At 72.2% G+C, this 57,409-nt stretch carries 51 protein-coding genes (1 of these 51 cut by a window edge); 40 read left to right on the top strand and 11 right to left on the bottom strand.

The features are described 5' to 3' along the window. Both BGP03_RS16260 and BGP03_RS16255 read right to left on the bottom strand, forming a co-directional pair. Positions 1-271 carry the beginning of an enoyl-CoA hydratase-related protein gene (locus BGP03_RS16260; protein WP_296368599.1) on the bottom strand. Its footprint begins 533 nt before the window's first position, so only the first 271 of its 804 coding nucleotides appear in the window; its start codon is at positions 269-271; the stop codon falls past the left edge of the window. Positions 272-308: 37 nt separating this feature from the next. After that, positions 309-1,196: an alpha/beta hydrolase gene (locus BGP03_RS16255; protein ID WP_296368601.1), complete on the bottom strand. Its 888-nt coding sequence runs from the start codon at positions 1,194-1,196 to the stop codon at positions 309-311. A 109-nt stretch (positions 1,197-1,305) separates the two neighbouring features. Between BGP03_RS16255 and BGP03_RS16250 the strand changes: the two genes are divergently transcribed. The 10 genes from BGP03_RS16250 to BGP03_RS16205 all read left to right on the top strand — a co-directional run bounded on the left by BGP03_RS16250 (position 1,306) and on the right by BGP03_RS16205 (position 13,392). Beyond that, complete coding sequence (locus BGP03_RS16250) at positions 1,306-2,448, top strand: acyl-CoA dehydrogenase family protein (protein ID WP_296368603.1); 1,143 nt, start codon at positions 1,306-1,308, stop codon at positions 2,446-2,448. 14 nt (positions 2,449-2,462) lie between these two features. Further along, positions 2,463-4,136 (top strand): AMP-binding protein, encoded by a 1,674-nt coding sequence (locus tag BGP03_RS16245; RefSeq protein WP_296368605.1) that lies wholly within the window; start codon positions 2,463-2,465, stop codon positions 4,134-4,136. A 62-nt stretch (positions 4,137-4,198) separates the two neighbouring features. After that, positions 4,199-5,428, top strand: coding sequence for an acetyl-CoA hydrolase/transferase C-terminal domain-containing protein (locus tag BGP03_RS16240; RefSeq protein WP_296368606.1), 1,230 nt, complete (start codon positions 4,199-4,201; stop codon positions 5,426-5,428). A gap of 24 nt (positions 5,429-5,452) precedes the next feature. After that, entirely contained in the window at positions 5,453-7,108 is a 1,656-nt protein-coding gene (locus BGP03_RS16235; RefSeq protein WP_296368608.1) for an AMP-binding protein, read from the top strand. Between the two features lie 36 nt (positions 7,109-7,144). Continuing rightward, positions 7,145-8,329 carry an acyl-CoA dehydrogenase family protein gene (locus BGP03_RS16230; RefSeq protein ID WP_296368610.1) on the top strand — a complete coding sequence of 395 codons (1,185 nt, stop codon included), beginning with the start codon at positions 7,145-7,147 and terminating at the stop codon, positions 8,327-8,329. Beyond that, a complete protein-coding gene (locus BGP03_RS16225; RefSeq protein WP_296368612.1) occupies positions 8,329-9,468 on the top strand; it encodes an acyl-CoA dehydrogenase family protein in 1,140 nt (379 codons plus the stop codon). The genes BGP03_RS16230 and BGP03_RS16225 overlap by 1 nt, the downstream gene beginning before the upstream one ends. A 19-nt stretch (positions 9,469-9,487) precedes the next feature. Further along, on the top strand, positions 9,488-10,639 hold the full coding sequence (locus BGP03_RS16220) for an acyl-CoA dehydrogenase family protein (protein WP_296368614.1): 1,152 nt from the start codon (positions 9,488-9,490) through the stop codon (positions 10,637-10,639). Further along, positions 10,639-11,451, top strand: coding sequence for an enoyl-CoA hydratase-related protein (locus BGP03_RS16215; RefSeq protein WP_296368615.1), 813 nt, complete (start codon positions 10,639-10,641; stop codon positions 11,449-11,451). The genes BGP03_RS16220 and BGP03_RS16215 overlap by 1 nt, the downstream gene beginning before the upstream one ends. Further along, a complete protein-coding gene (locus BGP03_RS16210) occupies positions 11,451-12,215 on the top strand; it encodes an SDR family oxidoreductase (protein ID WP_296368616.1) in 765 nt (254 codons plus the stop codon). The genes BGP03_RS16215 and BGP03_RS16210 overlap by 1 nt, the downstream gene beginning before the upstream one ends. A gap of 10 nt (positions 12,216-12,225) precedes the next feature. Further along, positions 12,226-13,392: an acyl-CoA dehydrogenase family protein gene (locus BGP03_RS16205; protein WP_296368617.1), complete on the top strand. Its 1,167-nt coding sequence runs from the start codon at positions 12,226-12,228 to the stop codon at positions 13,390-13,392. Positions 13,393-13,420: 28 nt separating this feature from the next. Here the strand turns inward: BGP03_RS16205 and BGP03_RS16200 are convergent, their stop codons facing one another. After that, entirely contained in the window at positions 13,421-15,259 is a 1,839-nt protein-coding gene (locus BGP03_RS16200) for an AMP-dependent synthetase/ligase (protein ID WP_296368618.1), read from the bottom strand. A gap of 114 nt (positions 15,260-15,373) precedes the next feature. Beyond that, entirely contained in the window at positions 15,374-16,837 is a 1,464-nt protein-coding gene (locus BGP03_RS16195) for an aldehyde dehydrogenase family protein (protein ID WP_296368619.1), read from the bottom strand. Between the two features lie 759 nt (positions 16,838-17,596). Between BGP03_RS16195 and BGP03_RS16190 the strand changes: the two genes are divergently transcribed. From BGP03_RS16190 to BGP03_RS16150, 9 genes are all read left to right on the top strand, one after another. Continuing rightward, complete coding sequence (locus BGP03_RS16190) at positions 17,597-18,394, top strand: SDR family NAD(P)-dependent oxidoreductase (protein ID WP_296368620.1); 798 nt, start codon at positions 17,597-17,599, stop codon at positions 18,392-18,394. Further along, a complete protein-coding gene (locus BGP03_RS16185) occupies positions 18,391-19,440 on the top strand; it encodes an LLM class flavin-dependent oxidoreductase (RefSeq protein ID WP_296368621.1) in 1,050 nt (349 codons plus the stop codon). Before BGP03_RS16190 ends, BGP03_RS16185 begins: the two co-directional genes overlap by 4 nt. After that, positions 19,433-19,882: a MaoC family dehydratase N-terminal domain-containing protein gene (locus tag BGP03_RS16180; RefSeq protein ID WP_296368622.1), complete on the top strand. Its 450-nt coding sequence runs from the start codon at positions 19,433-19,435 to the stop codon at positions 19,880-19,882. Before BGP03_RS16185 ends, BGP03_RS16180 begins: the two co-directional genes overlap by 8 nt. A gap of 5 nt (positions 19,883-19,887) precedes the next feature. Further along, entirely contained in the window at positions 19,888-20,325 is a 438-nt protein-coding gene (locus BGP03_RS16175) for a MaoC/PaaZ C-terminal domain-containing protein (RefSeq protein ID WP_296368623.1), read from the top strand. 71 nt (positions 20,326-20,396) lie between these two features. Continuing rightward, positions 20,397-20,942, top strand: coding sequence for a MaoC family dehydratase N-terminal domain-containing protein (locus tag BGP03_RS16170; protein WP_296368624.1), 546 nt, complete (start codon positions 20,397-20,399; stop codon positions 20,940-20,942). Next, positions 20,939-21,385, top strand: coding sequence for a MaoC/PaaZ C-terminal domain-containing protein (locus tag BGP03_RS16165; protein WP_296368625.1), 447 nt, complete (start codon positions 20,939-20,941; stop codon positions 21,383-21,385). Before BGP03_RS16170 ends, BGP03_RS16165 begins: the two co-directional genes overlap by 4 nt. Beyond that, the gene (locus BGP03_RS16160; protein ID WP_296368626.1) at positions 21,382-22,779 is read left to right on the top strand and encodes an OB-fold domain-containing protein; all 1,398 of its coding nucleotides are present in this window, start codon (positions 21,382-21,384) and stop codon (positions 22,777-22,779) included. Before BGP03_RS16165 ends, BGP03_RS16160 begins: the two co-directional genes overlap by 4 nt. A gap of 2 nt (positions 22,780-22,781) precedes the next feature. Continuing rightward, the gene (locus BGP03_RS16155; protein WP_296368627.1) at positions 22,782-23,969 is read left to right on the top strand and encodes an acetyl-CoA acetyltransferase; all 1,188 of its coding nucleotides are present in this window, start codon (positions 22,782-22,784) and stop codon (positions 23,967-23,969) included. 46 nt (positions 23,970-24,015) lie between these two features. Beyond that, positions 24,016-24,834 (top strand): enoyl-CoA hydratase-related protein, encoded by an 819-nt coding sequence (locus tag BGP03_RS16150; protein WP_296368629.1) that lies wholly within the window; start codon positions 24,016-24,018, stop codon positions 24,832-24,834. Positions 24,835-24,900: 66 nt separating this feature from the next. Here the strand turns inward: BGP03_RS16150 and BGP03_RS16145 are convergent, their stop codons facing one another. The 4 genes from BGP03_RS16145 to BGP03_RS16130 form a co-directional block, all read right to left on the bottom strand. After that, on the bottom strand, positions 24,901-26,520 hold the full coding sequence (locus tag BGP03_RS16145; RefSeq protein ID WP_298800929.1) for an NAD(P)/FAD-dependent oxidoreductase: 1,620 nt from the start codon (positions 26,518-26,520) through the stop codon (positions 24,901-24,903). 135 nt (positions 26,521-26,655) lie between these two features. Beyond that, positions 26,656-27,801, bottom strand: a complete 1,146-nt coding sequence (locus tag BGP03_RS16140) for an acyl-CoA dehydrogenase family protein (protein WP_296368633.1) — start codon at positions 27,799-27,801, stop codon at positions 26,656-26,658. A 4-nt stretch (positions 27,802-27,805) separates the two neighbouring features. Next, positions 27,806-28,618, bottom strand: a complete 813-nt coding sequence (locus BGP03_RS16135; protein WP_296368635.1) for an enoyl-CoA hydratase-related protein — start codon at positions 28,616-28,618, stop codon at positions 27,806-27,808. Continuing rightward, positions 28,618-29,781, bottom strand: a complete 1,164-nt coding sequence (locus BGP03_RS16130; protein WP_296368637.1) for an acyl-CoA dehydrogenase family protein — start codon at positions 29,779-29,781, stop codon at positions 28,618-28,620. The genes BGP03_RS16135 and BGP03_RS16130 overlap by 1 nt, the downstream gene beginning before the upstream one ends. A 96-nt stretch (positions 29,782-29,877) precedes the next feature. On the opposite strand from BGP03_RS16130, the gene BGP03_RS16125 reads away from it, so the two are divergent. Both BGP03_RS16125 and BGP03_RS16120 read left to right on the top strand, forming a co-directional pair. Continuing rightward, on the top strand, positions 29,878-31,509 hold the full coding sequence (locus BGP03_RS16125; protein WP_296368639.1) for an AMP-binding protein: 1,632 nt from the start codon (positions 29,878-29,880) through the stop codon (positions 31,507-31,509). Beyond that, on the top strand, positions 31,506-32,444 hold the full coding sequence (locus BGP03_RS16120) for an alpha/beta hydrolase (protein ID WP_296368640.1): 939 nt from the start codon (positions 31,506-31,508) through the stop codon (positions 32,442-32,444). The genes BGP03_RS16125 and BGP03_RS16120 overlap by 4 nt, the downstream gene beginning before the upstream one ends. 61 nt (positions 32,445-32,505) lie before the next feature. On the opposite strand, the gene BGP03_RS16115 is transcribed toward BGP03_RS16120, so the two are convergent. Then, positions 32,506-33,729, bottom strand: a complete 1,224-nt coding sequence (locus BGP03_RS16115) for a cytochrome P450 (protein ID WP_296368642.1) — start codon at positions 33,727-33,729, stop codon at positions 32,506-32,508. A gap of 81 nt (positions 33,730-33,810) precedes the next feature. Beyond that, complete coding sequence (locus BGP03_RS16110) at positions 33,811-34,674, bottom strand: PaaX family transcriptional regulator C-terminal domain-containing protein (protein ID WP_296368644.1); 864 nt, start codon at positions 34,672-34,674, stop codon at positions 33,811-33,813. Positions 34,675-34,799: 125 nt separating this feature from the next. On the opposite strand from BGP03_RS16110, the gene BGP03_RS16105 reads away from it, so the two are divergent. From BGP03_RS16105 to panC, 11 genes are all read left to right on the top strand, one after another. Continuing rightward, the gene (locus BGP03_RS16105) at positions 34,800-36,338 is read left to right on the top strand and encodes an AMP-binding protein (protein WP_298800927.1); all 1,539 of its coding nucleotides are present in this window, start codon (positions 34,800-34,802) and stop codon (positions 36,336-36,338) included. A gap of 24 nt (positions 36,339-36,362) precedes the next feature. Further along, positions 36,363-37,115, top strand: coding sequence for an SDR family oxidoreductase (locus BGP03_RS16100; RefSeq protein WP_296368648.1), 753 nt, complete (start codon positions 36,363-36,365; stop codon positions 37,113-37,115). 37 nt (positions 37,116-37,152) lie between these two features. Next, positions 37,153-38,232 carry a hypothetical protein gene (locus tag BGP03_RS16095; RefSeq protein WP_296368650.1) on the top strand — a complete coding sequence of 360 codons (1,080 nt, stop codon included), beginning with the start codon at positions 37,153-37,155 and terminating at the stop codon, positions 38,230-38,232. Positions 38,233-38,474: 242 nt separating this feature from the next. Further along, a complete protein-coding gene (locus BGP03_RS16090; RefSeq protein WP_296368652.1) occupies positions 38,475-39,230 on the top strand; it encodes an enoyl-CoA hydratase-related protein in 756 nt (251 codons plus the stop codon). A gap of 85 nt (positions 39,231-39,315) precedes the next feature. Next, positions 39,316-41,250, top strand: coding sequence for an NAD(P)/FAD-dependent oxidoreductase (locus BGP03_RS16085; protein WP_296368653.1), 1,935 nt, complete (start codon positions 39,316-39,318; stop codon positions 41,248-41,250). Then, positions 41,247-42,269, top strand: a complete 1,023-nt coding sequence (locus tag BGP03_RS16080) for a Rieske 2Fe-2S domain-containing protein (RefSeq protein WP_296368654.1) — start codon at positions 41,247-41,249, stop codon at positions 42,267-42,269. Before BGP03_RS16085 ends, BGP03_RS16080 begins: the two co-directional genes overlap by 4 nt. Then, a complete protein-coding gene (locus BGP03_RS16075; protein WP_296368657.1) occupies positions 42,266-43,915 on the top strand; it encodes an AMP-binding protein in 1,650 nt (549 codons plus the stop codon). The genes BGP03_RS16080 and BGP03_RS16075 overlap by 4 nt, the downstream gene beginning before the upstream one ends. Further along, positions 43,912-44,796, top strand: coding sequence for an SDR family oxidoreductase (locus tag BGP03_RS16070; RefSeq protein ID WP_296368659.1), 885 nt, complete (start codon positions 43,912-43,914; stop codon positions 44,794-44,796). The genes BGP03_RS16075 and BGP03_RS16070 overlap by 4 nt, the downstream gene beginning before the upstream one ends. A 41-nt stretch (positions 44,797-44,837) precedes the next feature. Further along, positions 44,838-45,464 carry a TetR/AcrR family transcriptional regulator gene (locus BGP03_RS16065; protein WP_296368661.1) on the top strand — a complete coding sequence of 209 codons (627 nt, stop codon included), beginning with the start codon at positions 44,838-44,840 and terminating at the stop codon, positions 45,462-45,464. A gap of 3 nt (positions 45,465-45,467) precedes the next feature. Further along, complete coding sequence (locus BGP03_RS16060; protein ID WP_298800926.1) at positions 45,468-47,084, top strand: NAD(P)/FAD-dependent oxidoreductase; 1,617 nt, start codon at positions 45,468-45,470, stop codon at positions 47,082-47,084. A gap of 89 nt (positions 47,085-47,173) precedes the next feature. After that, positions 47,174-48,052, top strand: a complete 879-nt coding sequence (gene panC / locus BGP03_RS16055) for a pantoate--beta-alanine ligase (RefSeq protein ID WP_296368665.1) — start codon at positions 47,174-47,176, stop codon at positions 48,050-48,052. Between the two features lie 17 nt (positions 48,053-48,069). Here the strand turns inward: panC and BGP03_RS16050 are convergent, their stop codons facing one another. Further along, positions 48,070-48,840 (bottom strand): SDR family NAD(P)-dependent oxidoreductase, encoded by a 771-nt coding sequence (locus tag BGP03_RS16050; protein ID WP_296368666.1) that lies wholly within the window; start codon positions 48,838-48,840, stop codon positions 48,070-48,072. A 107-nt stretch (positions 48,841-48,947) separates the two neighbouring features. Between BGP03_RS16050 and BGP03_RS16045 the strand changes: the two genes are divergently transcribed. Genes BGP03_RS16045 through BGP03_RS16010 form a run of 8 tightly spaced genes read left to right on the top strand, consistent with a single transcriptional unit; the run spans position 48,948 to position 57,234 of the window. Further along, a complete protein-coding gene (locus tag BGP03_RS16045) occupies positions 48,948-49,757 on the top strand; it encodes an enoyl-CoA hydratase-related protein (protein WP_296368668.1) in 810 nt (269 codons plus the stop codon). After that, positions 49,748-50,932 (top strand): acyl-CoA dehydrogenase family protein, encoded by a 1,185-nt coding sequence (locus BGP03_RS16040; RefSeq protein ID WP_296368669.1) that lies wholly within the window; start codon positions 49,748-49,750, stop codon positions 50,930-50,932. The genes BGP03_RS16045 and BGP03_RS16040 overlap by 10 nt, the downstream gene beginning before the upstream one ends. Beyond that, the gene (locus BGP03_RS16035; protein ID WP_296368671.1) at positions 50,929-52,008 is read left to right on the top strand and encodes an acyl-CoA dehydrogenase family protein; all 1,080 of its coding nucleotides are present in this window, start codon (positions 50,929-50,931) and stop codon (positions 52,006-52,008) included. The genes BGP03_RS16040 and BGP03_RS16035 overlap by 4 nt, the downstream gene beginning before the upstream one ends. 1 nt (position 52,009) lies before the next feature. Continuing rightward, positions 52,010-53,188, top strand: a complete 1,179-nt coding sequence (locus BGP03_RS16030; RefSeq protein WP_296368673.1) for an acyl-CoA dehydrogenase family protein — start codon at positions 52,010-52,012, stop codon at positions 53,186-53,188. Continuing rightward, positions 53,173-54,210, top strand: a complete 1,038-nt coding sequence (locus BGP03_RS16025; RefSeq protein ID WP_296368674.1) for an acyl-CoA dehydrogenase family protein — start codon at positions 53,173-53,175, stop codon at positions 54,208-54,210. Before BGP03_RS16030 ends, BGP03_RS16025 begins: the two co-directional genes overlap by 16 nt. Further along, positions 54,207-55,403: a CaiB/BaiF CoA-transferase family protein gene (locus BGP03_RS16020; RefSeq protein ID WP_296368676.1), complete on the top strand. Its 1,197-nt coding sequence runs from the start codon at positions 54,207-54,209 to the stop codon at positions 55,401-55,403. The genes BGP03_RS16025 and BGP03_RS16020 overlap by 4 nt, the downstream gene beginning before the upstream one ends. Before the next feature lie 14 nt (positions 55,404-55,417). Then, positions 55,418-56,161 (top strand): enoyl-CoA hydratase-related protein, encoded by a 744-nt coding sequence (locus BGP03_RS16015; RefSeq protein WP_296368678.1) that lies wholly within the window; start codon positions 55,418-55,420, stop codon positions 56,159-56,161. Beyond that, a complete protein-coding gene (locus tag BGP03_RS16010) occupies positions 56,158-57,234 on the top strand; it encodes a zinc-binding dehydrogenase (protein ID WP_296368680.1) in 1,077 nt (358 codons plus the stop codon). Before BGP03_RS16015 ends, BGP03_RS16010 begins: the two co-directional genes overlap by 4 nt. The last annotated feature ends 175 nt before the right edge of the window (positions 57,235-57,409 follow it).

The following is a 57,409-nucleotide window of genomic DNA, read 5'->3' as shown; positions in this document are numbered from 1 at the left end:
GCTGGATGCCGCTGATGAACCGCGGCATCTCGTCCGCGTCGAGCGTGTTCATCATCTTGATGTCGGCGCCCGCGACGAACCGCGGCCCGGCACCGGTTATCACAAGAGCGCCCACGTCGTCTCGGGCCGCTGTCCGCGCCGCCGCCAGCGAGATCTCCTGGACGAGCTCGAGGTCCAGTGCGTTCGCCGGCGGTCGGTCCACGGTCAGCAGGCCGACGCCGCGGTCGACCTCGATCCGGACGTGCTGGAGTTCGGTATCGGTCACGGTCATCTCACTGTCCTCCTTGTGCTCGGGTCGCGGTCGCGGCTCAGCGTGCGCTGAGCACCCGGTCGAGCCACGCCACCAGGTCGGCGACCACCTCGGCACGGTTGGTCTCGTTGAGGATCTCGTGCCTGGCGCCCTCGTAGGTGGCTACGGTGACGTCGGTCAGCCCGGCCGCACGGTAACGCTCGACGAGCAGGTTGAGCAGCGCAAGCCCAGCGTTGATCGGGTCCTGGTCACCGGCGACGACGTAGAGCGGCAGGTCCGCGCGGATCCCCGCGAGCCGCTGCGGATCGGCCAGCTCGGTGCCCGCGCCGAACATCAGCTTCGACGACGGGACGTCGGTGCCGAATCCGCAGGCGGGATCGGCTACGTAGGCGTCCACGATCGCCTCGTCACGGCTGAGCCAGTCGGACTCGGTGCGGGCCGGCTCGAAGGCCGCGTTGAACCCGGCGAGCTCGAGGGGCTGGTCCAGGTCGATCGCCGCGGCGAGCTGGTCGAGTGCGGTGCTGCCGGAGAGGACGGCAGCATCGATGCTCCCGCTATGGTCGAGCAGGTACTGCTGGGTGGCCAGCGACCCCATGCTGTGCCCGAGCAGCACGACAGGCAGCCCGGGGTGGGCGTCATGGACCGTCTCCACCAGCGCCCCGATGTCCCCGACCAGGCGGTTCCACCCGTCCTCCCCGAACACCCCGAAGCGCGACGAGTCGCCCGCGGTGGCGCCGTGGCCACGGTGGTCGTTGGCGTAGACCACGAAGCCGGCCGCGTTCAGCGCCGCCGCGGTCTCGGCGTAGCGCCGCGCGTGCTCCCCCATTCCGTGCGCGATCTGCACGATGCCGCGCGCAGCGCCGACCGGATCCCACCGGTAGACCACCACCCGGGTGCCGTCCCGGGACACCAGCTCCGAGGTGTGGGCGTCTTCGACAGTGCTCATCCGGTCCTCCTCGACGAGGTCGTGCGCGACGGGCAGCGCCTAGTGACGCAGTCGCCGCGAGCCGCTAACGTACCGGCTGATCCTTATCAGGAAAACAGTGAGGTTTGCCATGGCGGCGCTACGGGAGCGACTCACCCCGGAACAGGCCGACTTCGTCAAGGCGGTGGATGCGTTCTGCGAGCGGGAGTGCCCGCCGCACCGGCTTCGGGACGTCACCGCGAACGGCACCATCGCCCACGACGACGCCCTCTATCGGAAGCTGGCGGCCACCGGCTGGCTGGGCCTGACCATCCCCGAGGAGTACGGCGGCTCGGGAGGCCGGCTGTCCGACGTCGCGCTGCTCACCGAGCGGTTGTCCTACCATCGGCTGCCGGTCACCGGCTACCTGACCACGGTGATCACCGCGCAGGCCCTGATCAGGTTCGGCACCGAGGAGCAGAAGCGTCGCGTGCTCCCCGCCGTGGCGCAAGGGGCGGTGCTGTCGATCGCGATCACCGAGCCGGACACCGGGTCCGACGCGGCCGCCGTGCGCACCCACGCCCGCCGCGACGGCGACGGCTGGCGGATCAACGGCGAGAAGATCTACACGAGCAACGCCAACCACGCGCGCTGGGTATTGGTCGTCACGCGCACCAACCCGGACGCGGCCAAGCACCGGGGCATCTCGCTGTTCCTCGTGCCGATGGATGCCGTCGACGTCACGAAGCTGGACATGCTCGGCCACATCGACACCACCATCACCCGCTACGCCGACGTACCGGCCACCGACGCCGACATCGTCGGCGGGATCGACAACGGCTGGCAGGCCTTGGTGCAGGGCCTCAACAGCGAGCGGATGATCATCGGGGCCGAAGCGGTCGGGGTCGGCCAGCGCGCGTTCGACGACGTGCTGCGCTACGTGAAGGACCGGCACCAGTTCGGGCAGCCGATCGGTCGCTTCCAGGCCCTCCAGCACGGGCTGGCCGAGACCGCCACCAAGCTGCTGGCCGCCCGGTTGCTGGTCCGCCATGTCGCCGAGCTTCTCGACGAGGGCGATCCAGCGCCCGCGGAGGCGTCGATGGCGAAGCTCTTCGCCACCGAGACGGCTAAGGAGGCCGCACTGCAGGGCATGCAGTTCATGGGCGGCATGGGCTACAGCATGGAGAGCGACATGCAGTCCTACGTGCGCGACAGCCTCGTTATGACGATCTTCGGCGGGACGTCGCAGATCCAGAAGAACATCATCGCCGGCCAGCTCGGCCTCAACGACTGATTGACGAGGAACGCATGTCCGACACGCTCAACGAGCGGCTCGACGAACTGGCCGCCCGCACCGACACGTGGGTCACCCGCGAGACGCTCCAGCGCTACGTCGACGACGGGGCTTGGACCGAACAGAGCTTCGTGCACGATCTCGAGCGGCACGCGGCCGAGCGTCCCAACGCCCTCGCGATCATCGACGAGGACGGCAGGCGCACCAGCTACGGCGAGTACGAGCAGCGCACCCGGCAGCTGGCGAACTCGCTGCTGAGCCTGGGGCTCGAGCCCGGTGACCGGCTCGCGATGCAGCTGCCCAACTCCAGCGAGTTCTGCCTGACCCTGATGGCCTGCGCCAGGGCCAGGATCGTGCCGGTCTTCCTGCACGTCGTCTACGACGAGCACGACCTGGACTACGTGCTGAACCTGACCGGCGCGCGCGCCCTGGTGGTTCCCGCGTCGTTCAAGGGCCGTGAGTTCGTGCCGCTGGCCCGGACGATGCGCGAGCGGGTCGACGTGCTGGAGCACGTCATCGTGGCCGGTGGGGAGGGTGGCCAGGACCTACTGTCCTTCGAGGCCATGATCGCCGCGGAGCAGCCGGTGCACGACCTCGACGCGTTGCGTCCCACCGGAGCCGACCCGTTCTTCATCATGTTCACCTCGGGAACCACCGGGCGACCGAAGGCGGAGCTGCACACCCACGCCAACAACCTGTTCTGGATCCAGAGCTTCGAGCACGGGCAGAGGTTCCCCCGCGACGCACACTGGATCATCGTCACACCGATCGCGCACCTGACCGGGCTGGGCCTGGGGGTGCTCTCGGCCCTGCACCGCGGAGCGGCGTTCACGCTGCTCACCGGCTGGGACGTGGCCCGATGCGTCGAGCTGCTGGAGCGGGACCGGCCCACGTACCTGCTCGGCGCGGCGCCGATGCTGATCGACCTGTCCCGCGTCCCCGGCCTCGGAGCGCGCGACGTGCGGAGCTTGCGCGGCATCTGCTACGCGGGCGCCCCGTGCCCGGCCGAGACCCTCAACGCGCTGCACACCCAGCTCGGGGCCGAGATCTCCGCGTTCTACGGCTACACCGAGGCCGGCGTCACCCACATGACCCGGCCCGGCGACCCGATCTCGATCACCAGCCGGAGCATCGGGTCGGTGATCGACGGCATCGAGATGCGCCTGGTGGACGACGAGGGCAACGACGTCGCCCTCCCGGGGGAGGGCGAGCTCTGGTCCCGCGGGGCCAACTTCGTGGTCGGCTACTACGGCCAGCCGGAGACCACCGCCAGGATGTTCACCCCAGAGGGCTGGTTCCGCTCGGCCGACATCGTCCGGTTCGACACCGACGGGTACGGCTACTTCGTGTCGCGGCGCGACGACCTGATCAACCGGGGCGGCTACAAGATCGACCCCAGGGAGATCGAGGAGCTGCTCTACGAACATCCCCGGGTCGGCCAGGCCGCCGTCGTGGCGATGCCCGACGAGCGGCTCGGCCAGCGGGCGGCCGTCTTCGTCGTGCCGGCGACCCCCGGGGACGACGTCGCGCTGAGCGACCTCACCACCTTCCTCGGCGAGAAGGGGCTCAGCCGCACGAAGTGGCCCGAGGCCGTGGAGCTGGTCGAGTCGTTCCCGATGACCAGCACCGGCAAGTTCATGCGCTACTCCCTTCGGGACCGCGCCCGGCAGCTGCGCCCGCAGCGATGAGTCCGCGCCGTCACCCGGCGCCGACCGGCGCAACGGGCGACGGCGCGCGGTCCGCTGCCGGCGTGATCGACCTGCGCCCGTTCGTCCGCGCCGGCGACACGGTGCTGTGGGGACAGGCGGGCGCCGAGCCCCGGGCCCTCATCGGGGCACTCCTGCGCCAGGCCAGCGGGCTCGGCGGGGTCACCGCGTTCGTGGGGTTGACCTGCGACGATCGGCTCGCATCCGCGCCCGATGTCGCGCTGCGCTCCTACGGGGCGCTCGGGGTTCTCGCGGGCCACCCGGTCGAGGTGGTGCGCTGCCACATGTCCGCGCTCCCCGGCCTCATCCGTGCCGGCCGCCAGCCCGTGGACGTCGTCCTCTGCCAGGTCTCCCCGGCGGACGCGGACGGCTACCACAGCCTCGGGGTGAGCGTCGACTACTTGTTCGGCGCGCTGGCGGCCGCCCGGGTGGTGCTGGCCGAGGTCGACCCACGGGTACCGGTGACCGCGGGGCCGGGGCGGGTCCACGGGTCCGCGTTCGCCGCCGTCGTGGCCGCCGACTGCGGGCCGACCTGCGTGCCCGACCGCCGGGGCGGTGACGTCGAGGCCAGGATCGCCGCGCACATCGCCGCCCTCGTCCCGGACGGGGCGACACTGCAGCTGGGGATCGGCGGCCTCGCGACCGCCGTGGCGTCCGCGCTGCACGGGCGCCGCGGGTTGCGCGTGCACAGCGGGCTGGTCGGCGACTGGCTGGTCGACCTCGACGAACGCGGGGTGTTGGCCGACGACGGGGCCGGACCCGTGGTCGTCACCGGCACGGCACTGGGGACGCAACGCCTCTACCGCTACCTCGACCGCAACCCGAGGGTCGAGATGCGGCCGGTCGACCTCGTCCATCCGGCCGGGATCACCGGAGCGCTCCCCCGCTTCGTCGCCGTGAACCAGGGGCTGCAGGTCGACCTCGACGGGCAGGTCGGTGCCGAGTCGGTCGCGGGCCGGTACCTCGGAGCCGTCGGGGGCCAGGTCGACTTCCTGCGAGGCGCAGCCGCATCGGCGGGCGGGATCGGGATCGTGGCGCTGCCGTCGGTGACCTCGCGCGGTGAGTCGCGCATCGTGGATCGGCTCGGTGGACCGGTCACCACAGCGGCAGCCGACGTGGGATGGGTCGTCACCGAGCACGGCGCCGTCGACCTGCGGGGGCTCGGCTCGGGACAGCGGGCGCGGGCACTGCGTTCCGTCGCCGATCCGGCCCACCGCGACCGGCTCGACGTGCCGGCTCGCCCGCGTTGCCCCGACGTGCGAGTTACGTCATAATCCTTATGATGATCGGAGGCAGGCATGGCGAGGACGCAGCGTCCGCTCCCACTCCGCGACGACGAGGGCGTCTCGCGGATGTACGAACTCGGCCTGTGGGATGAGCGCACCCTCGCCGACATCGTCGACGAGCACGCACGGACGGATCCGGACAAGCTCGCCGTCATCGACGCCCGGAGCAGGGTGAGCTACGGCGAGCTGGGCGAGCTGTCCCTGCGGCTCGCCACAGTCCTGCACGGCCTCGGGGTCGAGCCGGGTGACCCGGTGGCCGTCCAGCTCCCCGGCTGCACGCTGCTCCCCGCGCTGCACCTCGCGTGCGTGCGGATCGGCGCGCTGTTCATGCCGCTGAGCACCGCGTGGCGCGGCGCGGAGCTGCGGCCGCTGCTGGCCGCCGTCGGGGCCCCGGTGCTCGTGGTGCCGGGAGCCGGCGGGATCGACGACGACTTCGACTTCCTCGGCCTCGCCGGGTCGATCCGCGACGAGCAGCCGACGCTGCGGGCGGTGATCCCGGCGCGCAGCGGGAACGCCGACGCGATCGAGGCGCTGGCCGCGGCGGTCACCACCCGGCAGGCCGTCGACGAGGTCGCCGGGCTGCGGGCCTCCGCCGAGGCGCCGGTGCTGGTCATGTCGTCGTCGGGCACCACGGGCACACCGAAGGCCGCGGTCTGGGGTGGCAACGACCTCAAGGCCCTGCTGCTGCACAACGTCGTTCCCCGGCTGCGGCTGACCGCCGACGACGTCGCCGCGGGCCTGGCCCCGGCGGGCACCGGTTCCACCGGCTACATCTTCCCGGTCCTGACACCCCTGCTGCTGGGCGCGACCGCGGCGATCCTGGAACGGTGGTCACCCCAGGCCGCGCTCGACCTCATCGTCGCGGAGGGCGCCACGTACGCCACCGCGATCCCGACCCAGATGGTGATGTTGCTCCCGCTCGGCCTCGAGGCCGCCGATCTGTCCCGCTTCACCCGGTTCAACAACGCCGGGGCACCGCTGCCCCCGAGTACCGCTCGGGAGCTGGAGGAGCGGATGGGCTGCCGCGTGCAGAGCATCTACGGCTCCACTGACGGCGGCGTCCCGGTGATGACGTCGGTGGACGACGAGGAGCAGGTGCGCCGCACCACCGTCGGCTCGGTCTGCGCGGGGGTCGAGGTGAAGCTCGTCGGCGCCGACGGCGCCGTCCTCCTCTCCGGCGAGGCGGGCGAGGTCTGCTGGCGGGCCGGCAAGTCCTACGGCTACCTGAACCAGCCTGCCTACGACGCGGCCGCCTTCGATGCGGAACGCTGGTTCCATTCCGGGGACGTCGGCCGGTTCGACGACGATGGCAACCTGCGGATCGTCGGGCGGATCAAGGACATGATCCTGCGCGGGGGCACCAACATCTTTCCGGCCGAGATCGAGCACCTCGTGTCCCAGCACCCGGGCGTCGCCGACGTGGCGGTCGTGGGGATACCCGACGACCGCCTCGGTGAGCGCGCCTGCGCCGTCGTCGTCCCGGTCGCGGGGGCGCCGCCCGACCTCGCCGGGCTCTGCGCGTTCTTGCGCGACCGCGAGGTGGCGGTGGTCAAGCTGCCCGAGGAGCTCGTCCTCGTCGACGCCCTGCCGACGAACGCGGGCGGCAAGATCGACAAGGCGCGGGTGCGGGAGACCGCCGTCGAGGAGCTCCAGGCCCGGTCGGCCTGACCGCCCGCCCCGTCCACCCGTCACGGAAGGACCCGCATGACCACCCCGCTCGACCAGCTGACCGACGCCCAGACCGAACTCGTCGCCCTCGCCCGCAGGATCGCCCAGGAGGAGCTGCGGCCCCGCGCGGCGGAGTGGGACCGTCGCGCGGAGTTCCCCGAGGAACAGTTCCAGCTGCTGCGCAAGGCCGGCCTGACCGCGCTCACCGTGCCCGTCGAGTACGGCGGCCGGGGCCTGGGCACGTTCGAGGCCTGCCTGGTGCTCGAGGAGCTCGCGGCCGGCTGCCTGGCCAGCGCGATGACCATCCAGATGCAGGTCAACGGGCCGCCGCGGGTGATCGCCCGGATCGGCACCGACCAGCAGCGCGAGGAGTACCTGCCGCGGGTCGCCGACGGGTCGGTGTGTTTCTCCATCGCCATGACCGAGCCGCAGGCCGGCTCCGACGGCACCGCGCTGCAGACCACGCTGAGCCCGCACGGCGACGGCTTCCTGCTCAACGGGGAGAAGTGCCACATCACCGGGGCGCTGCGCTCGGACGCCTTCCTGGTCTTCTGCCGCGCCCCCGACACCACCGGTCCAGACGGCATCGGGGCGGTGCTCATCGACCGCGACGTCGAGGGCATGGCCCCGATCGAGACCGAGGAGAAGATGGGCGGGCGCGCCATCGCCGAGGGGATCATGCGCTTCACCGACGTCCCGGTGCGGGCCGACCAGGTGGTGCTGATGCCGCGCAAGGGCTCCCGCGACGGCGCCCGGTTCCTCGTGCGCCAGTTCAACCCGGAGCGCTGCGGCAACGCCGCGATGGCCGTCGGGCTGGCCCGCGCAGCGCTGGAGGACGCGGTCGCCTACGTCAAGGAACGCCAGCAGTTCGGCCGCGCGATCGTGGAGTTCCAGGGACCGCAGTGGAAGATCGCCGACATGGCCACCGCCATCGACGGCGCGCGGCTGCTGCTGTGGCGCGCGGCCCGGACCGACGTCGAGGGTTTCCCCGGCATCCGGGAGACCGCCATGGCCAAGCTCGCCGCGAACGAGGCGGCGGTCATGGTCACCTCCGAGGCGCTGCAGCTGCTCGGCCACAAGGGCTACCTGACCCGGTACCCGATGGAGCGTTACGTGCGTGACGCGTTCGGCCTGGGCATCGGCGGGGGGACGACCGGCATCCTGCGCAACATGGTCGCGGGCGAGGTCACCGGCGTGCGCGTCAGCCAGCGGAGGTCCTGATGGACCTGTCACTCTCGGGGGCGGCGCTGGACTACCGCGACGAGCTGCGCGACTGGGTGGCCGCGACGCTGCCCGTCGGATGGCGCGACGTGCCCGTCGGCATCGGCGACGACGCCGCGTACGTCGCGATGCGCCGCGACTGGGGCACGATGCTGCACGAGGGAGGTTGGCTGGCCCCGCACTGGCCTGCCGCTTGCGGTGGTCGCGGGCTCGGCGTGGATGCGCAGCTCGCTTTCCTCGACGTGCTGGTCGCGGCCGGCGCACCGGAGCCGATGAACACCAACGGGATGAGCATCTTCGCCCCGGCTCTGATGGCCTTCGGCACCGACGATCAGCGGGCCCGTTATCTCGGCCCGATGCTCGCCCACGACGACATCTGGTGCCAGGGCTTCTCCGAGCCCGGTGCCGGGTCCGATCTGGGCGGGCTGACCACCCGTGCGATCCCCGACGGGGACGGGTTCGTGGTGTCCGGGCAGAAGGTATGGACCTCCTACGCCCTGTTCGCGCAGCGCTGTTACCTGATGGTGCGCGTCACCGGGGTCCCGGACGGGGTGACGATGGTCGTCCTGCACATGGACCGCCCGGGGGTCACCGTCCGGCCGCTGCGCAACCTCACCGGCAGCAGCGAGTTCTGCGAGGTCTTCCTCGACGACGTCACGGTCGACGCCGACGACATCGTCGGCGAGATCGGCGACGGCTGGCGGGTGGCCACCTACGCACTGGCCAGGGAGCGATCCACCGGCCTGGCCCAACGGGCGCTGCAGCTCTCCCGCGAGCTGGAGCTGATGAACGCGCGGCTGCACGCCGGCGGGCACGACGGCGCCGCGCTGGTGGGCGCGTTCGTGCGCAGCCGGGCGGTGGACAGCACGGTGCGCCGGGTACTGGCCACGATCGCCGAAGGTGCCGAGCCCGGGATGCTCGCGCCGGTGGCCAAGGTGCTGTGGAGCGAGGGACATCAGGCCCAGCTCGCCACCCTGGTCGAGATCGCCGGTCCGGAGGTCACCGCCGCCGGCGACGGGTGGGCCGACTGGCTGCGCGCGCTGCTGTTCAGCCGGGCCGAGACCATCTACGGCGGGACGTCGGAGATCCAGCGCAACCTGATCGCGAAGTCGCTCGGCCTGCCGAGCGACCGCGGCTGACCGGATCGGAGCAGACGGGATGGACTACCGGATCGACGACGAGGTGGCGGCGCTGCGCGCGGCGCTGCTGACGTTCCTGCGCGAGCGGATGCCCGACCCCGGCGCGGAGCCGGGCCCCGACGAGCGGCTCGCCGCCTGGCTGGAGCTGGTCGGCTCGGAGTGGCTGGAGCACTACACCACCGGCACCGGCGACCCCGCCGAGCGCGTGTCGGCGCTACACGTGGCGGAGGCGTTCGGCGCGGTGCCGGTCACCGGGCCCGTCGACGTCGTGGCGGGATACCTGCTGCCGCTAGCCGCTGCGACCGGCTGGACAGCGGGCCTCGACCGGCTGCGCGACGGGTCGCTGGTCACAGCGCTCGTGCCCGGCCTCGACACTCCCGGCCGGGACGGCGTCCCCCGTCGTCGGGCCGAGCGCCTCCCGGCCGTGCGCGACGGCGCGGTGCGCGTGACAGGCCGGCTCGAGCGGGTGCCGTGCGCCGCCGACGCCCACGCCGTCGTCGTCGCCGTCGAACTGGACGGACTGCCCGCCCTCGCCCTCGTCGAGACCGAGCGCGACGGCGTCGCGGTTGGCGCGCCATCGGGCGTTGACCTGCGCCGTCCGGTGGCCGACGTGACGTTCGACGACGCCGAGGCCGCCGCGGTGCACACCGCGACGGACCTGGTGGACCGCGAGGACTCCAGCGCGGCCGGGCACAGCCTGTTCCTCGACGCCGAGGCCGTCGGCGGCGGCACCGAGGTGATCGCCCGGAGCGTCGAGTACTGCACCGGGCGGGTCCAGTTCGGCCGGCCGGTCGGGTCGTTCCAGGCTGTCCGGCACCGACTGGCCGACGTGACGGCCACGGTCGAGGGCGGGCGCTCGCTCGCCTACCGCGCGGCGTGGGACCTCGCGGCCGCCATCCCGAGCGCCGCTGCCGACGTGATCGCCAGCAGGCTCTGGTCCTCGGCCGCCTACCTCGCGGCCGCCGAGGCCGCAGTGCAGTGCCACGGCGGGACGGGCTTCACCTGGGAGCAGGGCGTGCACCGGTGGTACCGGGCCGCCATCGCCGGCCGGGGCGGGGCCGACCTGGCCGCGGCCCGTGCCGCGGTCGCCGCACACCTGCGCCTGCTCGCCACCGGCCCCACCGGAGTGCGGGTCGCCGCACCCGTCGGGGCGGCGCGGAGGGCAGGTTGATGGGCGAGGACGTGGTGCTGGTCGACCGGCCGCAGCCCGGCGTCACCGTGCTGACGCTCAACCGGCCCGCGGTACGCAACGCCGCGAACTGGCAGACGTGGGAGGAACTAGGCCCGGCGATCGTCGATGCGGCCCGCGACGACGGCTGCCGCGCCGTGGTGCTGACCGGCGCGGGAGGCGCGTTCTGCGCGGGCGGGGACGTCAAGTCCTCCCCGTCGCGCGGCACCGGCCTCGGGGCCCCGGCCGCCCGGCTGCTCGTCGCCCAGCGGGTGCTGCAGGACCTCCTCGCGGTGCCCAAACCGGTGCTCGCGGCCGTCGAGGGTCCGGCGATGGGGATCGGCTGGAGCCTCGCGCTGGCGTGTGACGTGGTCGTCGCGGCCCGCGACGCCGTGTTCGGCGCGCCATTCGTGCTGCGCGGGCTGGTGCCCGACGGCGGCGCGGCCTGGTTCCTGACCAGGGCGCTCGGCCGGCAGCGGGCCGCGGCGCTGCTGCTGTCGGGCGGCCGGATGGCCGCGCCGGAAGCCGACGAGGCCGGCCTCGTCGCGCGACTGAGCGAGCCGGGCGCGGCGCTGGCCGACGCCGTCGCGATGGCCATGACGATGGCCGCCGGGCCGGCCGAGGCGCTGCGGCTGACCAAGGGGATGGTCCGCGCCGCACTCGACCTGCCGCTGGAGCGGTTCCTCGAGGTCGAGTGGCTCAGCGCAACGCTCGACATCACCGGGCCCGACGCGGCCGAGGGACGCGCGTCGTTCGTCGAGAAGCGTCCACCCGACTTCTCCGCCGTCCGCGGCGACACCCCCCAGGAGACATGATGACCGTGCAGATCGACCTGACCGGCCGCGTGGCGATGGTCACCGGAGGCGGCAGCGGCATCGGCCGGGAGACCTCGCGGCTGCTGGCCAGAAGCGGTGCGGCCGTCGGCGTCGCCGACCGCGACACGGCCGCCGCGCAGGGCACCGTCGAGCTGATCACCGCTGCGGGCGGCACGGCGGTCGCACTGCGGGTGGACGTGCGCGACCCCGCGGCCGCAGCGGCCGCCGTCGCCGACACGCTCGCCCACCTCGGCCGCCTCGACATCCTCGTCAACAACGCCGCCGCATGGACGATCAAGCTGTTCAAGGACCTCACGCTGGCCGACTACGAGCACGACATCGGCGTCAGCTTGATCGGGGCCATGGTGATGACCCGCGCCGCCTACGACGTCATGCGCGAGCAGGGCGATGGCCGCGTCGTCAACCTGATCTCCGACAGCGGCCGGGTCGGCGAGCCGTTCATGGTCGCCTACGGCGCCGCCAAGGCCGGGGTGATCGGGTTCACCAAGGGCTTCGCCAAGGAGGCAGCCCGCTACGGTATCCGCTGCAACGCCGTCTCGCCCGGCACCACCAAGACACCCGGCGCCCAGCCCGTGATCGACAAGTGGGGCGGTGAGGAGAAGCTGCTCGCGGCCTACCCGATCCGCCGCCTCGGCGAACCCGCCGACCAGGCCAACGCCATCCTGTTCCTCTGCTCCGACATGAGCTCCTGGGTGACCGGGCAGATCCTGTCGGTCAGCGGCGGCTACACGATGGCCGACTGAGGGGACCGTGATGGACTTCGATCTCGACCAGGACCACGACGACCTGCGCAAGGGCGTCCGCGGGCTGATCGCCCGGTTCGACGACGAGTACTGGTCGGCCTGCGACTCCGCTCACCGCTTCCCGACCGAGTTCTACCAGGCACTCGCCGAGGGTGGCTGGCTCGGCGTGGCGATCCCGGAGGAGTACGGCGGCGCGGGACTGGGCATCACCGAGGCCGCGCTGCTGCTGCAGGAGGTCGCCTCCTCGGGTGCCGCCATGAACGGGTGCAGCGCGATCCACCTGACGATCTTCGGGATGAACCCGCTGGTCAAGCACGGCTCCGCCGAGCTGCGCCACGAGCTGCTCCCCCGCGTCGTCTCCGGCGACCTGCACGTCTCGTTCGGTGTGACCGAACCCGACGCCGGCACGGACACGTCCAGGATCACCACCCGCGCGCGGCGTGACGGTGACGGCTACGTCGTCGACGGCCGCAAGGTGTGGATCACCAAGGCCCAGCAGGCCGAGTACCTGCTGCTGCTCACCCGGACCACCCCGCTGGAGGAATGCGCGAAGCGCACCGACGGGATGACGCTGTTCATGGCGCCGATGGACCGCTCCGCGATCGAGGTCCGCGAGATCCCCAAGATGGGCCGCAACGCGGTCAACTCCAACGAGCTGTTCATCGACGGGCTGCGGGTGCCCGCGTCGTGCCGGATCGGCGAGGAGGGCAAGGGCTTCCGCTACCTGCTCGACGGGCTCAACCCCGAGCGCATCCTGCTGGCCCACGAGTCGATCGGCATTGGGCGCGTCGCGGTGGACCGCGCGGTGACCTACGCCAACCAGCGGGTCGTGTTCGACCGCCCGATCGGGCAGAACCAGGGCATCGCGTTCCCGCTGGCCGAGGCCACCATGCGGCTCGACGCCGCCGAGCTGGTCGCCCGCAAGGCGGCCTGGCTCTACGACCGCGGACGGCCGTGCGCGCGCGAGGCCAACTCGGCCAAGTACCTCGCCGCCGACGCCGCGTTCTTCGCCGCCGACCGCGCGGTGCAGACCCACGGCGGGTTCGGCTACGCCGTCGAGTACCACGTCGAGCGCTACTTCCGCGAGGCGCGCCTGATGCGGATCGCGCCGATCTCCCAGGAGATGGTGCTCAACTACGTCAGCGAGCACGTCCTCGGCCTGCCGAGGTCCTACTGAGCCCACTGATCGGGCAGACGCTAATCGGTCATCCGGCGTAGAGCGCCTCGATGTCCGCGGCGTACTTGGCCGCGATCGGCTTGCGGCGCAGTTTGCTCGTCGGGGTCAGCTCGTCACCGGCCGGCAGCCACTCGTCCGCGAGCAGCTTCCACCGCTTGATCTGCTCGATCCGGGACAGCTTGGCGTTGGCTCGGGCGACACCGGCGCCCACCTCGGCGAGCACTGCCGGGTCCTCCGAGAACGACGCCAGGTTCGACCCGTCCAGGCCGTGTTCGGCGGCGAACGCGGGGACCGCCTCGGCGTCGAGCACCAAGATGGCGACGTTGTACGGCCGGGCGTCGCCGAAGCAGACGGCCTGGCCGATCAACGCGCTGCCGGACTTGAGCTCGGCCTCGATGTTGGCGGGCGACATGTTCTTGCCGCCGCTGTTGATGATCAGTTCCTTCTTGCGGTCGATGATCGTGAGGTAGCCGTCGGCGTCGATCCGCCCGACGTCGCCGGTGTGCATGTAGCCCTGCTCGTCGACGGCCTCCGCAGTGCGCTCCGGCTGGTTGCGGTAGCCCCGCATCACGATCGGGCCCCGGACCAGCACCTCCCCGTCCTCGGCCAGCCGCACCTCGACGCCGGGCAGCGCGGTGCCGCAGGTGCCCAGCTTGATCCGGCCGGGCGGGTTCCACGTCGCGATCGGCGAGAGCTCCGACATCCCCCACACCTCGGCCATCATCAGCCCCAGCGCGGCGAAGAACTCGTGCACCGGCATCGGCGTCGGGGCAGCTCCGACCAGCCTCACCTCGGCCGCGTCGAGGCCGAGCTTGGCGCGCAGCGGGGCCAACACCGCCTCCTCCCCCGCGCTCGCCCGGCGCGCGGTCGCCGCGTCGACCTCGGTACCGGCCTGCTCGGCCCGCACCCGCGCGAGGTTGGCCTCGACCGCGTCGTCGAACGCGGCCCGGAACTCCGCCGGGGCGGCGGCGACCTGCGCCTCGACCGCTGTCTTGAGCTTCTCCCACACTCGCGGTACCGCGAGGAAGATCGTGGGCCGGCACTCGACGAGCGCCGCACCCAGCCGGGACGCGTCCGGGCAGCAGGTCACCGTGTATCCGAGGTTGTTGGCCAGGTAGATGCCGATCGTGCGGTCCGCGATGTGCGCGGCGGGCAGGTAGGACACGACCCGACCACCGGGCTTGATCGGCCAGGTGCGCACCAGCATGTTCCACTGCGCGATCAGGTTGGCGTGGGTCAGCTCCACGCCCTTGGGCGGCCCGGTCGTGCCGGACGTGTAGATCAGCGTCGCGACGTCAGCCGGCTGGACGACCGCGCTGGCCTCGGCCAGGTCGAACCCCGCCGGAGCGGCCGCGACGAGCCCGTCGAGGGTGAGCGTGCCGTCCTCACCCGCGCCGTCGATCACGACGATGTGGTCGACGGAACCACCAATGGCCAGTGCTGCACGGACGATCGGGAGGAACTGCCGCTCGGTGACGACGACCCGGTTCGCCGCGTCGGAGAACAGGTACGCGACCTGCTCGGCGGACGAGGTGTTGTACACCGAGAACGGGGTGGCGCCCAGGTGCTGGGCGGCGGTGTCGACCACGAAGAACTCGGGCCGGTTGGCCAGCATCAGCCCGACGCTGTCCCCGCGGCGTACCCCGAGGCCGGTGAGCCCGCCGGCGACGTCCGCGACGCGGCCGCGGTACTGGTTCCAGGTCAACACCCGCGTCTCGCCGAGGGTGCGCAGCGCGACGTCGTCGGCGAAGCGGGCGACGGTGCGGGCGAAGACCTCCGGCAGGGTGCGCGCACCGTCCAGCGGCAGCGGACCGCCACACAAGGGGGCGAGGGACAGGTATCCGGGGGTGTCGACGGTCGCGGTCACGTTCGCTCTCCTCCGAGGTCACGGATGATGTCGGTCACGCGCTGATCGAGGGTAGTGGGCATCGCCGGCCCGGGGCATCGGCCGATCGCCTCAACGGACCGGGGCGGGCGGCACTCAGCCCGTGGCGAACCAGACGGACTTCTCACGGGTGAAGTGGCTCATCCCCGAGAAGCCACCCTCGCGGCCGAACCCGGAGTCCTTGTAGCCGCCGAACGGCACGGCCGGGTGCAGGAGGTTGTAGGCGTTGATCCAGACGTTGCCCGCCTCGATCCTGGTGGCGAAGCGCAGTGCGCGATCGACCCGGCTGGTGAAGATGCCCGATCCCAACCCGTAGGTGGCGTCGTTCGCGATGCGCAGCGCCTCGTCCTCGTCGGCGAACGGCATCACCGAGAGGACCGGCCCGAAGATCTCCTCGCGGGCGATTCGCGCGGTCGGCTCGACGTTGTCGAACACCGTCGGCGTGACGTAGAAGCCCGGCAGGTCCGGCCGGGTCCCACCGGTCACGAGCGCGGCGCCCTCGTCCCGGCCGACTTGGACGTAGCCCTCGACCCGGTCCCGGTGGGCGGCCGAGATCACCGGACCGAGCACGGTGGACTCGTCCGCCGGGTCGCCGATCGTCAGCCCGCTGGCCGTCGCGGTCACCGCGTCGAGCAGCTCGTCGTGCACGGAGCGGTGCACCAGCAGCCGCGAGCTCGCGGTGCACATCTCCCCCGCGTTGAGGAAGATCCCCAGGAACGCGGCCTTGGCGGCGCTCTTGATGTCCGCGTCGTCGAACACCACCAGCGGCGACTTGCCGCCCAGCTCCATCGTGCAGGTCTTGAGCTCGCCACCCGCGGTGGCCGCCACCTTGCGGCCGACCGCGTCCGACCCGGTGAAGGACACGTGGCCGATCCCGGGATGGCGCACCAGAGCCTCGCCGGCCGCGGACGCCGCGTCGGTCACGACGTTCACCAGGCCCGGCGGGATCCCGGCCTCCAGCGCGACCGTGGCCAGCGCCAGCGCCGACAGCGAGGCCAGCGGCGACGGCTTGATCACGATGGCGTTGCCGGCCGCGAGAGCGGAGACCGCCTTGCCGGCCGCACCCACCAGCGCGAAGTTCCACGGCGTGATGCCGGCGACGACACCGATCGGCTCGCGCAGCACCATCGTCACGAACCGGCCGGAGACCGGGATGGTGCGGCCCTCCAGCTTGTCGGGCATCCCGGCGTAGTAGCGCATGTTCTCCATGAGCATCGACCCGTCCACGGCGCGGGCCGTGGCGATGGGCTTGCCGACATCCAGGCTCTCGATCTTCGCGAGGTCCTCCACCCGCTCCTGGCAGAGGTCCGCCCACCGCCGGAGCAGCCCGGCCCGGGTGGCGACCGACCGCTTCGCCCAGGCCCGCTGCGCCTCGCGCGCGACCCGGACGGCATGGTCCACGTCGGCGGCGCCGGCGGCGGGCAGCCGCGTGATGACCGACCCGTCGGCCGGGTTGTGCACGGCGAAGGTCTCGCCACTGCGAGCGTCGAGCAGCTCGCCGCCGACCACCATCCTGTTGACGAGCAGCGCGGGTGCCGGGGTGTCGGCGACCTGGGTCATGCGGGGCCTCCCTGGGTCTGCTCGAGAGCGGAGCCGTTCGGCGCAGCGGTGGGACACGACGTCGGCGAAGCCCGCGTCGGCCGTCCGGTTGCTCCCATGCGTTCCTCCGGAAGGGTGCTTCCACCGCCAGGATCGACCGTAGCCCGCGGCCACGGCACGCGGATGCCCCGATTCGGGACACCGGCCGGCCGGCTCCGTCGGTCGGTCGGTCGGTCGGCCCGCCCGCTCGCCGACCCGACCCAGCGGCCCTCCACCGGCCCCGATGGTTAACTACTGTTAACGCTCATCGAACGGGGACCCCGATTGCCGGCGTTCGTGACGCCGACGCCACGATCGATCGGTTGCTGCGCTGCGGCGGCTCCACGCCGAGCCGTTCGCGGTGCTACAGCGGTGATCGAGGAACATGCCGGAGTTCGCTGTCACCGATCGCGCCCCGCTCTCGGCCTATGCCCGCGAGGAGCGCACAACTCGCCGAACCGTGGGCGCCGCGGGTCGCAGTGACGGCAGCGGCGTCCGTCGTCCGCGGAGGGCTGCGCACCCGCGGGGCCGCGGGCCGGCAGAACGCCGCGCTGCTTTCATCGGGGAGTGACCCCGGCGATCCCCCGTTGTACGGTAACGGCGGTTAACATGCTGGCCGTTCGACGGACGCGCTCGTGAGCGTCCGCCGACGGCGATCGTGGATACGGCCGAGTTCACGCCGGGCCGGACCGACTCCTGCCCGTCTGACCCGACCACACGCCCCGGCGAAGGGACACATTGATGACCGCAATGCCCGCCCCACTGGAGATCACGGGTACCGGACGGCTCGACGGCAAGGTCGCCATCGTCACCGGCGCGGCTGGTGCCGGCATCGGCCAGGCCGTCGCCCGCCGATACGCGGCCGAGGGTGCGAAGGTCGTTGTGACCGACGCCCACGCCTCCCGGCCCACGCAGCTGGCCAAGGACATCGAGGACGCCCACGGCGTCGAGACGATCGGGATGACCGTCGACGTCCGCGAGCCCGAGCACATCGCCGCGATGGTGAGTGCCGCCACCGACCGGTGGGGCCGCATCGACGTGCTGCACAACAACGTCGGCATCAACAAGCTGGCACCGATATGGGAGATGGACGACGAGACCTGGGACTTCGTCCAGGACATCTGCCTGAAGGCCGCGTTCCGCACGATGCGCGCGGTGCTGCCGGCGATGATGGCGCAGGGCTCCGGCTCGATCGTGAACATGGCCTCGGTGGCCGGGTACATCGGGTCGACGATGGGCGAGGCGGCCTATTGCGCGGCGAAGGCCGGCGTCATGGGCCTCACGCGGGCGGCGGCCGCCGAGCTCGGCCCCAAGGGCGTCCGGGTCAACGCCATCGCGCCCGGCCTGATCTGGAACCCCTTCCTGGAACGGATCTACCCACCCGGCGAGCTGCAGAAGCTCGTCGAGCCCGCCGCGCTGGGCCGCGCCGGCCAGCCCGAGGAGGTGGCGGCACTCTCGCTGTTCCTGGCCTCCGACGAGTCGCGGTACATCACCGGCGAGGTGCACACCATCTCCGGCGGCATGTACTACAAGGCATGAGCACCTACGGCGTGTCGGTGCTCGGCGCCGACCTCAGGACACTCGTCAACACCGCCGAGGCGGCGGACCGGGCAGGCTTCGACGCGGCCTGGACCTCGGAGTTCTACTCCCGTTCCGGGTCGATCTCGATGGCGGCGATGGCGGGCCGCACGCAGCACTGCCGGCTCGGCTCGTCGATCCTGTACGGCATCGGGCGCAGCCCGTTGGTGCTGGCCACCGAGGCCCGCGACCTCGATGAGCTCTCCGACGGCCGGGTCGTGCTCGGCCTGGGCAACGGCACGAAGCGGATGATGAGCGACTGGCACAGCGTTGCCGACACCTCCGCGCCCGCGCTGCGCATGGAGGAGCTCGTCGGGCTGATCCGCCGGATCTGGAACCTGCACGAGGGCCCCGTGCGCCACGAGGGCCGCTTCTACCACATGAACCTGGTGCCGACCGCCGAGCTCGAGCCGCCGCAGCGCGCTGTCCCGATCGTCACCGCAGGTGTCCGGCCACGGATGTGCGAGGTGGCCGGCCGGGTGGCCGACGGCCTCGCCGGGCACCCGCTGTTCACCACCACCTATATCGAGGAGGTCGTCCGTCCGGCGATCGCCAGGGGCGCCGCGCACGCGGAGCGCGACCCGGGCGACGTCGAGGTCATCTCGATGGTGATCTGCGCGATCCACGACGACCCCGAGGTGGCCCGGCGCGAGGCCGCCCAGCAGATCGCCTTCTACTCCTCGGTCAAGTCCTACGACACGGTCCTCGACGTCAGCGGCTTCGCGAAGGAGGGGGCTGCCATCCGCGAGGCGTTCGGGCGGCGCGACCTGCCCGCAATGTTCGCCGCGGTCACCGACGACATGATCGACACGATGGCCGTGGCCGGTACCGCGGAGCAGGTGCGCACCGGGCTGAAGCGCTACGAGGGGATTCTCGATCACATCATGCTCTACTCACCATCCATCGGGCTCCCCGCAGAACGCGTCCAGGAGAACCTCGACAGCTTCATCCGGGAGTGCGCGCCGTCCGCGGTCGCTTCCGGCCGGGAAGGTGGCGACCGTGGCTGACGACTCCCTCACCGGTAGGGATCTCGGGACCATGACGTTCCCGGTGGAACGGTCCAAGGTCCGGGAGTTCGCCCGCTCGCTGGGCGACCTCGATCCGGTGTACACCGACGTCGAGGCGGCCCGTACCGCGGGCTTCACCGACATTCCGGTGCCCCCGACGTTCGTCGTGTCCTCGGCCCACTGGCGGGAGGAGGACAACATGGTCGCCACGCTCGGGCTGGACCTGCGCCGAGTGCTGCACGGCGAGTGCGGTTGGGAGTACCACGGCCCCGTGGTGGTGGGCGACGAGCTCACCGCGTCCCGCCGGGTGGCCGATGTGACCACGCGCGAGGGCAGGCGCGGCGGGATGATGACCATGGTCTCCATCGAGACCGACTTCACCAACCAGCGCGGCGAGCTCGTCGTCCGCCAGACCGACGTGCTCGTCGAGACCGGAGGGTGACCGCAGTGACCACGACGACCCCCACCATGCCCACCTCGCCCGTGGCCCTCACCGAGGGTGACGAGATGCCGGCCTCGGAGTTCGGGCCACTGACCCGCTCGCACATCGTCCGGTACGCCGGCGCGGGCGGGGACTTCAACCCGATCCACCACGACGAGGAGTTCGCCCGCTCGGCGGGGATGCCCGGGGTGTTCGGCATGGGGCTGCTGCACGGAGGCCTGCTCGGGCAGCGGCTGGCGGCGTGGGTGGGCCTGGCCCACATCCGGGCCTTCCGGATCCGCTTCACCGGCCAGGTCTGGCCCGGCGACGTGCTGAGCTTCACCGGGTCCGTCACCGGCGTCCGCGAGCAGGACGGGGAGCGGCTCGCCGACCTCACCCTGGCCGTGACCCGGCAGACCGGCGACCCGGCCATCACGGCCACCGCCGTCGTCCGGGTGGCGTAGGCGAGCCGGATGGCGATGCGCCGCTCGCGCATGCCGCTGCCGGACCACACCACCGATGGGAAAGGACGATCGTGAGCACTGCGACCACCGACATCACCGGTCTCGGGATGGCCTTCGGGACGCTCGAGGAGGGCCGGGCCTGGGCCGGCCGCACCTCCGAGCCCAAGCAGGCCTGGTTCCCGATCGACCGCTCGATGGTCCTCTACTACTGCTCGCTCGTGGAGGACGCCAACCCGCGGTACTGGGAGGGCGACGAGTGCCCACCCGGCCTGCTGATGACGCTGGGCTTCAACCCGCAGTGGACCCCCGAGCACCTGCACCGCGACGACTCGCTGTTCGCGCTCAACGTGCCCCTGCCCGGCCACCACATCATCAACGCCTCGACCACCACCGAACTGGAGCGCAGGCCGCGGGTCGGCGACCACGTGTCGATCGTCGAGGAGATCGTCTCGGTCTCTCCGGAGAAGACGACCCGGATCGGCACCGGGGTGTTCATCACCTCGCTGACCACCTACAGCGACCAGCACGGCGAGGTCATCGCGCGCAACACCAACGTGCTGTTCCGGTACGACATCACCGCCCGGGACACCAGTGCCGAGACCGAGGAGCAGCCATGACCGCCACCACCGCGGGACTGCGGTTCGACGACGTCGCGGTAGGCGACGAGATCACCCCGGTCTCGATCCCGATCACCTACAAGCGGATCTGCATGAACGCCGCGGCCACCTGGGACTGGTTCCCCGGCCACCACGATCCCGAGTACGCGCGCAGCCAGGGCCAGCAGACGATCTACCTCTCGACGCTGTTCTTCCACGGCTTCGTCGACCGCGGCCTCGGTGACTGGGCCGGCCCGGACGCACTGCTGCGCCGCCGCAAGATCTCGATGATCAAGTCGATCTACCCGGGACAGACCGCAACCCTGACCGGGCGCGTCGTCGGCAAGCGCGAGGTGGACGGCACGGGCCTGGTCGACCTGGAGCTGATGGTCTCCAGCGAGGAGGGGCCGTGCGTGCCCAGCGAGGCGACACTGCAGCTCCCGACCGGACCGGTGCGATCATGAGCTCGAACGACCGACGCGGCATCGTCTCCTACGGCGCCTACGTCCCCTTCCACCGCCTCGACCGGACGGCGATCCGAGCGAGCCTCGGCCAGGGCGGCGGCACGGGCACCCGCACCGTGGCCGCCTACGACGAGGACTCGACGTCGATGGGCGTCGAGGCGGCCCGCCGGGCGCTGTGGGGCGCGCCCACGCCCGGGTCGCTCTACTTCGCCACCACCGCGCCCGCCTACGCCGACAAGACCAACGCCACCGCGATCCACGCGGCCCTGGGCGGCAGCCGGGAGGGATTCGCCACCGACCTGGGCGCGGCTGTCCGCGGCGCGTCCGGCGCCCTGCGGGCCGCCGCGGCCACCGGCGGGATGGCCGTGCTGTCCGACATCCGGACCGGGCGTCCCGGCTCGGCGGACGAGGTGGCCGGGGGCGACGGGGCTGTCGCGTTCGCGTTCGGCACCGGCGAGCAGGTCCTCGCCGAGATCGTCGCCCAGGCCTCGGTGTCCGCGGAGTTCCTGGACCGCTGGAGGGTGCCGGGCGAGTCCTACAGCCGGGTCTGGGAGGAGCGCTTCGGGGCCCAGGCCTACCTGCCGTTGATCACCGATGCTGTGACCCGGGCACTCAAGTCCGCGCAGCTCGAGGCAGCGACCCACGTCATCGTGTCCTCACCGCAGGCCAGGGCGGCGCGGGCGGCGCTCGGCGCGTTCCCGAAGTCCTCGCGCGCCGACGGGCTGGAGAACGAGGTCGGGTTCGCCGGTGCCGCGCACGCCGGCCTGGTGCTGGCCGACGTGCTGGACCGGGCCGCGCCGGGTGACACCGTCCTGCTCGTCGTCGCCGCCGACGGGGCCGACGCCACGGTCCTGCGCGTGACCGACGCGATCACCCGCCGCCCCACCGGCGACGGGGTGCGTGACCAGCTCGCGGCCTCGCGTGCCGTGTCCTACCCGGACTTCCTGACCTGGCGCGGGTTCCTGGACCGCGAGCCGCCGCGCCGCCCCGACCCGGAGCGGCCGGCCGGCCCTCCCGCGGCACGCTCGCTGCGGTGGAAGTACGCGTTCGAGGGCTCGCGCTGCCTGGAGTGCTCGACGGTCAACGTGCCCCCGCAGCGGGTGTGCGTGCACTGCGGCGCGGTCGACCGCGCCGAGCCGGTGCCACTGGCGGCCAAGCGGGCCACCGTGGCCACGTTCACCATCGACAAGCTGGCCTTCTCGCTCGCCCCGCCGGTCGTCGACGTCGTCATCGACTTCGACGGCGGCGGCCGCTACGGCTGCCAGCTCGCCGACGTCGACCCCGGGGCGGTCGCGATCGGCGATCGGGTGGAGATGACGTTCCGGCGCTTCCACACCGCCGGTGGCGTGCACAACTACTTCTGGAAGGCACGTCCTGTCAGGAAGGAGCACTAGTCATGGCCAGCAACGGTATCCGCGACAAGGTCGCCATCGTCGGCATGGGGTGCACGCCCTTCGGCGAGCACTGGGACCGGTCGGTCGACGACCTGCTCATCGACGCCGTCACCGAGTGCATCGGCTCCGTGCCCGGCGTCGAGAAGGACGACATCGACGCCTTCTGGCTGGGGACGATGGGCTCGGGGTCCTCGGGGCTCACGCTGTCCCGGCCGCTCAAGATCGGCTACAAGCCCGTCACCCGGGTGGAGAACTACTGCGCCACCGGGTCGGAGTCGTTCCGCAACGCCGCCTACGCCGTGGCCTCGGGAGCGTACGACTGTGTGATGGCCGTCGGGGTCGAGAAGCTCAAGGACTCCGGCTTCTCCGGTCTCGTCATCCCGACCCCGGCGAACGACGGCACCGAGTCGGAACTCACCGCCCCCGCGATGTTCTCGCTGCTCGCGCCTTCGTACTCGAAGAAGTACGGCGTCGACGCGGACGTGATGAAGGAGGTGATGACCCACATCGCCTGGAAGAACCACGCCAACGGGGCGAAGAACCCTCGTGCGCAGTTCCGCACCGAGGTCGCGAAGGAGACCATCGCCTGCTCTCCGCTGGTGGCCGGGCAGCTCGGCATCTTCGACTGCTCGGGGGTGTCGGACGGCGCGGCCGCGGCGCTGATCGTGCGGGCCGAGGACGCCCACCGCTACACCGACCGGCCGATCTACATCAAGGCGCTGTCGTTCGTGGCCGGCCCGGCCGAGGGACCGCTCGACCCCGCCTACGACTACACCACCTTCACCGAGGTCGTGCGCTGCGCCGAGGACGCCTACGCGCAGGCCGGAGTCAAGGACCCACGCACCGAGATCTCGATGGCCGAGGTGCACGACTGCTTCACCCCCACCGAGCTGGTCCTGATGGAGGACCTCGGGTTCTCCGAGCGCGGCCAGGGCTGGAAGGACGTGCTGGAGGGCTTCTTCGACCTCGGCGGCGGCCTGCCCGTCAACCCCGACGGCGGCCTGAAGTCCTTCGGGCACCCGATCGGCGCCAGCGGGCTGCGGATGCTGTTCGAGATGTGGCTGCAGCTGCGCGGCGAGGCCGGCGAGCGCCAGCTCGCGAGCCCCCGGCTGGGAATGACGCACAACCTCGGCGGCGCGCCCGGCGCGTGCGTCTCGTTCGCCTCGATCGTCGGAGCCGAACGCGACTGACACGCCGCGCCGGACCACCCAGTCCATCTGCACGAAGGAGTCACCGATGACCCAGACCACCGCGACCTACACCGAGATCCTCTACGACGTGGCCGACTCGGTCGCGACGATCACGATCAACCGGCCCGACAAGCTCAACTCGTTCACCCCCGTCACCGTCCGCGAGATGATCGACGCGTTCCGGCGGGCCGGTGCCGACAGCGACGTCGGCGTGATCGTCCTGACCGGAGCCGGCGAGCGCGCCTTCTGCGCGGGTGGCGACATGAGCTGGGAGAAGGAGGGCGGGCTCAAGGAGCTGCGCGACAACAAGGGCGGCGGCGACGACTTCATGGTCGGCCTCTACGACGCGATGCGCGACTGCCTCAAGCCGGTGATCGCGAAGGTCCGCGGCTGGTGCATCGGCGGCGGCAACCACCTCGCCTACCACTGCGACCTCACCATCGCCTCCGACGACGCGAAGTTCGGCCAGAACGGCCCGCGGGTCGGCAGCCCGGCGTCGGGCGCGATCGTGTCCTACCTCGTGCGGACGATCGGCGCCAAGCGGGCCCGGGAGATGTGGCTGGTGTGCCGGCGCTACACCGCGGCGCAGATGCTCGACTGGGGCCTGGTCAACGCGGTGGTGCCCGCCGACGAACTCGACGCCGAGGTGCGCCGCTGGGCCAACGACATGCTCGCCCTGAGCCCGACGGTGCTCAAGGTGCTGAAGAAGAGCTTCGACGACGAGTACCAGCCGCTGCGCGACCGGCAGATCCCCGACAACTTCCTGGAGGAGATCAACCCCACGTTCTTCGAGTCCGGCGAGCAGCAGGAGGGCGCCACGGCGTTCCTGGAGAAGCGCAAACCGGATTTCTCGCCCTACCGTTGAGGAGCGGCCGACCCGATGGCGTCGTGCGGCCCGCCCACGGGAACGGACGGGCCGCACGCCCCCGGATCAGGTGATGGTGAAACCCGCGTAGTCCTTGGCCGCGGATTCCTCCCACTTCGTGAGATAGGTGGGCAGACCGCCCGGATAGTTGAGCATTTGCCGGGTCTTGCCGGGGATGTTCGCTCCCATGTACCAGGAGTCGGCCCGGTCGAACAGCGTGGGCACCACCAGCTCGGCCACGTGCTCGCGCCACGCGCCTTCCGCCTCGACGTCCGCCTCGACACGCGTGCGGCCGCTCCGCAGCAGGTCGTCGATCATCCGGACGATCAGCTCGCCCTGGATCTCCGCGCACGTCGGCCCGTTGCAGAACCCCGACGGGCTCTGCGGCCCGTAGAGGAACAGCAGGTTCGGGAAGCCGGCGGTGGCCACGCCCATATAGGCGCTGACGCCGTCGGCCCACTTCTCCCGCATGGTGATCCCACCGGTACCGCGGATGTCCATGGCCGTCAGTCCGCCGGTGACCGAGTCGAACCCGGTGGCGAGGACCAGTATGTCGAGCTCCACCTCGCCGGCGGCGGTGCGCACCCCGGTGGCGGTGACCTCCTCGATCGGGTTCGCCCGCAGGTCGACGAGGGTGACGTTGTCCTGGTTGTAGGCCTCGTAGTAGTTCTGCTCCAGCGACGGCCGCTTGACGCCGAGTGGGTGGATCGGCACTACCGGCGCAAGCTTCTCCGCGACCGCCGGGTCGTCGATCCGTGCCCACACCTTCTTCCGCCAGAACTCGTAGGCGGTGTCGTTGGCCTTCGCGTCGAACAGCACGTCCTGGAAGGTGCCGAGCCAGAAGGTGAAGCCGCCCATGCCCCAGATGCGCTCATAGGTGGCCTCGCGTTCCTCGGGGCTGACGTCCAGGGCCGACATGGGCAGGAAGTCGTAGTCGAAGCCGCCGAAGGTCGTGGTGCGGATGGCGTAGCCGGCCGCCTGGCCGTCCTTGATCTCCTTCTGCTGCTCTGGGGTGAGCGTCTGCTGGCCCATCCGGAACGCCAGGTTCGGCGTGCGCTGGAAGACGGTGAGCTCGGCTGCGTCGCGGGCCGCCTCCTGGATGACCTGGACGCCGCTGGCCCCGGTGCCGATCACCCCGACGCGTTTGCCGGCGAGGTCGACACCGGACTGCGGCCACAGGCCGGTGTGGTAACACTCGCCGCGGAAGGAGTCGAGCCCGGGGATCGGCGGGACGTAGGGCTTGGAGCCGAAGCCGGTGCAGGGAACCAGGAACGTGGCCCGCACCGTCGATCCGTCACTCGCCCGCACGATCCACTGCCGGCGCGTCTCGTCGAACTCGGCCGAGGTGACCCTGGCGTCGAACCGGATATCCTTGCTCAGATCCAGCTTCTCGTCGAGGTAGTCGAAGTACCTCCGGACCTCGCTCCAGTCCGGGAACCGTTCGGAGTACTCCCATTCCTTCCAGAGGTCCTCGCGGGAGAACTGGTACATCGGGCCGTCGCTGTCCACCCGTGCCCCGGGATAGCAGTTCCAGTACCAAATACCGCCGATCCGCGAGCCGGCCTCGTAGACCTTCACCGAGTACCCCAGCGACCGTAGCCGGTCGAGCTGGTAGATGCCCGCGAATCCGGCGCCGATCACCAGGACGTCGAGCTCCTCGACCGTGTCCGTCTGGACCTGACTCATATGTTCTCCCCGTCGTGAACCCGTGGCAGGTTCGTGCTCGGCATCGTGTAGGCCTGTGGCTCAGGCACCTGAGTCCATCGTCAGGGGAACGGGCCGACATGGCGTGCCCCACATCGAGGCATTAATAAGCCGATGTCAGCGGGGACGCAGCCCCATGCCGCGGGCGATGTGGTTGCGCTGCATCTGCGACGTTCCGGCCGTCACCGTGGTGATGCGCGCGTCGCGGAAGTGGCGCTGCATCGGGAAGTCCATCATGTAGGAGTAGCCGCCCAGCACCTGCATGCCCTTGTTCGCGACGTCGACGAACGTCTCGGACCCGAACAGCTTGGCCATCGCCACCTCCTGCCGGGCGGGACGGCCCTGCGCGACCAGCGTCGCGGCCCGGTAGGTCAGCAGCCGCGCGGCGTCCACCGCGGTCTGCATGTCGGCCAGCATGTGCGCGATCGCCTGGAAATCGCCGATCGGCCGGCCGAACTGCTCGCGTCCCCGCGCATAGGCCAGCGCCTGGTCGACCACGGTCTGGGCGTTGCCCACGTAGGCCGCGCAGGTCATCGTGCGCTCCAACTCCAGGCCCGCGAGCAGGATGTCCCAGCCCCCGTGCAGCTCGCCGACGAGGTTCGCGGCGGGGACCCGCACGTCGTCGAGGAACAGCTCGAACGTGCCCATCGAGTGCCGGCCCAGCGTGTCGAGCCGGACCACCTTGAGGCCCGGAGTGTTGTTGGGCACCAGGAAGCACGAGATCGCTTTGCGGTCGTCGCGGCCGGTGCGCGCGAAGAGCAGGATCGTGTTGTCGGGCAGCCCGGCCCCGGTGGAGAAGACCTTCTGACCCTCGATCAGGAAGTCGTCGCCGTCCGCGCGAGCGAAGGTGCGCATGGCGCCGGCGTCCGAGCCGGCGTCGGGCTCGGTGATCGAGATCGACAGCCTGCGCTCGCCCCGGACGATGCCCGGCACGATCTCGTCGGCCTGCTCGTCGGTTCCGTGACGCACCAGCAGCAGTCCCAGGAACACCGTCATGCCGTAGGCACCCGCGAGGTCGTAGCCCTTGCGGCCGATCTCCTCGGCGGTGATGACGAACTCGAGCACGCCCCCGTCCAGGCCGCCGTAGCGGGCCGGGAACGGCATGGCGAGCAGATCCATCTCGACCCAGCGCCGCCACAGCTCGTGGGGGAAGAGGTGCTCCCGGTCCAGGCGCTGCAGGTACTCCTCGGGGGCCTCCCGGTCCATCATCTCGCGCACGGCCGCGCGCAGCGCGTCCTGCTCGGGTGTGAAGTCGAAGTCCATGGGTCTACTCCCCGGTGAAGGTCGGCGGGCGCTTGCCGAAGAACGCGGCGACACCCTCGGCGTGGTCGCGGGAGACCTTGACGATGCCGTGCGCCATGGCCTCCAGGGCCAGCACCGTGTCGAGGTCGGAGTCGAGCGAGCGGTCCAGGATCGCCTTGGACAGCGCCAGCGCCTGGGCCGGTCCCGCGGCCAGGTCGGTGGCCAGTGCCAGCGCGGCCGCCCGCATCCCGGCCGCGGGTTCCAGCCGGTTGGCCAGCCCCAGCCGCAGGGCCTCGGGGGCGTCGACGACGCGCGAGGTGTAGATCAGGTCCTTGGCGACCGACAGGCTCGCGACCCGACGCGGCAACAGGTAGGAAGCCCCGAAGTCGGGCTTGTTGGCGATCTTCAGGTACGGCATGCAGAACCGGGCGTCGTCGGCGGCGACCACCAGGTCGGCGGTCAGCGCGAGGCACATCCCGGCGCCGTAGGCATGGCCCTGCACGGCGGCCACCACCGGCTTGGGCATCCCCAACAGCTCCCGGACCAGCGCGTTGGCCTCGGTCGCGATGTAGGAGTACCAGCCGTAGGGCCCCCTCGGCGGCTGTGCGCCGGCGCCCTGGTCCCCGCCGGCGCAGAACGACCGCCCGGCCCCCTCGAGGAGCACCGCGGCGATCCCGTCGTCGGCGGCGCAGCGGGCGACGGCCGCCCGCAGCGCGCTGATGGTGGGTCCGTCGAGGGCGTTGAGCTTGCCGGGCCGGTCGAGCCGCACGACTCCGACCCGGCCGACGGACTCCACGACGACCGGCGGCGTCCCGTTCTCCGGGCCGACCGCCGCCATCAGGGCCTGCCCACGAGCGCGCGCCCGATCGTGTTCTTCAGGATCTGGGTCGTCCCACCGGTGATCTTGAACATGCGCACGTCGCGGAGCATCCGCTCCAGCGGCGCCTCGGCAAAGTACCCGGCGCCGCCGAGCATCTGCAGGCAGTCGTCGACCACCCGGAACGCGCCCTCGGTGGCGGCGACCTTCGCGCAGGCGGAGTGGTAGGCCGAGGTGCGGCCGGCGTCGACCTCCGCCAGTGCCCGGTAGCACAGCAACCGGGCGCCTTCGACCGCGACGGCCGCGTCGGCGAGCATCCACTGCAGGCCCTGGAAGTCGGCGAGCCGGCGGCCGAACTGGCGGCGCGTGCGCAGGTGGGCGATCGCGACGTCCATCGCCCCCTGGGCGATCCCCAGCGCCATCACCCCCATCCCGACCCGGGTGGCGTTGTAGACCTCCAGCGGCCGGGTAAAGCCCTCGGTGGAGCCCGCCCGGCCTTCGATGACGACGTTGGCGGCGGGCACCCGCACCCCGTCGAAGTGCAGGTGGACCTCCTCCACGCCGCGCATGCCGAGCTTGCGACCCATCGGGGTGGTCGACACGCCCTCCCGGTGGGCGTCCACGAGCACGATGCCGATCCCCTCGGGACCCGACGACGGTGCCGAGCCGGCCTCGGCGAACCGGGCGTAGACCAGATGCGCAGCGGCGCGGTCGCCGAAGGAGTTGTAGGTCTTGCCGCCGTCGACGACCCACTCGTCACCGTCGCGGCGGGCGGTGGTGGTCAGCTCGTAGAGCGCCGAGCCCGCCTGCGGCTCGGTCATCGCGATGGTCACCTCCGCCGTGCCGGCGGCGAGCCGCTCCAGGATCTCGCGATGACCGGGGCCGCCGTAGGTGGCGAGGATCCGGCCGGAGACGTTCTGGTCGTGCACCAGCAGCGCGGTGTTGGCGCACGCCTTGCTGATCTCCTCGACCAACAGGTAGCACTCGACGAGGCTGGCCCCTCCCCCGCCGAAGTCGACGGGCAGCGCGGCGCCGAGCAGTCCGAGCTCACCGAGCCGCTTGTGGTTCTCCTCGGGGTAGGCCGCCTCGGAGTCCCAGCGGGCGGCCCGGGGAGCGAACTCGGCGGCGAGCGTGCGCCCGAGCTCGACCCACTCGCGCTCACGATCGGTCAGGGTGAAGTCCACGATGTCCTCCCCGTCGGTGAGCAGCCTTGCCCGCCCGCACATTCAGGATGATAATCACGATGATCTAGATCACAACACCCCTGAACGGGAGTCACCGTGACCGACGTCGACACGGCCTACTACGCGACCCTGCGCGACACCGGCAACGCCGAGATCGCCAAGAGCTTCCAGTGGCGGGTGCCGGACCGGATGAACCTCGCGGTCCAGGTGTGCGACCGCTACCGCGACTCCGGGGCACGGGCGATCCGCTGGCTGGGGGCCGACGGCTCCTCGCGCGACGTCGGCTTCGCCGAGCTCGCCGACACCTCCGACCGGGTCGCCGGCGCGCTGCGCGCGCTCGGCGTGGCCCAGGGTGACCGGGTGTTCACCATGATGCCCCGGCTGCCCGTGCACTGGGCCCTGCTGCTCGGCACGCTCAAGGTCGGCGCCGTGTGGAGCTGCCTGTCCACCACATTCGGCCCCGACGGTGTCGCCGTCCGGGTGGAGGACGCCCGACCGCGGGTGATCGTCACCGCGCGGGCCCATGAGCCGACCGTGCGCGCGGCGGCCGCCGCCGTCGGGGCCACGGTGGTGCTGATCGACGACGACGGTCCCGGCGGCCTGACCTCCCGGATGTCCGCCGCCCCGGCGGGTGTCGAGGTGGCGGACACCACGGCCGAGGACCCGGCGTTCCTCTTCTACACCAGCGGCACCACCGGAAGGCCGAAGGGCTCGGTGCACGGGCACCAGCTGCTGGTCGGGGCGCTCGCGCTGGTCGCGTTGACCCTGGAGCTGCGGCCCGAGGACGTCATGTGGCCGACCTCGGATCTGGCGTGGATCACCGGGGTCCTGCTGCCGCTGGGCACGCTGGGCTACGGGCAGGGCTTCGTGACCTACGAGGGCGAGTTCGACCCCGCCCGCTGGTGGTCGATCATCCGCGACGAGGGCGTCACCACCATGTTCGCGGTGCCCACCGCCTACCGGATGATGCGTTCCGGCGAGGCCGGGCTGCCCGGTGCGGGTGGACCCGTCCCGATCCGCCGGCTCGGCACCGTGGGCGAGCCGCTCGACCCGGAGACCCTCGAGTGGTCGCGGCGCCGGTTCGGCACGCCGATCGTCGAGTGCTACGGGCAGACCGAGAACGGCGCGGCGCTGTGCAGCAACCGCAACGACATGACCATCAAGCCCGGCAGCCTGGGCCCGGCCCTGCCGTGGCTCACCGTGGCTGTGGTCGACGACGAGGGCAACGAGCTGACCACCGGCGAGGTCGGCGAGATCGTGTCCCGGCCGGACTACCCGGCCCTCACCCAGGGCTACTGGGAGCGGCCCGAGGCGACCGCCGCGGTCCTGCGCGACGGCTGGCAGTGGACGGGTGACCTGGCGAGGATCGATGAGGACGGGTACTTCTGGTACAGCAGTCGCCGCGACGACGTCATCTCCTCCGGCGGCTACCGGATCGGCCCGACCGAGATCGAAGCCGCCCTGCTGTCGCACCCCGCGGTCGCCGAGGCCGGGGTGGTCGGCAAGCCCGACGCGCAGCGCGGCCAGGTCGTCAAGGCCTGGATCGCGCTGGCGGCGGGCCACGAACCCAGCGACGAGCTGGTGGCCGAGCTCAAGGAGCACTGCAAGCGCACCGCCGGCGGCTGGAACCACCCCCGCGAGATCGCCTTCCTCGACGAGCTGCCGAAGACCATTACCGGCAAGATCCGTCGGGTCGAGCTGCGGGCGCTCGACGCCGGGTCCCGATGAGCCCGGACCGCACGACCACGGACACGACGACCCCGGTGCCCGGCCCGCTGCTGGAGTTCCAGCTGACGCTGCGGGCGCCCGACGGGATCTCCCCTGCCGCCCTTCTCGGCTCCTACGACGACTACGTCAATGCCGGGGGACCTCCGGTCGCGGCGGTGCACCACGCCGTGCCGATGCGCGAGGTGGCGGGCTGGCGGCTGGGTGCCGACATCACCGTCCCTCTCGGCGAGCCGCCCTTCCCGGTGCTGATCTACCTGCACGGCGGCGGTTGGGTCATGGGCGCACCCCACACCCATCGCCGGCTGGCCACCGAGCTCGCCGCGCTCGGCCTGCTCGTCGTCTCGGTCGATTACCGGCGGGCGCCCAAGCACCGGTTCCCCGCCGCCGTCCAGGACGCGGAGTACGCCGTCGGCTGGGCGGCTGGGCATGCCGCGGAGTACGGCGGTGACCCGTCCCGGATGATCGTGGGCGGGGATTCCGCCGGGGCGAACCTGTCGGCGTGCGTCCTCACCGGCACGGACGCGGGCCGGTCCGTGGCCGGTGCGCTGCTGCTCTACGGCATCTACGACTACCACCGCGCGCTGCCAGTGCTGGCCCCGCTGCTGGCCGGGCAGGAGGCGCACACGCAGCTCTACCTGCCGGCCGAGGACTTCGAGGCTGTCCGGGGTGACCCCCGGCTCAGCCCCGAGGGCCACGGCGCCGGGATGCCGCCGACGCTGGTGGCCGTCGGGGGGCGCGACCCGCTGCGCGACGAGTCCACCGCGTTCGCCGCGCACCTCGCCGAGGCCGGCGTCACGCACGAGCTCGTGGTGCTCGACGACGCCCCGCACGCCTTCCTGCAGCTGCCGACCCACCCCGCACACGACGAGGGCCTCGCGGCGATCGCGGAGTTCCTGCGGCGGCACGGCTTCGTACCCACGGTACGAACGGGCTGACGTGGTCGCCGGCGCGGGGGCGCAGGACGGGCGGACCCCGCCCGCGGGGGCGACCGGGCGGTCAGGTCCCGACCGACACCGGGAGCTCACGGACGGCGCGGGTGAGGATCTGTGGCTCCCAGCTCAGGTCCTGCGTCGCCAGCTCCAGCTCCGGGAACCGGTTGACCAACGCCGGCACCGCGATCCGAGCCTCGAGGCGGGCCAGCGCCGCGCCGAGGCAGAAATGCAGGCCCTGGCCGAAGCTGATGCCGGGCCGGCCGGGGACGCGGTCGAGTCGCAGGTCGTCTGCCCCGTCATAGACGGCGGGGTCACGGTTGGCGCCGGCCACCGACAGGTAGACGGTCTGCCCCCGCACGAGGGTCCGCCCCCCGCGTTCGTGGGTCCCGGCCGCGACCCGGACCATGGTCTTGACCGGCCCGTCGAAACGGATCAGCTCCTCGACAGCCGTGTCCACCGTCTCCGGCCTGGCCCGCAGGAGCGCCGCCTGGTCGGGGTGGCGCATCAGGGCCAGCGCCGAGTTGGACAGCAGGTTCGTGGTCGTCTCGTGGCCGGCGAACAGCAGCAGCGTGCACGCGCCGACCAGCTCCAGCTCGCTCAGCTCCCCGTCGCCGTCCTCGGCCTGGGCGGCGAGCAGCGCGCTGACCAGATCCGGTCCGGGGTGCTCCCGACGATGCCGGACCAGCCAGCTGAAGTAGTCGACGAACTCGGCGCTGCCCTCGGCCGCCCGGGCGTCGCGCTGCGGGTTGTCGGACTCACCGAACACGATCGCCGCCAGCTTGGCCGACCAGTCCTTGAAGCGATACCGCTCGGCGCCCTCCACCCCCATCAGGTCCGCGATGACCAGGGCCGGCAGCGGGAACGCGAACTCGGCCTTGAGGTCGCAGGTGCCCCGTTCGGCGATCCCGTCGAGCAGCTCGGCTGCGATCCTCTCGATCCCGGGCGCCAGCCGCTGGACCTGACGCGGAGTGAACGCGCGTCGCACCGGGTTGCGCAGCAGGGCGTGGCGGGGTGGGTCGTGGAACACCATCCAGCCGCGCAGGACGTCGAAGGTGGTGCCGAGGACGGCGGCGCGCCCGGGCGTGAGCCGGGCCCAGTACGGGGTGAGCCGGTCGGACGAGAGGCGCTCGGCGTCCAGGAAGCCCTCGGCGACCCCGTCGTACCCGGTGACGATCCAGGCGCGGTGGGTGTCGCTCCAGACCACCGGGCCGCGGTCGCGGAGCTCCGCGAAAATCGCGTGCGGATCGGTGACCGCGTCGGCGGTCAGCAGGTCGACGGTGGCAGCCACCGGACAAACCTACGACATCCGATCGACGATGTACAAGCTGGTGTCGTACATCTGGTCAGCAGTGGTGCGGCGATGGCGCCGTCAGCCGAGACCGGCGAGCCACGCCCTCGCGACGGGGTGCTCGGCGTCGTGGCGGCGGTAGAACAGTTCCCGGGCGCCGTGGCCGGGCCAGCGCGCGGGCAGCAGCTCCGCCGGCAGCGCGGGATCGCGGAGGACGAACTCGCGCCAGCGGTGCACCATCAGGGTCAGCCCGGTGAAGACGGCCGCGGGCTCCCGTTGGTCCCTCCCGCGCAGGTCGGCGAACTCGGCGACGAAGGCGGCGTAGTCGCGAGCCAGGCCGCCCAGGTCCCACGCCCGGTTCACGACCTCGTACTCCGAACCGAGGCCACCGATCCGGCCGACGACCGACACCGCGCTGGCGGTGAGGCCGAGCTCGGCCAGCACCTGCCGAGCGGCCTTCTCCGAGTCCACCCGCGGGGAGATCCACACGCCCTGCCCGAGCGGCCCGAAGCCGGCCCAGCGCAGCCGGGTGCGCAAGCGGTGCCGCAGGTCGCGATGGGACTCGGGCACCGAGGTGACCAGCGCGACCCAGTCGCCGTCCCAACCGGTCGGATGCCGCCTGGCTCCGTACACGGACTCCGCGGACTCCGCGAAGTGCTCGACGGCGCGGGAGGTCAGCCGCCACAACGTCCGGCGCCCGTGCCGCTCGGCCACGACCCAGCCGTCACGCGCCGTCCGCGTCAGGGCCTGCCGAGCGGCTCGCTCCTCGACCCCCAGCCGACCCAGCGCCGTGACCGCACCCGCGGTCCACAACGTCGCGCCCGGGTCCCGGAGGTACTCGCCGAGAACGGTGAACAGCAACGACCGGGCGCTCTGCGAGGCCCGTTGGACGCCGTTCCCGTTCCTCCCGCTGCCGGCCGGTGCCGACCCGTTGGGTGCGTCCATCGTTCTCCCTGCGGCCGTAGGCATCGTGCGACCGCGTATCCTAGCGGCGGCATCCTACGACACTCTGTTGACGACCGTCTCACAATCAAGCACACTCGATCCACCGACGAGGAGGTCGATGACCGATGGACGTCCGGGGTCTGATGCGCCGCTCGGCGCACTACTACGCCGACCGGACCGCCGTGGTCTCCGGCGACCGGCGGCTGACCTTCGGCGAGGCCTGGTCGCGCGGGCTGCGGCTCGCCAACGGCCTGCTCGCCCTGGGGCTGAACCCCGGCGATCGCGTGGCGGTGCTGGAGGACAACACCCTCGAGGCGCAGGACATGTACGGGGGTGCCGCCGCAGCCGGTCTCGTGCGCGTTCCGCTCTACGCCCGCGACAGCAGGCAGGCGCACGCCAACAACATGGGCGGGACGGGCTGTCGCGCGCTCGTCGTCGCCGAGCGCTACCTGCCCGACGTCGCCGGGCTGGTGGACGAGCTGCCCGACCTCGATCACGTCATCGTCCGGGACGCCACCTACGAGGGCTGGCTGGCCGCGCAGCCCGACACCGACCCCGACCCGCGGATCGACCCGGACGACTACTTCATCATCCGCCACACCGGCGGCACCACCGGCCGGGCGAAGGGCGTCGCGAACACCCACCGGACCTGGCTCGCGTCGGGGCGGGACTGGACCTACAACTTCCCTCCAGTCCAGGTCGGTGACGTCTGCATGCACGTCGGCCCGATCTCGCACGGCTCCGGCTATCTCTACCTCCCGATGTGGTTGCAGGGTGCCGTCAACGTGCTGCAGCCGGCCGCGGACCCGGGCGGATGCCTGGAGGTGATGGAGCGCGAGGGGGTCGGGTACATGTTCTGCGTTCCCGCACTGCTCGGCGCCCTCGCCCAGCACCCCGACGCGCGGCGCCGCGACTTCTCCGCGCTCAAGGTCATCCTGGTCGCCGGCGCACCGATCTCCGACGCCACCGCCCTGGCCGCACGCGACCTCTTCGGTCCGGTGCTCTACCAGCTCTACGGGCAGACCGAGGCGTTGCCGGCGTGCGCGATGGGCCCGCAGGAGTGGTTCTCCAAGGTCGAGGGCTCCAACCCGCTGCGGTCGGCCGGGCGCCCGCTGCCGTTCGCCGAGCTGGAGATCAGGGGGCCGGACAACGAGGCGTTGCCCGTCGGCGAGGAGGGCCAGATCGCGATCCGCTGCGAGGGCCAGATGGCCGGGTTCTGGAACGACCCCGACAAGACCGCCGCCCGTCTGGTGGACGGCTGGGTGCTCTCGGGCGACGTCGGCATCATGGACGCCAACGGCTACCTCTACGTGCTCGACCGGATGGACGACATGATCATCTCGGGCGGGTTCAACATCTGGCCGGCCGAGCTGGAGAACGCCATCGCCTCCCATCCCGCGGTCCGCGAGGTGGCCGTCTTCGGCATCCCGCACGAGCGCTGGGGCGAGACCCCGATGGCCGTGTGCGTCACCGACCCCGGTGCGGTGGTGAGCGAGCAGGAGATCATCGAGCTGACCGCCCGCGCCCTGGGCTCGTACAAGAAGCCGACCCGGATGGAGTTCCGCACCGAGGAGCTGCCCAAGAGCCCGGTGGGCAAGCTGCAGCGCAAGACGCTGCGCGAACCGCACTGGGCGGGCATGGAGCGCCGCGTCTCCGGCGTCTGAGCACGGCCTACCGACAGGAGCAGCATGGATCTCGGACTCGACGGACGCGCGGCGCTGGTCACAGGGGGTGCCCGCGGGATCGGCTACGCGATCAGCGCCCTGCTGGTGGCGGAGGGGGCGAAGGTGGCCGTCGCCGACATCGACGCCGCCGGCGCGCGCGAGGCTGCCGCCAAGCTCGGTGCCGCCGGCGGCACCCTGGTCGCGGTCACCGGCGACGTCAGCGACCACGCGGCCTCCGCCGCCATGGTCGCCGAGGCCGAGCAGGCGATCGGCCCGCTGGACGTCCTGGTCAACAACGCCGGGATGTGGATCGTGAAGCCGTTCATCGAGACGGGCCCGCAGGACTGGGCCCGCGAGTTCGGCGTGAACACCCACGGAGTGCTCAACATGACCCACGCGGCGCTGCCCGGCATGATCGAGCGCCGCCGCGGGTCGGTCATCACCATCACCTCGGAGGCCGGCCGGGTCGGCGAGCCCCGTACCGCCGTGTACTCCGCGGCCAAGGCCGCGGTGATCGGGTTCAGCAAGGCGCTGGCCAAAGAGGTCGGCCGGCACGGCGTGCGGGTGAACTGCGTGGCGCTGGGCACCACGCGGACCCCGCAGGCGGAGGCGAGCTTCGCACCGGAGCTGTGGGACCGCATCGCCAAGGCCTACCCGCTGGGCCGCACCGGCGAGCCCGACGACGCCGCAGCAGCAGTGGCGTTCCTCGCCGGCGACCGCGCGTCCTGGGTGACCGGGCAGACCTACGGCGTCAACGGCGGATACGCAATGCCCTAGCAGCGACACCGCCCCGGCGGGGTCGACAGGAGGCGACATGACGATCCAGATGGACCGCGACTGGACCCCACCGCCGGTGGTGGCCCCCAACATCTACCCGGTCGACTGGCGGGTCGAGGACCGCCGCGCACTCAACGTCTACGAGCGCGCCAAGGACCTCACGTGGAACCCGACCCGGCTGGCGTGGGACACCGTCGACGCCGACGCCCTGGATCCGGAGGAGCGGCTCGCCGTCGCCTACCACGGCGCGCTCGGGGCGATGTTCGAGTACGCCGCGGCGCCGCAGTTCCTGCACCCGCTCACCACACTCTACGAGCGCCACGAGGAGCACGGCCTGATCCTGCTCTGCATGGCGACCGGCCGCGACGAGTTCGTGCACGAGGAGTTCTTCCGCCGGGTCGCCACCACGATGATCCCGGGCTTCCCCTTCGAGTTCACCCCGCGCACCGAGCTGGAGCACCGCGCGGTGCAGAACCTGCGCTGGGTGGAGTGGAAGCAGTCGCGCATGTGGCCCACCTACACCGAGAAGGTCGTGCTCGGCGACAACCCGTGGCTGTTGCAGGTCAGCATCCTGGCCCCGGAGATCGTCGGGATGGTGCTGTTCGACCGCATCATCGACGGCATCGCGTGGCCGGCGCTCAAGGAGGGCTACCGCCACGTCGACGTCGACGAGCGCCGCCACGTCGCCTACGGCAGGCTTCTGTTCGAGAAGCGGATGCGCGACCGCGACCGCCCGGCGCTGGGCACCGACGAGCGCCGGTTCCTGGCCAAGCTCGCCAGCGACGGCATCCTCTACGCGATGGGCATGCTGGCCCTGCCGCAGCTGGTCACGAGCGACGAGTCCAACTTCTGGATGCGCCCCGCCGACCGGGCACCCGGGCACTTCGCCGAGACCCACGGCCGCCTGCTGCGCCGCGCCGTGCAGGTGATGACCGGTGAGGACGCCGACGCGATGTGGGAGGCGGCGCGCCCGGCGGTCAAGAAGGTCAAGTGGGTGCTGGAGCAGAACGGCATCGCCGACTTCGACGACCACTTGCCGGTGTTCGAGGCGTTCCGGATCGGGGCGCGCGAGCGCAGCCTCGAGGAGGACTACACCGCCGACCTGCTGGCCCGGTAGGCGATGACGGCGACACGGGCGGGCGCCGGTGCGCGAACCGCGCTGCACGACCCCGGCGTCCCGAGGGAGGTCGAGGAGATCCTGCTGCGCGTCGACGGCGTGCGGGAGTGCGCGGTGATCGGGAACGTCTGGTACTGGGCGGAGTCGTGGCATCGATCCCGCCGACACCGCTGGGCCTGGTGTCCAAGCCGGCCCTGCGCGACCCGTGCTGGGCCGGCCACGACCGGAGGACGTGACAGCGGATGACGAGTCTGCACGTCGACCGGGACGGCCCGGTGTGGACGATCCGGCTGGACCGCCCGCATGTCCGCAACTCCCTCGACCCCGCCACGGCCGGGGCCCTGGCGCTGACGTGGCGCGAGATCGACGCCGATCCCGACGTGCGGGCGGCGGTGCTGACCGGGACCGCGGGCAGCTTCTGCGCGGGAGCCGACCTGCGGGCGGTCGCCGACCCCGGCTCGGCGCTCAAGCTGCTGGAGGCGGCGCTGCTGGGGCCCACGACGATCGGCGTCCCGGTCGTCGCGGCCGTCAACGGCGGCTGCTTCGGCGGCGGCTGCTTCGGCGGCGGCATGTCGCTGCTGCTCGCCTGCGACCTGCGGATCGCGGCGTCGGGCGCCCGGTTCGGCACGCAGGCAGCGCGGATGGGTCTCTACCCGTTCGGCGCGGTGAGTGCGCTGACCCGCGAGATCGGCACGGCGGCGGCGGCGGACCGGCTGCTCACCGGCCGCCACTTCGACGCGACCGAGGCCGCCGCACTGGGCATAGTCGGGCGCGTCTGCGCACCCGAGGACCTCACGGCCGATGCCCATACCGCCGCGGTGATCGCCGGGAACGCGCCGGTGACGGTCGCCGCGATCAAGCGCACCTACACCGCGGAACACCGGCGGGCCCTCGCCGCCGAGCGCGCCGCGGCGCTCGCGGTCCTGGCTACCGACGACGCCAGGGAGGGCGCCCAGGCGTTCCTGCAACGCCGCCCTCCCCAGTTCCGCGGGCGATGACGGATCGCGGGAACGGTTGCTCACCATGCCGACCGGTCGGTATGGTGAACGAGCAACCCGCATCCCAGCGACCATCGGAGCCGTCGTGACAGAGGTTCTCGCCCCGGCCCGCATGGACCGGGCCCGACTCCGGGCCGCCGTACGCGCCGGCAACGTCCCCACCCTGCTGATGGTGCTGCACCAGCTCACCGGCGACCGGTGCTGGCTGCGTCCGCCGTACGCCCCTTGCCGCAACCGCGGGCTCGGCGCCAACGACTCCGGTGGGCTGCCCGAGGAGCGGCGCGAGGAGATCCTCGATGCCGTGACCGACGCCGTGTCGGCCTGGTACGGGGGCGTGCCAGCGGCCCTGCCCGATCCCTCCCCCGAGCTGCTGACCGAGATGTTCGGAGTGGCGATGGGTGAGGACGTGCCCGCCGAGTACGGCCGGCTCGCCGCCGCCGAGCTCGGCGCCCCGGACCGGCCGCCACGGCCGCGGGTGGCGCCGGGCACCGGCCAGTCGGTGCTCATCGTCGGGGCCGGTGTGTCCGGGTTGACGCTGGCGGTCCAGCTCCGCGAGGCCGGCGTGCAGCACCTGCTGGTCGAGCGCAACACCGACGTCGGCGGCACCTGGCTGACCAACTCCTACCCCGGCTGCGGCGTGGACACCCCCAGCCACCTCTACTCGCTGTCGTTCTTCCCCCGGGCGTGGTCGGGGCACTTCGGCAAGCGCGACGAGCTGGCCGGCTACCTGGCCGACCTCGCCGACCACTACGACCTGCGCGAGGACATCCTGTTCGGCACCGAGGCGCTCGACGCGAGCTACGACGAGACCGCCCAGCGCTGGACGGTGCGGGTCCGTGATCGCACAGGCGCGCAGCGCGAGCTCACCGCGGACGTTCTCGTCACCGCGGCCGGACTGTTCGGCCGGCCCACCGTTCCCGACCTGCCCGGACTCGACGATTTCCGCGGAACCGTGGTGCACTCGACCTCCTGGCCCGCCGACCTCGACGTGACCGGCCAGCGGGTGGCCGTGGTCGGCACCGGCGCCAGCGCGATGCAGACCGTCCCGGCGATCGTCGACCGCACCGCCGCGCTGACGGTCTTCCAGCGCTCACCGCAATGGGCCGCCCCCGCCGAGGGATACTTCGACCCGATCGACGCCGACGCGCAGTGGCTGTTCGACAGCGTGCCGTTCTACCGCGCCTGGTACCGGCTGCGCCTGGCCTGGACCTGGAACGACCGGGTGCACGCCTCGTTGCAGATCGATCCGGAGTGGCCGCACCCCGAGCGCTCGCTCAACGCCGTCAACGACGGGCACCGCGAATACTTCACCCGCTACATCCGCTCGGAGCTCACCGGCCGCCCGGACCTGCAGGCCAAGGCCGTCCCCGGCTACCCGCCCTACGGCAAGCGGATGCTGTTGGACAACGGCTGGTACCGGGCGCTGACCCGCCCGCACGTCGACCTCGTCACCGAGCCGGTCACCGGCTTCACCGCGGATGCGGTGCGCGACGCCACCGGCGCGCTGCACCCGGCGGACCTGGTGGTGCTGTGCACCGGGTTCGAGGTGAACCGGTTCGTCGCGCCGCTGCAGGTCCGCGGGCGCGGCGGGGTGGACCTGCGGGAGCAGTGGGGCGACGACGACGCCACCGCCTACCTGGGCATCACGGTGCCCCGCTTCCCGAACCTGTTCCTGATGTACGGACCCAACGTCAACCCGGGGGCGGGCGGCAGCTACATGTTCATCGCCGAGTGCCAGGCCCGCTACATCGGCGACGCCCTGCGGCAGCTGCGCGAGCGCGGGCTCGGTGCGCTGGAGTGCCGCGCCGAGGTGCACGACGACTACGTGGCGCGGGTGGATGCGGCGCACGACCGGATGGTGTGGTCGCACCCCGGGATGAGCACCTACTACCGCAACTCCGCAGGGCGCGTGGTCACGAACACGCCGTGGCGTGTCATCGACTACTGGGACATGACCCGCACCGCCGACCTGGCCGACTTCGACGTCGAACCGGCTCGCTCCACCGAGGAGAACCGATGAAGGGCTTCCCCTACCCCACTCCCCCCGCAGGCTGGTTCCAGGTCGGGTGGGCCGACGACCTGCAGCCCGGCAGCGTCCGCCGGATGCGCTACTTCGGCCAGGACCTCGTGCTGTTCCGCGGCGCCGACGGCGCCTACCGCACGGTCGAGGCCTACTGCGGGCACCTCGGTGCCGACCTCGGCGCCGGCGGCACCGTCCGCGGCGACGACATCGTGTGCCCGTTCCACGGCTGGGCGTGGGACGGGGAGGGCCGCAACGTCGACATCCCCTACAGCGCCCGCCCGGTGAAGACCTGCCTGCGCAGCTACCCGACCCGGACCGCCAACGGCGTGGTGCTGGTGTGGCACCACCCCGACGGCGCGCCACCGTCCTGGGAGCCCCCGACGCTGCCCGAGTTCGAGCACCCCGACTACCTGCCGGCCCAGCCGCACGCGGTCAAGCTCTGGGCGGACGTGACGTTCCAGCCGCAGGTCGTCGCGGAGAACACCGTCGACCCCATGCACTTTCACTACGTGCACCGGGCACCGAGATCCACGGCGATCGAGAAGTTCGAGACCGAGGGCACGTACGCCTACATCCTGCACGAGTACCCCTACGGCCGGGAGGGCGCCGAGCTGACGCCCGGTGGCACCATCGCCGGCCGCCTGGAGATCGAGGTGTGGGGAGTCGGGCTGATCTGCTTCCGGATGATGGACTACGTCGAGGCCGCCCAGTTCGTCTGCTCCACCCCGATCGACGCCGAGACCTCCGATGTCTTCTTCTCGATGTGGCAGAAGCGCCGTCCCGACGCCGTGCCCGGTTCCCCACCCGACCACCGGGAGCAGCGCGTGTTCGAGGAGCAGATCCGCCAGACCGAGATGGACTTCCCGATCTGGTCCAACATGCGCTACACGCTGCGGGCGCCGATCGTGCGCGAGGAGTCGCCCACCTATCAGAACTTCCGCAAGTGGTCCCGCCAGTTCTACGTGCCCGCCGAGGTCGAGGCGGCCCAGGAGCCGGCCCGGGAGGTGGCGCTGTGAGCACCACCTACGACGCCGAGCTCGCCACCAACCTCATCCAGCGCGCGTGCGTGGGCGACATGCTCACCCGCACGACGGCCCGGTTCCCGGACCGGCCGGCGCTGGTCGACGGCGACGTCCGCTTCGGCTTCCGCGCGCTCAACGACGCGGTGAACCAGGTGGCGCGCTCGCTGCTGGCCTCGGGGCTGCGGCGCGGCGATGTGGTCGGGGTGGTGTCGCGCAACCACTGGGTCATCCCGGTCACCTACCTCGCCGCGGCCAAGGCCGGGCTGGTCTACCTGCCGCTCAACGTCGCGCTGACCACCGACGAGATGCGCTTCATGCTCGACGAGGCCGAGGCCGCCGTACTCGTGGCCGAGGAGGCGTTCGCCGACCACACCCGGGCGCTGCTGGACGCGCTGCCCGGGCTGCGCGCGCTGTACGTCGTGGACGACGGGCCGCCGCACGACACCCGACCCGTCGGCGGAGCCACCGGGCGGGTGGCCCCGTTCGCGGACCTGATGACCGGCTCGACCGACGAGGTGGAGGTGCTGGTCGAGAACGCTGACACCCTGCAGCTGCTCTACACCTCCGGCACCACCGACCGCCCCAAGGGCGTGGCCACGAGCCACCTCGCAGTGCTGATCAGCGGGCTCTCCACGGCGCTGGCGATGCACCTGGAGCACACCGACGTGACGCTGTCGGTGATGCCGCTGTTCCACACCGGCCAGCTCAACGCGATGTGGTTGCCCCACCTCTTCGCGGGCGCCTGCACCGTCATCTCGCGCACCTACGACCCGGACGCCGCGCTCGACGCCGTCGTGGCCCACCGCATCACCACGACCCTGATGACCGGCCCGATGTGGGTGGGCCTGCTCGACCAGCCCGGCATCGGCGACCGCGACCTGTCCACGGTGCGGCTGTGCGTGATCGGCGCGGCCAGCCTGTCGCCGGAGCGCGTCACGGTCCTCGCCTCCCGGTTCCCGAACGCGCAGTGCCGGCTGATCTCCGGCCAGACCGAGTTCACCCCGGTCAACGAGATCCAGCGCCCGGAGCACGCCCACACCAAGACCACGTCGTGGGGCGCACCGGCCGTGACGATGGGGATCGCGGCGATGGACGAGGAGGGCAACCTGCTGCCGGCGGGCGAGCTGGGCGAGCTGGTCTACCGCGGGCCCCAGGCGATGACGGGGTACTTCAAGAACCCCGAGGCGACCGCGGAGGCGTTCCGCCACGGCTGGTTCCACACCGGCGACCTCGGCTGGGTCGACGAGGAGAACGTGGTCTGGTTCGTCGACCGCCGCAAGGACATCATCAAGACCGGCGGGGAGAACGTCGCCTCGCTGGAAGTCGAGCTGGCGATCGCCGGGCACCCCGCGGTGGCCGAGTGCGCCGTCGTCGGGCTGCCGCACGAGCGCTGGACCGAGGCCGTCACGGCGTTCGTCCGGCGCAGCCCGCGCGCCACGGTGTCGGTCGAGGAGCTCCAGGCCCACTGCCGCGAGCGGCTCGCCGGGTTCAAGGTCCCCAAGGCGGTGGTGCTGCTCGACGAGCTGCCCCGCTCGTCGTCTGGGAAGATCCAGAAGTTCCACCTGCGCGTCGAGTACGCGCAGCTTTACGCCGGCGCGCCCGGCGTGGTCGCTCCGGCGTCGTCGGTGACGACCTCGTGAGCCGGCTGGCCGGCAAGGTGGCCGTCGTGACCGGCGGGGCCAGCGGTCTCGGGCTGGCCACCGTGTTGCGCTTCTGCGCCGAGGGGGCGCGGGTGGTGGCGGTGGACCTCAACGCCGAGAGCGGCAAGGCCATGTTGTCCGCGGCCGGCGACGCCGGGGTCGCGGACGCGGTCCGCTTCGTGGCGGCCGACGTCGCCGACGAGGACGACGTCGCCGCGGCGGTCGGCACCGCGGTGGCCGAGTTCGGCCGGCTCGACGTCATGTTCAACAACGCCGGCATCGGCGGAGCGTTCGGTCCGGTCACCGACATCGAGGTCGACGACTGGGACTACACCTTCGCGGTGCTGGTCCGCGGGGTGTTCCTGGGCACCAAGCACGCGGCCCGCGTCATGATCGACCAGGGTGACGGTGGATCGATCATCAACACCGCCTCGGTCGCCGGCCTCTCGGGCGGGGCCGGACCCCAGGCCTACTCGTCAGCCAAGGCCGCGGTGATCAACCTGAGCCGGTCGATCGCGGTCGAGCTGGCGGCGCACCGCATCCGGGTCAACGCGATCTGCCCGGGCGTGATCCTCACCCCACTGCTGCACCAGGGCCGGGAGGAGCAGATGCGCAAGCTGCTGCCCAGCGTCCAGCCGTGGCCCGACCACGGCCGCCCCGAGCACATCGCGGGCACCGCGCTGTTCCTGGCGAGCGCGGACTCGGAGTTCGTGACCGGGCAGGCGATCTCCGTCGACGGGGGCCTGACCGCCATCGGCCCGGACCTGGGCAACCGGCTGCAGACCCGGCCCGGCGACGCCGGCCTGGTCGGGGTCAACCGCGGCCAGACCGGCCTCCGGTCGCAGATCCGCCGGCGGGTCACCGACCCGGCCCCGGGATGAGCCCACAGCCCCCGGCGCCGGCGCTGGCTACCATCCCGCCCATGGCCACCGCATCCGCTCCCGGCACCCGCCCGGCGTCCTCGCGGGGCGGGGCGTTTGACGCCATCGTCGCCGCCGCCGTCGACTGCTTCTACGAGAAGGGCTACGAGGCGACGGGGGTGCAGGAGATCGTGGCGCGGGCCCGGGTGAGCAAGGGTTCCTTCTACCACCACTTCGCGGCGAAGGAGGACCTCCTGCTGCTGATACACGACGCCTTCATCGACACCCAGCTCGAGATGCTGCGATCAGCCGCCTCGGCCGGCCGCGCGCCGCGCGAGACCCTCGCCCAGCTGATCGAGGAGAACCTCGTCGGCGCCGAGCGGTTCCAGCGCTACCAGACCATCTTCTTCGAGCAGCGCCGCTTCCTGTCCGAGGACCGGTTCATCGAGGTCAAGAAGAAGCGCGACGAGTACGAGCAGCAGGTGGTCACGATCCTGGAGGCCGGCATCGCCGACGGGTCGTTCCGCCCGGTGGCCTCGGCCCGGGTGCTGGCCTTCGGCATCATCGGCATGTCGGCCTGGGCCTACCAGTGGTACCGCCCCGGCCCGATGGCCGCCCGCGACATCGGACGCATGTACGCCGACGTCGTCCTCGACGGGCTGAACCAGCCCCATCAACCGCAGAGGTGAGCCGTGCCCGGATCGAGCCGCACCGACGTCGACGTCGTGATCGTGGGAGCCGGTTTCGCCGGCCTCTACATGCTCCACCGGGTCCGGGACGTGCTCGGCCTGCGGGCCGTCGTGATCGAGGCCGCCGACGGGGTCGGCGGCACCTGGTACCTCAACCGGTACCCGGGGGCGCGCTGCGACTCCGAGAGCTACGTGTACTGCTACTCGTTCTCCGAGGAGCTGCTGCAGGAGTGGGAGTGGAGCGGAAAGTACCCGCGCCAGCCAGAGATCCTCGCCTACCTCCGGCACGTCGCGGAGCGGTTCGAGCTGCTGCGCGACATCCGGCTCGGCACCCGCGTCGAGGCTGCGCGGTACCAGGACTCCGACGGCACCTGGCGGGTGGAGACGAGCGCCGGTGACGTCGTCACCTCCCGGTTCCTCGTCACGGGGGTGGGCCTGCTCGCCGCCGCCCCCTACACACCCGACATCCCGGGCCTCGACACGTTCACCGGCGAGTGCCACCACACCGGACGCTGGCCGCACGAGCCCGTGGACTTCGCGGGCAGGCGGGTGGGGGTGATCGGCACCGGGTCCACCGGCGTGCAGGCCATCCCGGTGATCGCCGAGCAGGCCGCACACCTGCACGTCTTCCAGCGCACCCCGCAGTTCGCCGTGCCCGCGCGCCACCACACCGTCGACCGTGCGGTGCTGGCCGGGATCAGGGCCGACTACGACGCGATCTGGGCGAAGGCCAAGTGGTCGCTCAGCGGCTTCCCATGGCAGCACAACGGCCGCTCGGCGCTGGCCGCCACCCCCGAGGAGGTCCGGCGGACGTTCGAGGAGCTGTGGGAGCAGGGCGGGTTCCGGTTCGTGTTCGGCTCCTACCGCGACCTGCTCACCGACATCCGGGCCAACGACCTCGCCGCGGACTTCGTCCGGGACAAGATCCGCGAGACCGTCACCGACCCGGACACCGCCGCGAAACTGATGCCGTTCGACCACCCGTTCGGCGGCCGGCGGCCCATCATCGACACCCACTACTTCGAGACCTACAACCACGACGACGTGACGCTCGTCGACCTGCGGGAGTCGCCGATCAAGGAGGTCACGCCGCAGGGCATCCGGACCACGACCGAGGACATCGACCTCGACGCAATCGTGCTGGCCACCGGGTTCGACGCCGTGACGGGACCGTTCACGAGGATCGACATCACCGGACGCGACGGCGTCGCGCTGCGGCGCGAGTGGGCCGACGGGCCCAGCACCTACCTCGGGCTGGCGGTGGCCGGGTTCCCCAACATGTTCATGGTCACCGGCCCGGGCGCGACCTTCGGCAACCTGCCGGTGTCCATCGAGCACCACGTCGAGTGGATCGCCTCCTGCATCGAGGACACGCTGCGCAACGGCCTGGACGTCGTGGAGGCCAGGCCCGAGGCGCAGCAGGACTGGGCCGAGCACGTGCGGGAGCAGGCCGACCGCATCGTCACGGGGCCGTCGGGGTCCTGGTACGACGGGGCGAACATCCCCGGCAAGGCGCGCAGCCCGCTGTTCTTCTTCGGCAGCTTCGGGCTCTACCGGCAGCGGTGCGAGGATGTGGCCACCCGCGGCTACGCCGGGTTCGAGCGACGTGCGCTGGTCTGATCGGGCGATTGTGGCCACCCGCCACTCGCACTACGGTCCGGCCGGGCTCGGGACGACGCGAGCTCGGCGGACCTCGACGAGGAGGATCGGTGACGGGTCTCCACCCCTCCGAGCGCGGCACAGCCGGCACCCTGCAGGTGCACCGCACCCCCGACGCCGTCTCCGCGGCCGTGCGGGCGCTGCGGGCCGACGGCCGGGCCGTCGCGTTCGTGCCGACCATGGGCGCGCTGCACGCAGGCCACCGGGCGCTGGTCCGGCATGCCCGCGATGCCGACCCGTCGGCCGCGACGGTCGTGTCGATCTTCGTCAACCCGCTGCAGTTCGGGGCCGGCGAGGATCTCGACCGCTACCCCCGGCCGCTGGAGGCCGATCTCGCGGCGTGCCGGGAGGAGGGCGTCGAGCTGGTGTTCCTCCCCGGGGTGAGGGACATGTACCCCGAGGGCGCCGATACCACCGTCGTCCCGGGGGCGCTGGGCTCGGAGCTGGAGGGGGCGGTCCGGCCGGGCCACTTCGCCGGCGTGCTCACGGTGGTCGCGAAGCTGTTCCACATCGTCGCCCCGGACGTGGCCTACTTCGGCGAGAAGGACTACCAGCAGCTGGCCCTGATCACGCGGATGGCGCGCGACCTCGACTTCCCGCTGACGGTGGCGGCCGTCCCGACCGTCCGCGAGCCGGACGGGCTGGCGCTGTCCAGCCGGAACGTGTACCTCTCCGCGCCCGACCGGGCACGCGCCACGACGTTGTACCGGGCATTGTCGGCCGGTGCCGCTGCGGCGGCCGGTGGCCCGGGCGCCGTGCTCGGCGCCGCGCGCGCGGTGCTGGCGGGCGACCCCGCGCTGGAGGTGGACTACCTCGAGCTCCGCGACGCGGCGCTCGGCGCCGATCCGGGGCCCGGCCCGGCGCGGCTGCTCGTCGCAGCGCGCCTGGGCTCGACCCATCTCATCGACAACATCGCCGTCCAGCTGTAGGAGGGCGACCCGCCGGTTCAGCTCATCGTCAGCCCGCCGCTGGCCGACAGCGTCTGGCCGGTGATGTAGCCGGCCGCCTGCGAGGCCAGGAACACCACGGCGGGCGCGACGTCGTCGGGCGTGCCCACCCGACGCATCGGGACGGCCTTGGTCATCGCCGCGATGATGCTCCCGGACCGTTCGCCGGAGGTGATCTGGCGCAGCAGCGGGGTGTCGGTCGGGCCGGGGCAGACGGTGTTGGCGGTGATGCCGTGCTTCGCGAACTCGCGGGCGATGGTCTTGGTGAACCCGATCACGCCGCTCTTGGCCCCGGAGTACACCGACTCCAGCGAGGAACCGACCCGTCCCGCGTCCGAGGAGATGTTGACGATCCGGCCGTAGTGCGCCTCGACCATGGCCGGAAGCGTCGCCCGCAGCACCCGGATCGGCCCGTTGAGGTTGATCTCCAGCACCTTGTGCGTGAAGTCCTCGTCGGTGTCCAGGAACGGCTTGAGCTCGTCCCAGCCCGCCACGTTGACCACGATGGTGGGGGCGCCCAGCTTCTCGGTGGTCTCCGCGACGGCCGCCGCGACCGAGTCGGGGTCGGTGACGTCGAGGGGGACACCGATCCCGTCGATGTCGGCGGCGACCTTCTCGGCCGCCTCGCGCGACAGGTCGGCGACGGCGACGGCGTGCCCGGCCGCCGCGAGCTGGCGGCAGATGGCGGTGCCGATCCCCCCTGCCCCCCCGGTCACGAAAGCGACCCGGCGTGCGCCGTTCTCCGCGGACTGTCCGTCTGCACCGGTCATGTCGTCTCCTCAGCGTCGGTGGTGGGGCCGGTCGGTGGTGGACTTTGCCCCCACCTCATACATACGATCCTCGTAATCATCATACCCGACACGGAAGGCGCTGGATCATGACCGGATCGGTCGTCGAATACTCGGACATCCTTTACGAGGTCAAGGACGCCGTCGCGCGGGTGACGATCAACCGGCCCGACAAGCTCAATGCTTTCACGCCGCACACGGTCAAGGAACTCGCCCACGCCGTCTGGCGGGCCGGAGCCGACGGCGAGGTCGGGGTGATCGTGCTGACCGGTGCGGGCGAGCGCGCGTTCTCCGCCGGCGGCGATGTCAGCGTCGAGAACGAGGACACCTTCCGCGCGGGCGACGACTCGTTCGACACCCTGATGAAGAACCTCTACCGGGCCTTCCGCGAGTGCCTCAAGCCGGTGATCGCACGCGTCGACGGCTACGCCATCGGGGGCGGGCACCACATGGCCTACGTCACCGACTTCACCATCGCCTCGGACCGCTCGGTGTTCGGGCAGAACGGCCCGCGGGTGGCCAGCCCGGCCGAGGGCTGGCTGGTCAGCCACCTCTGGACCGTCGTCGGCATGAAGCGGGCCAAGGAGATCTGGATGCTCTGCCGCCGCTACACCGCCCGGCAGGCGCTGGACTGGGGGCTGGTCAACGCCGTCGTGCCGGCCGCGGAGCTGGACGCGGAGGTGGCCCGCTGGTGCGACGACCTGCTCGCGCTCAGCCCGACGGTGCTCAAGCTGGTGAAGAAGTCGTTCGACGACTCCACCGCGCACATCCGCGAGGAGCAGGAGCGGTTCACCATCCTCAACCAGGTCAACCCCGGGTTCTTCGCCTCCGGCGAGCAGACGGAGGGCTCGCAGGCGTTCATGGACAAGCGCAAGCCCGACTTCTCCCCATGGCGCTGAGGGCCTCCGCGGTGGCCGGCGCGGCGCGCGGGATCCGGCTCCCCGACGCCGGCCTGCCCGCCGCCGCGGAGGCACTGCGCACCGAGGTCCGGGAATTCCTCGAGACCGAACGGCGACGCGGCGCGATCCAGGCCACCAGCGACGCCTGGCTGGCCGGGTTCGACCCCGAGTTCTCCACCCGCCTCGGCGACCATGGCTGGCTGGGCATGACGTGGCCGAAGCGCTACGGCGGCCACGACCAGCCGGCGCTGCACCGGTTCGTCGTGATCGAGGAGCTGCTCGCCGCGGGAGCTCCGGTGGTGGCCCACTGGGTCACCGACCGGCAGAGCGGCCCCGCCCTGCTGCGCTACGGCACCGAGCAGCAGCGGAAACGGATGCTGCCGGCGATGGCCCGCGGGCGCTCGTACTTCGCGATCGGGATGAGCGAGCCCGACAGCGGCTCCGACCTCGCCTCGGTGCGGACCACGGCCCGGCGTGACGGGGCCGGCTGGCGGCTGTCCGGCACCAAGGTCTGGACCAGCCAGGCCCACCGCTGCGACTACATGATCGCGCTGTGCCGCACCTCGCCGTCGACCGACGGCGGCCGGCACGACGGGCTGAGCCAGTTCATCGTCGACCTGCACGCGCCCGGCCTGACCGTCTCCCCCATCCGGCTGCTCGACGGGGAGCACCACTTCAACCAGGTCGTCCTCGACGACGTGTACGTCGGCGACGACATGGTGCTCGGCGAGATCGGCGCGGGCTGGATCCAGGTGACCTCGGAGCTCGCCTTCGAACGCAGCGGGCCCGAACGGTTCCTGTCCACGCTGCCGCTGCTCGTCGCCCTCGTCCGGGTCGCCGACCCCGGCGACCCGCGGCAAGCAGCGGCGATCGGGCAGCTGGTCGCCCAGCTCTGGGCAGTGCGGCGGCTGTCGGTCCAGATCGCCGCGGCGCTGGACCGCGGCGAGACACCCGACGTCGCGGCCGCGCTGGTCAAGGACCTCGGCACGACGCTGGAGAACGAGATCATCGACGTCGTCCGGTCCGTCGCGCCGGTGGAGCCGAGCACCACGGCGGCCGACCCGCTCGCCCGCGAGCTGGCCCGTGCCGTGCTGCACGCCCCGGGTTTCACCCTCAGGGGCGGCACCAACGAGGTGCTGCGCGGGATCGTGGCACGCGGACTGGGGTTGCGATGACGACGTACGAACCGCTCGAACAGGTCGTCACGGCCATCATGGCCGACCACTGCCCGCCGGAGGTGGTGGCTGCGGCCGAGGGCTCCTGGAGCCCGCAGGTGTGGGACCGGCTGGCCGGCGCCGACCTGACCGCCGTCGGCGTGCCCGAGGTGGCCGGCGGGTCCGGCGGGGACCTCGCCGACGCCGCGATCGTGCTCCGCGTGGTCGCCGCGCACGCGGGGCCGGTCCCGCTGGGCGAGACGTTGTTCCCGGCCGCGGCCGGGTGCGTGGCGGCAGGATTCGCGATGCCGGCGGGACCGGTCACGGTCGCGTGCGGCCCCGGTCTGTCGGTCACCAGGACCGGCGGGAATGTGGTGCTCGACGGCACCGCGCCCAGGGTGGCCTGGGCGCGGGTCGCCGAGCGCGTGCTGGTGGTCGGCGGCAGCCCGGACGGTCCGGAGCTGGCCGCGCTCGTCGACCCGGCCCGGCTGACCCTCGCCAACGGCGACAACCTGGCGGGTGAGCCGCGCGACGACCTCGTCGTCGCGGGCCTGCGGCTGCCCGCGGGTGCGGTCGCGACGGTGCCGCGGGGCACCGCGGCACATCTGTACCGGCTCGGTGCGCTGGCGCGGTCGGTGCAGATCGCCGGGGCGGTGGGCGCGGTGCTGGACCTGACTGTGCGCTACGCGGGTGAGCGCGAGCAGTTCGGCCGCCCGATCGGCCGCTTCCAGGCTGTGGCCCACCAGGTGGCGACGCTGGCCGGGCTGGCCGCGGTGGCAGGCGCGGCGGCCGACGCGGCGGTGGCCTCCGCCGTCCGCGACAGTGGCGCCGGCCCGGCCTCGACGAGCGACGTCGCGCTGGCCGTGGCCGCCGCCAAGGCCCGCACCAGCGCGGCCGCCGGCCCCGCGGCCCGGATCGCCCACCAGGTCCACGGCGCCATCGGTTTCACCCAGGAGCACCGCCTGCACCACCTGACCCGGCGGCTGTGGTCGTGGCGCGAGGAGTACGGCGCCGAGCAGCACTGGGCCGCCGAGCTGGGTCGCGCGGTCATCACCGCCGGAGCCGACGAGCTCTGGCCGACGATCACCAGGATCTGACGTGGACCTGACCTACTCCACCGCCGAGCAGAGCTTCCGCGGGCGGGCCCGGCAGTGGCTCGCCGAGCACGTGCCGGGCGAGCCGCTGCCGCCCCCCTACACCGCCGAGGGGGTGGCGGCCCACCGCGCGTGGGAACGGCAGCTGCACGACGCCGGCTACACCGCGCTGCACTGGCCGCGCGAGCACGGCGGCGGAGGCGCCGGACTGATCGAGCAGGCACTGTTCGGGGAGGAGTACGTGCGCGCGGGCGCCCCAGTCCGGCTCAACCGCCTGGCCCTGGGCATGGCGGGCCCCACGGTGATGGCCTTCGGCACACCCGAACAGCGCGGGCGGTGGCTGCCCGGGATGCTCAGCTGCGAGCAGCTGTGGTGCCAGGGCTTCTCCGAGCCCGACGCCGGCAGCGACCTGGCCGCCGTGCGCACCCGCGCCGAGCTCGACGGCGACGAGCTGGTGATCACCGGCCAGAAGATCTGGACGTCGCTGTCGGCCTTCGCGCAGTGGATGTTCGCGATCGTCCGCACCGACCCGGCGCTGCGCCGCCACCGCGGGCTGACCTTCGTCATGGTTCCGATGGACTCCCCCGGCATCGAGCTGCGCCCGATCCGCCAACTGCACGGCGAGCCCGGCTTCGCCGAGGTGTTCCTCACCGACGTGCGGGTGCCCGTCGCGAACGTCGTCGGCGAGATCGGCGAGGGCTGGTCGGTGGCGATGGCGACCCTCGGCTTCGAGCGCGGCACCGGACTCGGCGACCACGCACGCTTCGCCCGCGACATCGACGACCTCGTGGAGCTCGCCCGCCGCGCCGGGATGGCCGACGACCCCGTCGTGCGCGACGAGGTGGCGGCCCGCCACGTCGAGGTCCAGCAGTACCGCCGCCACATGCAGCACGTCACCACCCGGCTCGCCGCAGGCGGCTCGATCGGACCGGAGGCGAGCATGGGCAAGCTCTACTGGTCGGAGATGGAGGCGCGCATCTTCGAGACCGCGCTGAACATCCTCGGCCCGCTGGCCGAGCTGACCCCGGACGCGCCCCTCAACCTGGCCGCACCCGAGCTGCACCGGCGCTACTGGCACGCCCGGGCGTCGCGGATCTTCGCCGGCACCAGCGAGGTGCAGCGCAACATCGTCGCCGAGCGCGTGCTCGGCCTGCCTCGGGAGCCCCGGTGGACCTCGACCTGACCCCCGACCAGCGCGCACTGGCCGACGGCGCCCGCACGTTCCTGGCCGCGGAGTGCCCGCCGTCCCGGGTACGTGCGGCGTGGGAGGACGGGGCCGCCGGTCCGGACCGGCGACTGTGGGCCCAGCTTGCCGAGGTCGGCTTCCTGGGAGCCGTCGTGCCCGAGAAGTTCGGCGGCCTCGGCTACCGCGACCTCGAGCTCGCCTTGCTGCTGGAGGAAGCCGGGCGGGTCGCGCTCCCGGTGCCGCTCGCCGAGACCGCGCTGGCCGCGCTGGTCCTCGCCGAGCACGGCTCCGACGCGCAGCGCGAGCGTTGGCTGCCCGCCATCGCCGCCGGCGACGCGGTGGCGACGGTGGCGCTGCCCGGACGACCGCTCGTGGCATCGGCCCAGGACGCCGACGTACTGCTCGTCGCGGCCGCAGACGGGATGCACGCGGTCGAGCCCGGGCGCTGCGAGATCGTCGCCCAGCCGGCGTTCGACCGGTCCCGCCGGCTGGCATCGGTGCGGGCCGACACCGGGCCCGAGACCCTGCTGCCGGGCTCGGCCGGCGCCGCGGTCCGGCTCGCCGACCGGGCGGCCGTGGCGACCGCGGCGACCCTGCTCGGCATCGGCGCACACCTGGTCGCGGTCACCGTCGGCTACGTGGGGCAGCGCCACCAGTTCGGCCGCCCGGTCGGGTCGTTCCAGGCGGTCAAGCACCGGCTGGCCGACGCCCACCTCGCGGTCGAGATGGCCCGCCCCGCGGTGTGGGTGGCCGCGCACCTGGTGGCCGTTGGCGACCCGGACGCGGCCGGGGCGGCCGCCGTGGCCGCGGTGGCCGCCACGGAGGCGCAACGGCTGGCCAACGAGCACGCCCTGCAGTGCCACGGCGGCATCGGGTTCACCTGGGAGCACGACCTGCACCTGTGGCTCAAGCGCGGCAAGGCCCTGGAGCTGGCGTGCGGCACCCCCGCCGCACACCGGGCCCGGCTGGCCGAGGCGCTGTTCGACGGAGCACCGGCACGAGGGGGAAACAGCACATGACCACGGAAGACACCAGCACCGGGGGCCGCGGCGGGCCGCTGGCCGGCATCCGCGTCCTCGATCTGTCCGCGCTCGCGCCCGGTCCGTTCGCCACCATGCTGCTCGGCGACCTCGGCGCCGACGTGATCACCGTCGAGGCGCCGACGTCGGCGCGGCCCGGCACCGTGCTGGGCGAGCTGCCGATGTACGGCGGCGCCCGCGCCCGCCGCGCCGGGACCAGCCCGCTGCACCGGTCCCGGCGGTCGGTCGTGCTCGACCTGAAGCAGCCCGCGGGACTCGGGGTCGCGCTGGCACTGGTCGCGACCGCGGACGTGTTCGTCGAGGGCTTCCGGCCGGGGGCCTGCGCCCGCCTCGGGCTCGGCTACGACACCCTCTCGGCAGCAGACCCGGGGTTGGTCTACTGCTCGCTGACCGGTTACGGCCAGGACGGGGAGCTCGCCCAGCAGGCGGGCCACGACCTCAACTACATCGCCGAGTCGGGCCTGCTCTCGGCGAGCACCCGCCCCGGCCAGCGCCCGGGCATCCCGCTCAATCTGGCCGCCGACTACGCCGCGGGCGGGCTGCTCGCGGCGTTCGGCATCCTCGCGGCCCTCACCGGGCGGGCCGCCACCGGCCGGGGCACGCACGTCGACGTGTCGATGTACGAGGGCCTGCTCGGACTGCTGCAGGTGGTCCCCGCGTGGACCGGCGCCGGGGCGCCGGACCCGTCGTGGGGCGGCGGGCTGCTGTCGGGCGCCGTGCCGTTCTACGACTGCTACCGCACCGCCGACGACCGGTGGCTGTCGGTCGGCGCGCTGGAGCCGAAGTTCTTCGCCAGCCTGTGCACCGCCCTGGACCGGCCCGACCTGGTGGCCGCCCACGCCGACCCGCAACGCTGGGACGAGGTGCGGGCCGCGTTCACCGACGCCTTCGCCGGAGCCCCGCTCGACACCTGGCTGGAGCGGCTCGCGAAGGTCGACACGGCGGTCGCGCCGGTACGGTCGCTGCCCGAGGCCTTCGCCACCGCGTACCGCCATGGCGTGCTGCCCGCACCCGACACGGTCGGGCCCATACCGCGGATGAGCGGCTGGGCGGTCGCGTCCGGGCCGGTCGTCACCCGCCCCGGCACACACACCCGGGAGGTCCTCGGCGAGATCGGCAGGACCGCCGAGGAGATCGACGAGCTGGTGGCGACCGGAGCGGTCGCCGACTGACGGAGGAGGAATCGGTGGAGGTTGAACTCGAGGTCGACGACGGCGTCGCCCTCATGACCCTGAACGCACCCGAACGACGCAACGCGCTGACCCCCCAGATGGCGCGCGAGATGGTCGACGCCCTGGAACGCGTCGACGCCGACGACGGCATCGGTGCACTGGTGATCCGCGGAGCGGACGGCCGGTTCTGCGCCGGGGCCCACACCGGCACGCTCGACGGTGCGGGCGCCGACCCGTCCGACGACGCGACCTACACCGGCCTCTCGGTGATCTACGAGTCGTTCACCCGGGTGGGCGCCGTCAAGGCCTTCACCATCGCCGCGGTCCGCGGGGCGGCCGTCGGCGCCGGGATGAACCTGGCGCTGGCCGCCGACATGCGGGTTGTCTCCCGCGACGCCCGGCTGCTGTCGGGGTTCCTGCGGATCGGGCTGCACCCCGGTGGCGGCCACTTCGTGCTGCTGTCGCGGCTCGCCGGTCGCGAGGCGGCCGCGGCGATGGCGCTGGCCGGAGCGGAGATCGACGGCGACCGCGCGGTGGCGCTCGGCCTGGCCTGGGAGGCGCACGGCGACGACGAGGTCGAGGCCAGGGCGATGGACTTCGCCCGCGGCATCGCGAAGGACCCGGCACTGGCCAGGGCGGCGGTGCGCAGCTTCCGGATGGAGACCGGCCCGCCCGGGGTCGGCTGGGACATGGCGGTACAGACCGAGCGGGCACCACAGATGTGGTCGATGCGCAGGCGCAGCGGAGGGCGACCATGACTACCACGACGGTGAACCGGACCTGGTCCAAGACCGGGATGGGCAAGCTCGAGCTGCGCGAGGCCCCCGTCCCAGAACCCGGGCCGGACGAGGCAGTGCTGCGCACCCGGCTCGCCACGGTCTGCGGCTCGGATCTGCATTTCCTGCACGAGTTCCCGATGCCCCGCGGCGTCGAGCACGTCGGGATGGGCCACGAGGCGGTCGGCAACGTTGCCGCGTTGGGCGACAACGTCCGCGGGTTCGCCGTCGGCGACCGCGTCGTCGCCTCCTGCGTCGTCGGCTGCGGCGAATGCGCCAACTGCCTGCGCGGGCAGCTGCAGACCTGTCTGACGCTGGGCAAGGTACCCGGCATGTCCAACGCGTTGGCCGGCTGCCAGGGCGACTACTTCGTCGTGCCACGCGCGACGATCAACATGGCGAAGGTCCCCGACACCCTCTCCGACGAGCGCGCCATCCTGGCCGGTGACGTGTTCTCCACGGGCTTCTCCGCCGTCGAGCGTGCGAACGTGGAGACCGGCGACACGGTCGCGGTCTTCGCCCAGGGCCCCGTCGGGCTCTGCGCCACCGCGGGCGCCCGCCTGCACGGAGCAGGGCTGGTGATCGCCGTCGAGGGGGTGCCGGAGCGCGCCGAGCTGGCGCTGAAGCTCGGCGCCAACGTCGTGGTCGAACCCGAAGGCGCCGTGGCGCGCATCCGGGAGCTCACCGGCAAGCGCGGCGTGGACGTCGCCATCGAGGCCCTCGGCCGTCAGGAGACCTTCGCCGCGGCACTGGAGGCCACCCGGCTCGACGGCACCGTCTCCAGCGTCGGGGTGTACGCCGCCCACCGCAGCCTCGACGTCCCGGTCGGGCTCGGGTTCTACCAGCGCCGGATCGTCACGAGCCTGTGCCCGGCGGGCAGCGACCGGCTGCGCCGGCTGTTCGCGCTGGCCGAGTACGGGCCGACCGACCTGTCGCAGCTGTTCACCCACCGGATGCCGCTCTCGCACACCGACGAGGCGTACGAGCTGTTCGCCGGCCGACGTGACGGCGTCGTGAAGATCGCACTGACTCCGGACGTGGAGGACGGATCGTGACCAGCACCATCCCCCGGGATCACCGCGGAGTCGACATCGCGCTTCGTGCAGGTTGACGAGCACCGCATCCACCTGCACGACACCGGCACCCGCACGGAGCGGGCCGCGACCCGACCCGTTACCCCGTTACCTTCTTTTGATCAGGCCCGGTGAGGGCTTGCAGGCCACCGGCCAC

Source organism: Pseudonocardia sp. 73-21, assembly GCF_001899645.1.
Classification (GTDB): domain Bacteria; phylum Actinomycetota; class Actinomycetes; order Mycobacteriales; family Pseudonocardiaceae; genus Pseudonocardia.
The sequence above is the reverse complement of the archived record's forward strand: the minus strand, read 5'-3'. Positions and strand labels throughout refer to the sequence as shown.

What these genes read in the sequence shown, in the direction of transcription:
- BGP03_RS16065 (WP_296368661.1), top strand. Translation starts at nt 44,838, where the DNA reads ATGGCCACCGCATCCGCTCCCGGCACCCGCCCGGCGTCCTCGCGGGGC.
- BGP03_RS16225 (WP_296368612.1), top strand. Translation starts at nt 8,329, where the DNA reads ATGGACCTGTCACTCTCGGGGGCGGCGCTGGACTACCGCGACGAGCTG.
- BGP03_RS16145 (WP_298800929.1), bottom strand. Translation starts at nt 26,520, where the DNA reads ATGAGTCAGGTCCAGACGGACACGGTCGAGGAGCTCGACGTCCTGGTG.
- BGP03_RS16110 (WP_296368644.1), bottom strand. Translation starts at nt 34,674, where the DNA reads ATGGACGCACCCAACGGGTCGGCACCGGCCGGCAGCGGGAGGAACGGG.
- BGP03_RS16150 (WP_296368629.1), top strand. Translation starts at nt 24,016, where the DNA reads ATGACCCAGACCACCGCGACCTACACCGAGATCCTCTACGACGTGGCC.
- BGP03_RS16155 (WP_296368627.1), top strand. Translation starts at nt 22,782, where the DNA reads ATGGCCAGCAACGGTATCCGCGACAAGGTCGCCATCGTCGGCATGGGG.
- BGP03_RS16245 (WP_296368605.1), top strand. Translation starts at nt 2,463, where the DNA reads ATGTCCGACACGCTCAACGAGCGGCTCGACGAACTGGCCGCCCGCACC.
- BGP03_RS16165 (WP_296368625.1), top strand. Translation starts at nt 20,939, where the DNA reads ATGACCGCCACCACCGCGGGACTGCGGTTCGACGACGTCGCGGTAGGC.
- BGP03_RS16230 (WP_296368610.1), top strand. Translation starts at nt 7,145, where the DNA reads ATGACCACCCCGCTCGACCAGCTGACCGACGCCCAGACCGAACTCGTC.
- BGP03_RS16160 (WP_296368626.1), top strand. Translation starts at nt 21,382, where the DNA reads ATGAGCTCGAACGACCGACGCGGCATCGTCTCCTACGGCGCCTACGTC.
- BGP03_RS16020 (WP_296368676.1), top strand. Translation starts at nt 54,207, where the DNA reads ATGACCACGGAAGACACCAGCACCGGGGGCCGCGGCGGGCCGCTGGCC.
- BGP03_RS16090 (WP_296368652.1), top strand. Translation starts at nt 38,475, where the DNA reads ATGACGAGTCTGCACGTCGACCGGGACGGCCCGGTGTGGACGATCCGG.
- BGP03_RS16135 (WP_296368635.1), bottom strand. Translation starts at nt 28,618, where the DNA reads ATGGCGGCGGTCGGCCCGGAGAACGGGACGCCGCCGGTCGTCGTGGAG.
- BGP03_RS16250 (WP_296368603.1), top strand. Translation starts at nt 1,306, where the DNA reads ATGGCGGCGCTACGGGAGCGACTCACCCCGGAACAGGCCGACTTCGTC.
- BGP03_RS16120 (WP_296368640.1), top strand. Translation starts at nt 31,506, where the DNA reads ATGAGCCCGGACCGCACGACCACGGACACGACGACCCCGGTGCCCGGC.
- BGP03_RS16220 (WP_296368614.1), top strand. Translation starts at nt 9,488, where the DNA reads ATGGACTACCGGATCGACGACGAGGTGGCGGCGCTGCGCGCGGCGCTG.
- BGP03_RS16185 (WP_296368621.1), top strand. Translation starts at nt 18,391, where the DNA reads ATGAGCACCTACGGCGTGTCGGTGCTCGGCGCCGACCTCAGGACACTC.
- BGP03_RS16045 (WP_296368668.1), top strand. Translation starts at nt 48,948, where the DNA reads ATGACCGGATCGGTCGTCGAATACTCGGACATCCTTTACGAGGTCAAG.
- BGP03_RS16140 (WP_296368633.1), bottom strand. Translation starts at nt 27,801, where the DNA reads ATGGACTTCGACTTCACACCCGAGCAGGACGCGCTGCGCGCGGCCGTG.
- BGP03_RS16255 (WP_296368601.1), bottom strand. Translation starts at nt 1,196, where the DNA reads ATGAGCACTGTCGAAGACGCCCACACCTCGGAGCTGGTGTCCCGGGAC.
- BGP03_RS16215 (WP_296368615.1), top strand. Translation starts at nt 10,639, where the DNA reads ATGGGCGAGGACGTGGTGCTGGTCGACCGGCCGCAGCCCGGCGTCACC.
- BGP03_RS16205 (WP_296368617.1), top strand. Translation starts at nt 12,226, where the DNA reads ATGGACTTCGATCTCGACCAGGACCACGACGACCTGCGCAAGGGCGTC.
- BGP03_RS16100 (WP_296368648.1), top strand. Translation starts at nt 36,363, where the DNA reads ATGGATCTCGGACTCGACGGACGCGCGGCGCTGGTCACAGGGGGTGCC.
- BGP03_RS16210 (WP_296368616.1), top strand. Translation starts at nt 11,451, where the DNA reads ATGACCGTGCAGATCGACCTGACCGGCCGCGTGGCGATGGTCACCGGA.
- BGP03_RS16095 (WP_296368650.1), top strand. Translation starts at nt 37,153, where the DNA reads ATGACGATCCAGATGGACCGCGACTGGACCCCACCGCCGGTGGTGGCC.
- BGP03_RS16035 (WP_296368671.1), top strand. Translation starts at nt 50,929, where the DNA reads ATGACGACGTACGAACCGCTCGAACAGGTCGTCACGGCCATCATGGCC.
- BGP03_RS16050 (WP_296368666.1), bottom strand. Translation starts at nt 48,840, where the DNA reads ATGACCGGTGCAGACGGACAGTCCGCGGAGAACGGCGCACGCCGGGTC.
- BGP03_RS16080 (WP_296368654.1), top strand. Translation starts at nt 41,247, where the DNA reads ATGAAGGGCTTCCCCTACCCCACTCCCCCCGCAGGCTGGTTCCAGGTC.
- BGP03_RS16105 (WP_298800927.1), top strand. Translation starts at nt 34,800, where the DNA reads ATGGACGTCCGGGGTCTGATGCGCCGCTCGGCGCACTACTACGCCGAC.
- BGP03_RS16190 (WP_296368620.1), top strand. Translation starts at nt 17,597, where the DNA reads ATGACCGCAATGCCCGCCCCACTGGAGATCACGGGTACCGGACGGCTC.
- BGP03_RS16195 (WP_296368619.1), bottom strand. Translation starts at nt 16,837, where the DNA reads ATGACCCAGGTCGCCGACACCCCGGCACCCGCGCTGCTCGTCAACAGG.
- BGP03_RS16235 (WP_296368608.1), top strand. Translation starts at nt 5,453, where the DNA reads ATGGCGAGGACGCAGCGTCCGCTCCCACTCCGCGACGACGAGGGCGTC.
- BGP03_RS16010 (WP_296368680.1), top strand. Translation starts at nt 56,158, where the DNA reads ATGACTACCACGACGGTGAACCGGACCTGGTCCAAGACCGGGATGGGC.
- BGP03_RS16040 (WP_296368669.1), top strand. Translation starts at nt 49,748, where the DNA reads ATGGCGCTGAGGGCCTCCGCGGTGGCCGGCGCGGCGCGCGGGATCCGG.